Origin of the sequence: Jongsikchunia kroppenstedtii DSM 45133, from assembly GCF_000380485.1 — a bacterium.
Lineage (GTDB): Bacteria > Actinomycetota > Actinomycetes > Mycobacteriales > Mycobacteriaceae > Jongsikchunia > Jongsikchunia kroppenstedtii.
Window position 1 is genome coordinate 1 of sequence record NZ_AQYG01000030.1, and the last position, 47,822, is coordinate 47,822.

Annotated in this window: 46 protein-coding genes and 3 tRNA genes; 24 read left to right on the forward strand and 25 right to left on the reverse strand. The window is 66.4% G+C overall.

Features of this window, described 5'->3' with window-relative positions; all coding sequences use genetic code 11:
- Positions 1–29 precede the first annotated feature (29 nt).
- Complete coding sequence (gene sigM / locus G341_RS0101340) at positions 30–599, forward strand: RNA polymerase sigma factor SigM (RefSeq protein ID WP_018177303.1); 570 nt, start codon at positions 30–32, stop codon at positions 597–599.
- Between the two features lie 33 nt (positions 600–632).
- Here the strand turns inward: sigM and G341_RS22835 are convergent, their stop codons facing one another.
- Positions 633–1,685: a DUF6159 family protein gene (locus G341_RS22835; protein ID WP_018177304.1), complete on the reverse strand. Its 1,053-nt coding sequence runs from the start codon at positions 1,683–1,685 to the stop codon at positions 633–635.
- Positions 1,686–1,876: 191 nt separating this feature from the next.
- On the opposite strand from G341_RS22835, the gene G341_RS20645 reads away from it, so the two are divergent.
- The 4 genes from G341_RS20645 to G341_RS0101365 all read left to right on the forward strand — a co-directional run bounded on the left by G341_RS20645 (position 1,877) and on the right by G341_RS0101365 (position 5,273).
- Positions 1,877–2,506: a hypothetical protein gene (locus tag G341_RS20645; protein ID WP_018177305.1), complete on the forward strand. Its 630-nt coding sequence runs from the start codon at positions 1,877–1,879 to the stop codon at positions 2,504–2,506.
- 89 nt (positions 2,507–2,595) lie between these two features.
- A complete protein-coding gene (trxB, locus tag G341_RS0101355) occupies positions 2,596–3,570 on the forward strand; it encodes a thioredoxin-disulfide reductase (protein ID WP_018177306.1) in 975 nt (324 codons plus the stop codon).
- A gap of 36 nt (positions 3,571–3,606) precedes the next feature.
- Positions 3,607–3,951 carry a thioredoxin gene (gene trxA, locus G341_RS0101360; protein ID WP_483790094.1) on the forward strand — a complete coding sequence of 115 codons (345 nt, stop codon included), beginning with the start codon at positions 3,607–3,609 and terminating at the stop codon, positions 3,949–3,951.
- Positions 3,952–4,124: 173 nt separating this feature from the next.
- Positions 4,125–5,273 carry an N-acetylmuramoyl-L-alanine amidase gene (locus tag G341_RS0101365; RefSeq protein WP_018177308.1) on the forward strand — a complete coding sequence of 383 codons (1,149 nt, stop codon included), beginning with the start codon at positions 4,125–4,127 and terminating at the stop codon, positions 5,271–5,273.
- Here the strand turns inward: G341_RS0101365 and G341_RS0101370 are convergent.
- The 9 genes from G341_RS0101370 to rpmH form a co-directional block, all read right to left on the reverse strand.
- Positions 5,262–6,059, reverse strand: coding sequence for a hypothetical protein (locus G341_RS0101370; protein ID WP_018177309.1), 798 nt, complete (start codon positions 6,057–6,059; stop codon positions 5,262–5,264). The two genes, G341_RS0101365 and G341_RS0101370, sit on opposite strands and share 12 nt — an antisense overlap.
- Before the next feature lie 224 nt (positions 6,060–6,283).
- The gene (locus G341_RS0101375; RefSeq protein WP_018177310.1) at positions 6,284–7,336 is read right to left on the reverse strand and encodes a ParB/RepB/Spo0J family partition protein; all 1,053 of its coding nucleotides are present in this window, start codon (positions 7,334–7,336) and stop codon (positions 6,284–6,286) included.
- Positions 7,333–8,289 (reverse strand): ParA family protein, encoded by a 957-nt coding sequence (locus G341_RS0101380; RefSeq protein ID WP_018177311.1) that lies wholly within the window; start codon positions 8,287–8,289, stop codon positions 7,333–7,335. The genes G341_RS0101375 and G341_RS0101380 overlap by 4 nt, the downstream gene beginning before the upstream one ends.
- A 151-nt stretch (positions 8,290–8,440) precedes the next feature.
- Positions 8,441–9,103: a 16S rRNA (guanine(527)-N(7))-methyltransferase RsmG gene (gene rsmG, locus G341_RS0101385; protein WP_155826697.1), complete on the reverse strand. Its 663-nt coding sequence runs from the start codon at positions 9,101–9,103 to the stop codon at positions 8,441–8,443.
- An 85-nt stretch (positions 9,104–9,188) separates the two neighbouring features.
- On the reverse strand, positions 9,189–9,842 hold the full coding sequence (locus G341_RS0101390; protein ID WP_018177313.1) for a Jag family protein: 654 nt from the start codon (positions 9,840–9,842) through the stop codon (positions 9,189–9,191).
- Positions 9,843–9,896: 54 nt separating this feature from the next.
- The gene (yidC, locus tag G341_RS0101395; protein ID WP_018177314.1) at positions 9,897–11,060 is read right to left on the reverse strand and encodes a membrane protein insertase YidC; all 1,164 of its coding nucleotides are present in this window, start codon (positions 11,058–11,060) and stop codon (positions 9,897–9,899) included.
- Complete coding sequence (yidD, locus tag G341_RS20650) at positions 11,054–11,410, reverse strand: membrane protein insertion efficiency factor YidD (protein WP_018177315.1); 357 nt, start codon at positions 11,408–11,410, stop codon at positions 11,054–11,056. The genes yidC and yidD overlap by 7 nt, the downstream gene beginning before the upstream one ends.
- Positions 11,407–11,772 (reverse strand): ribonuclease P protein component, encoded by a 366-nt coding sequence (rnpA, locus tag G341_RS0101405; protein ID WP_018177316.1) that lies wholly within the window; start codon positions 11,770–11,772, stop codon positions 11,407–11,409. The genes yidD and rnpA overlap by 4 nt, the downstream gene beginning before the upstream one ends.
- 37 nt (positions 11,773–11,809) lie before the next feature.
- Positions 11,810–11,953 carry a 50S ribosomal protein L34 gene (rpmH, locus tag G341_RS0101410; RefSeq protein WP_018177317.1) on the reverse strand — a complete coding sequence of 48 codons (144 nt, stop codon included), beginning with the start codon at positions 11,951–11,953 and terminating at the stop codon, positions 11,810–11,812.
- Between the two features lie 549 nt (positions 11,954–12,502).
- Here rpmH and dnaA point away from each other — a divergent pair.
- The 10 genes from dnaA to G341_RS0101465 all read left to right on the forward strand — a co-directional run bounded on the left by dnaA (position 12,503) and on the right by G341_RS0101465 (position 24,628).
- Positions 12,503–14,035: a chromosomal replication initiator protein DnaA gene (gene dnaA, locus G341_RS20655; RefSeq protein ID WP_051092567.1), complete on the forward strand. Its 1,533-nt coding sequence runs from the start codon at positions 12,503–12,505 to the stop codon at positions 14,033–14,035.
- A 540-nt stretch (positions 14,036–14,575) separates the two neighbouring features.
- Positions 14,576–15,748: a DNA polymerase III subunit beta gene (gene dnaN / locus G341_RS0101425; RefSeq protein WP_018177320.1), complete on the forward strand. Its 1,173-nt coding sequence runs from the start codon at positions 14,576–14,578 to the stop codon at positions 15,746–15,748.
- A gap of 67 nt (positions 15,749–15,815) precedes the next feature.
- Entirely contained in the window at positions 15,816–16,712 is an 897-nt protein-coding gene (gene gnd, locus G341_RS0101430) for a phosphogluconate dehydrogenase (NAD(+)-dependent, decarboxylating) (RefSeq protein ID WP_018177321.1), read from the forward strand.
- Positions 16,713–16,714: 2 nt separating this feature from the next.
- On the forward strand, positions 16,715–17,896 hold the full coding sequence (gene recF / locus G341_RS0101435) for a DNA replication/repair protein RecF (RefSeq protein ID WP_018177322.1): 1,182 nt from the start codon (positions 16,715–16,717) through the stop codon (positions 17,894–17,896).
- Entirely contained in the window at positions 17,893–18,432 is a 540-nt protein-coding gene (locus tag G341_RS0101440) for a DUF721 family protein (RefSeq protein ID WP_018177323.1), read from the forward strand. The genes recF and G341_RS0101440 overlap by 4 nt, the downstream gene beginning before the upstream one ends.
- Positions 18,433–18,666: 234 nt before the next feature.
- Positions 18,667–20,793: a DNA topoisomerase (ATP-hydrolyzing) subunit B gene (gene gyrB, locus G341_RS0101445; RefSeq protein WP_018177324.1), complete on the forward strand. Its 2,127-nt coding sequence runs from the start codon at positions 18,667–18,669 to the stop codon at positions 20,791–20,793.
- An 86-nt stretch (positions 20,794–20,879) separates the two neighbouring features.
- On the forward strand, positions 20,880–23,405 hold the full coding sequence (gyrA, locus tag G341_RS0101450) for a DNA gyrase subunit A (protein ID WP_018177325.1): 2,526 nt from the start codon (positions 20,880–20,882) through the stop codon (positions 23,403–23,405).
- A 69-nt stretch (positions 23,406–23,474) separates the two neighbouring features.
- The gene (locus tag G341_RS24100) at positions 23,475–24,368 is read left to right on the forward strand and encodes a DUF3566 domain-containing protein (RefSeq protein ID WP_026303112.1); all 894 of its coding nucleotides are present in this window, start codon (positions 23,475–23,477) and stop codon (positions 24,366–24,368) included.
- Positions 24,369–24,446: 78 nt separating this feature from the next.
- Positions 24,447–24,523, forward strand: a tRNA-Ile gene (locus tag G341_RS0101460).
- A 32-nt stretch (positions 24,524–24,555) separates the two neighbouring features.
- Positions 24,556–24,628, forward strand: a tRNA-Ala gene (locus tag G341_RS0101465).
- Here the strand turns inward: G341_RS0101465 and G341_RS24105 are convergent.
- The gene (locus tag G341_RS24105) at positions 24,602–24,835 is read right to left on the reverse strand and encodes a hypothetical protein (RefSeq protein ID WP_245556884.1); all 234 of its coding nucleotides are present in this window, start codon (positions 24,833–24,835) and stop codon (positions 24,602–24,604) included. The genes G341_RS0101465 and G341_RS24105 overlap by 27 nt on opposite strands.
- Between G341_RS24105 and G341_RS20660 the strand changes: the two genes are divergently transcribed.
- A complete protein-coding gene (locus tag G341_RS20660) occupies positions 24,801–25,334 on the forward strand; it encodes a DUF4822 domain-containing protein (protein WP_018177327.1) in 534 nt (177 codons plus the stop codon). The two genes, G341_RS24105 and G341_RS20660, sit on opposite strands and share 35 nt — an antisense overlap.
- Positions 25,335–25,364: 30 nt before the next feature.
- Here the strand turns inward: G341_RS20660 and G341_RS23690 are convergent, their stop codons facing one another.
- Together G341_RS23690 and G341_RS0101480 are read right to left on the reverse strand one after the other, a co-directional pair.
- On the reverse strand, positions 25,365–26,111 hold the full coding sequence (locus G341_RS23690; protein WP_155826701.1) for a DUF4190 domain-containing protein: 747 nt from the start codon (positions 26,109–26,111) through the stop codon (positions 25,365–25,367).
- Between the two features lie 48 nt (positions 26,112–26,159).
- Positions 26,160–26,354, reverse strand: coding sequence for a hypothetical protein (locus tag G341_RS0101480; protein WP_018177329.1), 195 nt, complete (start codon positions 26,352–26,354; stop codon positions 26,160–26,162).
- Positions 26,355–26,506: 152 nt separating this feature from the next.
- Here G341_RS0101480 and G341_RS0101485 point away from each other — a divergent pair, with 152 nt between their 5' ends.
- Together G341_RS0101485 and G341_RS0101490 are read left to right on the forward strand one after the other, a co-directional pair.
- The gene (locus G341_RS0101485) at positions 26,507–27,037 is read left to right on the forward strand and encodes a peptidylprolyl isomerase (RefSeq protein ID WP_026303113.1); all 531 of its coding nucleotides are present in this window, start codon (positions 26,507–26,509) and stop codon (positions 27,035–27,037) included.
- Positions 27,038–27,041: 4 nt separating this feature from the next.
- Positions 27,042–27,920, forward strand: coding sequence for a rhomboid family intramembrane serine protease (locus G341_RS0101490; protein WP_026303114.1), 879 nt, complete (start codon positions 27,042–27,044; stop codon positions 27,918–27,920).
- Positions 27,921–27,932: 12 nt separating this feature from the next.
- Here G341_RS0101490 and G341_RS0101495 read toward each other — a convergent pair whose 3' ends face one another.
- Positions 27,933–28,394 (reverse strand): PH domain-containing protein, encoded by a 462-nt coding sequence (locus G341_RS0101495; protein ID WP_026303115.1) that lies wholly within the window; start codon positions 28,392–28,394, stop codon positions 27,933–27,935.
- 70 nt (positions 28,395–28,464) lie between these two features.
- Complete coding sequence (gene crgA / locus G341_RS0101500; protein ID WP_018177333.1) at positions 28,465–28,755, reverse strand: cell division protein CrgA; 291 nt, start codon at positions 28,753–28,755, stop codon at positions 28,465–28,467.
- Positions 28,756–28,881: 126 nt separating this feature from the next.
- Here crgA and G341_RS0101505 point away from each other — a divergent pair, with 126 nt between their 5' ends.
- Positions 28,882–29,538, forward strand: a complete 657-nt coding sequence (locus G341_RS0101505) for an aminodeoxychorismate/anthranilate synthase component II (RefSeq protein WP_026303116.1) — start codon at positions 28,882–28,884, stop codon at positions 29,536–29,538.
- A 31-nt stretch (positions 29,539–29,569) separates the two neighbouring features.
- On the opposite strand, the gene pknB is transcribed toward G341_RS0101505, so the two are convergent.
- The 7 genes from pknB to G341_RS0101540 all read right to left on the reverse strand — a co-directional run bounded on the left by pknB (position 29,570) and on the right by G341_RS0101540 (position 39,148).
- The gene (pknB, locus tag G341_RS0101510; protein WP_018177335.1) at positions 29,570–31,453 is read right to left on the reverse strand and encodes a Stk1 family PASTA domain-containing Ser/Thr kinase; all 1,884 of its coding nucleotides are present in this window, start codon (positions 31,451–31,453) and stop codon (positions 29,570–29,572) included.
- Positions 31,450–32,787, reverse strand: coding sequence for a protein kinase domain-containing protein (locus G341_RS0101515; protein WP_081622383.1), 1,338 nt, complete (start codon positions 32,785–32,787; stop codon positions 31,450–31,452). Before G341_RS0101515 ends, pknB begins: the two co-directional genes overlap by 4 nt.
- 83 nt (positions 32,788–32,870) lie before the next feature.
- Positions 32,871–34,364 (reverse strand): penicillin-binding transpeptidase domain-containing protein, encoded by a 1,494-nt coding sequence (locus G341_RS0101520; protein WP_018177337.1) that lies wholly within the window; start codon positions 34,362–34,364, stop codon positions 32,871–32,873.
- A complete protein-coding gene (locus G341_RS0101525) occupies positions 34,361–35,770 on the reverse strand; it encodes an FtsW/RodA/SpoVE family cell cycle protein (protein WP_018177338.1) in 1,410 nt (469 codons plus the stop codon). Before G341_RS0101525 ends, G341_RS0101520 begins: the two co-directional genes overlap by 4 nt.
- The gene (locus tag G341_RS0101530; protein ID WP_018177339.1) at positions 35,770–37,266 is read right to left on the reverse strand and encodes a PP2C family protein-serine/threonine phosphatase; all 1,497 of its coding nucleotides are present in this window, start codon (positions 37,264–37,266) and stop codon (positions 35,770–35,772) included. Before G341_RS0101530 ends, G341_RS0101525 begins: the two co-directional genes overlap by 1 nt.
- Complete coding sequence (locus G341_RS0101535) at positions 37,263–37,721, reverse strand: FHA domain-containing protein FhaB/FipA (RefSeq protein ID WP_018177340.1); 459 nt, start codon at positions 37,719–37,721, stop codon at positions 37,263–37,265. Before G341_RS0101535 ends, G341_RS0101530 begins: the two co-directional genes overlap by 4 nt.
- Positions 37,722–37,873: 152 nt before the next feature.
- On the reverse strand, positions 37,874–39,148 hold the full coding sequence (locus G341_RS0101540; protein ID WP_026303117.1) for an FHA domain-containing protein: 1,275 nt from the start codon (positions 39,146–39,148) through the stop codon (positions 37,874–37,876).
- 268 nt (positions 39,149–39,416) lie between these two features.
- Between G341_RS0101540 and G341_RS0101545 the strand changes: the two genes are divergently transcribed.
- Positions 39,417–39,502: transfer RNA gene (locus G341_RS0101545), tRNA-Leu, on the forward strand.
- A 30-nt stretch (positions 39,503–39,532) separates the two neighbouring features.
- On the opposite strand, the gene G341_RS20670 is transcribed toward G341_RS0101545, so the two are convergent.
- On the reverse strand, positions 39,533–40,222 hold the full coding sequence (locus tag G341_RS20670; protein WP_162140692.1) for a TetR/AcrR family transcriptional regulator: 690 nt from the start codon (positions 40,220–40,222) through the stop codon (positions 39,533–39,535).
- 195 nt (positions 40,223–40,417) lie between these two features.
- On the opposite strand from G341_RS20670, the gene G341_RS0101555 reads away from it, so the two are divergent.
- From G341_RS0101555 to G341_RS0101570, 4 genes are all read left to right on the forward strand, one after another.
- On the forward strand, positions 40,418–41,647 hold the full coding sequence (locus G341_RS0101555; protein ID WP_018177344.1) for an oxygenase MpaB family protein: 1,230 nt from the start codon (positions 40,418–40,420) through the stop codon (positions 41,645–41,647).
- A 31-nt stretch (positions 41,648–41,678) separates the two neighbouring features.
- Positions 41,679–43,373, forward strand: coding sequence for an aldehyde dehydrogenase family protein (locus tag G341_RS0101560; protein WP_018177345.1), 1,695 nt, complete (start codon positions 41,679–41,681; stop codon positions 43,371–43,373).
- Positions 43,374–43,457: 84 nt separating this feature from the next.
- Positions 43,458–45,077 carry an AMP-binding protein gene (locus tag G341_RS0101565; protein WP_018177346.1) on the forward strand — a complete coding sequence of 540 codons (1,620 nt, stop codon included), beginning with the start codon at positions 43,458–43,460 and terminating at the stop codon, positions 45,075–45,077.
- Entirely contained in the window at positions 45,074–46,009 is a 936-nt protein-coding gene (locus G341_RS0101570) for an alpha/beta hydrolase (RefSeq protein ID WP_018177347.1), read from the forward strand. The genes G341_RS0101565 and G341_RS0101570 overlap by 4 nt, the downstream gene beginning before the upstream one ends.
- Positions 46,010–46,061: 52 nt before the next feature.
- On the opposite strand, the gene G341_RS0101575 is transcribed toward G341_RS0101570, so the two are convergent.
- Both G341_RS0101575 and G341_RS0101580 read right to left on the reverse strand, forming a co-directional pair.
- Entirely contained in the window at positions 46,062–47,318 is a 1,257-nt protein-coding gene (locus G341_RS0101575) for a threonine/serine exporter family protein (RefSeq protein ID WP_162140693.1), read from the reverse strand.
- Positions 47,315–47,822, reverse strand: a 508-nt coding sequence (locus G341_RS0101580) for an amidohydrolase family protein (protein WP_018177349.1), incomplete at its 5' end; no start/stop codon positions are given. The genes G341_RS0101575 and G341_RS0101580, both read right to left, overlap by 4 nt.

The window sequence follows — 47,822 nt, forward strand, 5'->3', positions numbered from 1 at the left end:
TTTGTCCGATTTGATCTAGCCTCTCTGGAATGACGGCGGACCCACGTACCGACGAGCAGCTGCTCGCGGCGCATGTCGCGGGCGAAGTCGGGGCGTTCGACGAGCTGATCCGCAGGCATCAGCACTACCTCTGGGCAGTGGCGCGGCGGACCAGCCAGAGTTCCGACGACGCGGCCGATGCCCTGCAGGAAGCACTGCTCAACGCCCATCGGATGGCCGCTCGATTCCGGGCCGATTCTCAGGTCCGATCCTGGCTGCACCGCATCGTCGTGAACGCCTGCCTCGACCGGATCCGCCACAACCGATCACGGATCACCGTGCCGCTGCCCGACTTCGAGTTCCTGCCTGAACTCGCCGATCCCCGCGATGCCACCTCTGCCGTCGACCTCTCGGTGTCCATCGGCCGCGCACTGGACGTACTGCCCGCCGACCAGCGGGCCGCGGTCGTCGCCGTCGACATCGAGGGCTACTCGGTCAACGAGGCCGCCAAGCGCCTCGGCGTACCATCCGGCACCATCAAATCCCGATGCCACCGCGGCCGCGCCCGGCTCGCCGAAGTACTGGCCCACCTACGCTCGGAGGCCGCCGGACTCAACTGAGTCCGACGGCCTCCCAAGCGATTTCGTTTCAGATCAGCGCTGCTGGTAGTACTGGCTCGGCCCGGCCGGACCGGCGTAGGCCGGCTGCTTGGCCGTGAACGCCGCCGAGACCAGCTCCGGGGCGAGCGGAATCGGTCGACCGGTCGCATACCGATAGATCAGCGTGCGGGCGTAACCGTTGATCGCGCCGAAGACGAGGCCGATCGCGAACAGCGCGATCACGCCCACCGCGAGGAGAACGACGCCGAGCGCGGGCGCACTGATGATCAGGAAGATGCCGCCGACGACGGCCAGGATCGGAATGATCATCAGCGCCAACTGAATCAGCCCGGCCCGAACATTCGTGCGCAGCCCGGTGCCCCAGGTCTGCTTGAGCAGCTGGGACGACCGCTTGACCGCGGCGACCGGCCCCAGTCCCTCGACCACGATCACCGGCAGCACCAGGTATGACGCTATGGCCCAGGCGATTCCGGCGACGATCCCGAGGATCCGGCCGATCAAGCCGAACCGCTGCTCGATCGCGCGGATCGCGGCGCCGACGGTCGTGGTGACGGCCGCCCACGCGAGGATCTTGCCGGCCAGGCGGCCGGCGGCACGCAGCGTGTTGCCGACCGTCGGCTGGTAGCCGTCGGCCCGCATGTTGGCGCCGATGATCAGCGCCGCCTGGAAGTAGATCGAGACGAACGACGCGGCGAAGGCGCCCAGGATGCCGCCGACATAGACACCGAATCGGGTACCAGAGTCGCCGCCGAGCCCGTCGCCTAGGAAGAACCCGGGCACGAACAGCGCCACCGCCGCGATCAGCGCGCCGACGAAGCCGATGATCGGCAGCCACAGCAGCTGCTTGTCCTGCTGCAGCATCTTCCAGCAGGCGGTGAACAGTGCCTTGCCGCTGCCGGGCGTACCACTTGCCGGCTGCGGCGGCCGACCGTAGGCATAGCCCGGCTGCGGCGGCCGAGGCGGATAGCCCGGCTGCGCATGCGGCGGCTGCCCATACTGCTGGGGCTGCCCGTACTGCTGGGGCTGCCCGGGGTACTGCTGCGGCGGATACGGCTGCTGATTTCCCGCTTCGGGATACTGCTGCATGAGATTGTTCCTCGTCTGTGCGAACATCGATTTCGGCTCGGCTCGGCTTAACGCTAAACGCCGGTGCACGACATCGCCGAACGTTGTCATTCAGGCGATGGAACCCCGCGACGCGGCCGCGCGTCATAGATGTCGAGAGGCCATTCGGGGGAGGGGCCAAGCCGCGGATCGGGTGAGGGAGGCGTTGGACAGTGGCAGATCGCAGCGACGGTGGTCGCGATGCCGACGGCCCGTCCCAGGACGCCGATATCGCCGATATAGTCCGCCGGCTCGGCGAACTGGGTCCACCCGATCCGGAACCCATTCCTGAGTTCGCTCAGGCCAAGATCGATGCGGCCCTGGCCACCGTGCGGGCCGACACCGCCACTACCGCCCGCGGGGACGTCGTCAGCCTGGAGCGCCATCGGCGTCGTCGGCGCGCCTGGCTGATCGGTGGCGGCGCCGTGGCCGCCGTCGTCGCCGGCGTGATCGCCGCCGTCACGCTCACCGGCTCCGGCTCCTCCGCATCGGACCCGACCGATACGGCGCAGCCCGGTCAGCCCGGTTCGACACCGACCGGGCATCAGCTGTTGTCCATCATCGGCCGCACGACGCCGACCCCCTTCGCCGACACCGACGCGCGGGCCCGTTGTCTCGTCGCCAACGGCTACTCGGCCGACACCCCGGTCCTCGGGACCGGGCCGATCACGGTGCAGGACCGGCAGGCGGCCGTGATCCTGCTACCCACCGGCACCGCCGGACGATTCACCGCACTGGTCGTCGGCGCCGACTGCGACGCCGATCACCCCGCGACGATCAGCAAGGACGTCATCGGCGGCTGAGACACCGCTTCCTACCGGTGCCGCGCGGCGCCGGGAAGGTTTCCAACTACGCTGACGTTGACCCCAGCGGATAGCGAAGCGGAGGACCGATGACAACCGAGAACGACACCGTCCACGACATCATCATCGTGGGTTCGGGCCCGGCGGGGTACACGGCCGCGGTATACGCCGCGCGTGCCGAACTCAAGCCGATCGTCTTCGAGGGCACCCAGTTCGGCGGCGCGCTGATGACCACCACCGAGGTCGAGAACTTCCCCGGCTTCCGCGAGGGCATCATGGGCCCGGCGCTGATGGACGAGATGCGCGAGCAGGCGCTCCGGTTCGGCGCTGACCTGCGCATGGAGGATGTCGACGCGATGCGCCTGACCGGCGACGTCAAAGAGGTCGAGGTCGGCGGCGAGGTCATCAGGGCCCGCGCGATCATCCTCGCGATGGGATCGGCGGCCCGTTACCTCGGCGTCGAGGGCGAGCAGGATCTCCTCGGCCGCGGCGTGTCCGCCTGCGCCACCTGCGACGGCTTCTTCTTCAAGGACCAGGACATCGCGGTCATCGGCGGCGGCGACTCGGCGATGGAGGAGGCCACCTTCCTCACCAAGTTCGCCAAGTCGGTCACGCTGGTGCACCGGCGCGAGGAGTTCCGCGCGTCGAAGATCATGCTGGAACGCGCCCGCGCGAACGCGAAGATCCGCTTCCTCACCAACAAGCTCGTGGACGGCGTCGAGGGCGAGACCGGGGTCACCGGCCTGCAGCTGACCGACCGCGAGTCGGGCGAGAAGTCGACGCTGGCGGTGACCGGCATGTTCGTCGCGATCGGCCACGATCCGCGTAGCGAGCTGGTCCGCGGTCAAGTCGATCTCGACGACGAGGGCTATGTGCTGACCGATGGCTCATCGACCTACACCTCTATTCCGGGTGTCTTCGCTGCGGGCGACCTGGTCGATCACACCTACCGGCAGGCGATCACCGCGGCCGGCACCGGATGTCGCGCCGCGATCGACGCCGAGCGCTGGCTGGCCGACCAGGCCGCCGCCCCGGTCGTCGAGACCGCCGCCGCCTCCGCCTAGTCGCAACTACTGCGTAATACCAAGGAAGACAGGGAGATTCACATGGGAGCCAACACCGTAGAGGCGACCGACGCGACGTTCGCCGACGTCGTTGCCGGCGCCGACAAGCCGGTCCTGGTCGACTTCTGGGCCACCTGGTGCGGACCGTGCAAGATGGTCGCCCCGGTTCTCGACGAGATCGCCCGCGATCACGCCGACAAGCTGACCATCGCGAAGGTCGACGTCGACCAGAACCCCAATGTCGCGCGCGACTTCCAGATCATGTCGATCCCGACCATGATCCTGTTCGTCGATGGCAAGCCGAGCAAGACGATCGTCGGTGCCAAGGGCAAGGCCGCGCTGCTGCGCGAGCTCGAGCCGGTACTCGGCGCCCCGGCCTGATCGGTACCCCGACGATTCGCCCGGTATGGGCGATACCGCCGCGGATAAATGCCGAGGGATGTGACACATCGCTCGGCATTTGGCGTGTTCGGACCGACCTGTAACACTCATATGGTTCCGCCCTGCGCCATGATGTACGCAGAGCTATCCATCGCCGCGCGAGAGGAGCGAGCATGCGGGTTCTCCGCCTCGGTGACCACGGCTCGGCCGTCGCCGAGATTCGCGCCTATCTCACCGAGCTGGGCCTGCTCGCAGACGACGACGCGCTTCACGCCGCCGATCCGACGTTCGACGCGGCGACCGACCACGCGGTACGCGCATTCCAGCAGGAACGCCGGCTGCTCGTCGACGGACTCGTCGGCCCGGAGACCTACCAGGTCTTGCGTGCCGCCTCCTACCGGCTCGGCTCGCGGGTCCTGAGCTACCAGCTGTCGGCGCCGATGACCGGTGACGACATCGCCGAGCTGCAGACCCGGCTGCTCAACCTCGGTTTCTATACCGGACTCGCCGACGGCAAGTACGGCGAGCTGACTTACAGTGCGCTGCAACAGTTCCAGTCCGATTTCGGCCTCACTCCGGACGGCATCTGCGGACCGAAGACCCTGCGCTCGCTGGAGCTGCTGGGCACGCGCGTCACCGGCGGATCGCCGCACCGGATCCATGAGGTCGAGCGGGTCCGCGATTCCGGACCGCAGCTGTCGGGCAAACGGATCGTCATCGATCCGGGCTCGGGCAGCTCCGACATGTCGGCCGCCGATGCCGAACTGGCATCGGCGATCATGTGGGATCTGGCCTCGCTGCTCGAGGGCAAGATGGCGGCCGCCGGCATGGAGACCTACCTGTCGCGCGCGGCCGGTCAGTCGCCGACCGATGCCGAACGCGCCCGCACCGCAAACTCTTTCGATGCCGACCTGATGATCTCGCTGCGCTGCGCGACCTATTCCAATCCGGCGGCGCACGGTGTCGCCACCTTCGCGTTCGGCAATTCGCACGGATCGCATTCGACGATCGGCCGCAGCCTGGCCGGTTTCGTCCAGCGTGAGATCGTTGCGCGAACGCCGTTGCAGGACTGCCGCTCTCACGAGCGCACCTGGGAGATCCTGCGACTCACGCGGATGCCGGCGGTGCAGATCGACCTCGGCTACCTGAGCAACTTCGGCGACAGTGCGATCCTGTCGGATCCGCACCAGCGGGACACGATCGCCTATGCGATTCTCGTCGCGGTCAAGCGGCTGTACCTGCTGGGCAAGAACGACCAGCCCACCGGCACCTACACATTCGCCGAACTGCTTGCCGCCGAGCAGAACTCGCTAGCGCGCTGACCCCGCCCCGGGCCTGATCGGCCGGCCCGTGGACGATGCTCCCGCAGGCACCGCCGCGGGTACCCGCTCGATCTCCGTCATCGCCGGAATGGTGGATGTCAGCAGCAGCCGCGCCAGCGCCTCCTCAACCTCCGCCTTCCAGCCGAGTCCCTGGTCGAGCTCCAGTCGCAGTCGCGGGAACCGCGGATGCGGGGCGACGACCGTGAAGCCGGCGTCGGTCAGGAAGTGCTCGTCGATCATGCAGCTGACGCACGCCTCCACCGGCCGCAGCAGTTCGGCCGCAACCGTGCCGGCGTCGTCGGACGATCGAACGATTCCGAAGGCCTCGACGGCACGGACGCCGCGCCGGGTCAGGTCCTCGATCGCCGCCTGCAACAGGCTCTCGGCGACACCCGGCATCCCCGGATTGGCGCGCACGGACGTGAGCAGTACCGCGTCCGGGCTGACGGGCGAGGTGGGGAAGTGGCGGGCCCGCGGCACCAGACCCGGCGGCGCGTAGAAGGCGGTGCCGATCGTCTGTAGGCCGCCCGGGATCACTCCGGGCACCGAGTCATCGGTGCGCAATGTCGCGACTTGTGCGCAGGTGCCCCACTCGAGGAGCACCATCGACACCCACGCCTCCTTGTCGAATTCGGAGATGAAATCCGCGGCCGACCCCGGTCCATGCGATCCGCCCGCCAGCTGTCCGAGATTCTCCGGATCGACTTCCCAGAAGACACAGCGGCGGACGTGCCGCGGCAGGTTGTCGAACTGATCCAACGTCAACGCGGAGATCGAGAAGGACACGGGCCCGACGCCTCCTGACGATTTCTGCTCGATGGCCGCCGACTTCGGCTCCCCGACCGCGCTCAGTCGCGCGATTTCTCTCAGAATAAGGGATTGCGTCGATGTCGTCGGGCCCGGATGGGGCCGGCCGTCAAACTTATTGTGTTACAACGGGTTTCGACGGAAATCGACCGTGGCGTCACAGTGACGTTTTGTCGTAATCCCCTGGTACCTGGAATTTCGGATCATTTTCCGTCCAACAGTCCGACGATCCGCTCGAGGTCATCAACCGACCCGAACTCGACGACGATCTTGCCCTTTCGCTTGCCGAGGTTCACCGACACCTTCGTATCGAAGCGATCCGACAGCCGATCGGCGACGTCCTGGAGCCCCGGCATCTGCATCGGCCGGCGCTTCGGCTTCGCCGGCGCGCTACCGCCGTCGCCCTTGTTGATCAGATGGACCGCTTCCTCGGTCGCGCGGACCGACATGCCTTCGGCCACGATCCGCGCCGCGAGCGCCTCCTGCTCGGTGGCATCCGCCTCGAGGGACAGCAGCGCTCGCGCGTGTCCGGCGGACAGCACGCCGGCCGCCACCCGGCGCTGGACGGGGACCGGGAGCTTGAGCAGTCGGATCATGTTGGTGACGACGGGGCGCGAACGACCCAACCGATTGGCGAGTTCGTCATGAGTCACGCCGAACTCTTCCAGCAGCTGCTGATACGCCGCCGCCTCTTCCAACGGGTTCAACTGAACGCGGTGGATGTTCTCCAGGAGGGCATCGCGCAGCATGTCGCTGTCCGCGGTCTCGCGAACGATGGCCGGGATCGCCTCCAGTCCGGCCTCCTGGCTGGCGCGCCAGCGACGCTCACCCATGACCAGTTGGTACCGGTGCCCCTCGGGGGTGGGCGCCGATAGCGCGCGCACCACGATCGGCTGCATGAGCCCGAACTCCCGGATGGAGTGGACGAGTTCGGCGAGCGCTTCCTCGTCGAAGACCGATCGCGGCTGCTGCGGATTGGGCTGGATATCCGACGGCTTGATCTCGCGATAGACCGCGCCGACTTCCGATGCGTCGTCGGCCGGGCCCGGTGCAGAGTCGGGGGAGCCCGTGGCGCGACCCGCGCCGCCGCCGATGATGACGTCGGCCGCCTGCGAACCCAGACCCGGTCCGCCGGGGGTACCGGCCTCGTCGTCGGCCGGGCCGGTCGGGATCAGTGCGGCGAGACCGCGTCCGAGACCGCCCCGGTTCGACCGCGCGCCGGCCGTCGGCTTCGGCTTGCTCTGCTGGGTGCTCACTGCTGTCCTCCTCGATGTGCGAGCTCGCGGCCCGCGTCCAGATAACTCATGGCACCACGCGAACCCGGGTCATAACCGATGATCGTCATCGCGAACCCGGGTGCTTCGGACACCTTGACGCTCCGGGGGATCACGGTGGAGAGCACCTTGTCGCCGAAATACTTGCGCACCTCGTCGGCCACCTGATCGGCGAGCTTGGTCCGGCCGTCGTACATCGTCAGCAGGATCGTCGACACGAAGAGTTCCTTGTTGAGATGCGACTGCACGAGCTCGATATTGCGGAGCAACTGGCTGACGCCCTCAAGGGCGTAGTACTCGCACTGGATCGGGATCAGCACCTCGCGCGCGGCCACCATCGCGTTGATGGTCAGCAGGCCGAGCGACGGCGGGCAGTCGATGAGGACGTAATCGATGCCGTACTCGTCGAGAACCGCGTCATCGATCGCGTTCCGCAACCGGTTCTCGCGAGCCACCATCGAGACGAGTTCGATCTCGGCGCCGGCCAGATCGAGTGTCGCCGGCACGCAGTAGAGCCCCTTGTTGTTCGGGCTCTCGGCGATCGCCTCGCGCAGACCGACTTCGCCGAGCAGCATCTCGTAGACCGAGGGGACGCCCGAGCGGTGGTCGATCCCGAGCGCGGTGCTGGCGTTGCCCTGTGGGTCGAGATCGATGACGAGTACCGAGAGCCCGTGGAGTGCGAGCGCGGCCGCCAGGTTCACGGTCGACGTGGTCTTGCCGACCCCGCCCTTCTGATTGGCGACCGTGAGGATGCGGCGCTGCGCGGGGCGGGGGAGGGCGCCGGTACCGCCGGGGGTGAGCACCTGGCTGGCGCGCTCAGCCGCGATGGCGATCGGGGTATCGACCTCGCCGCCGGTTTCACGTGAAACGGTTTCACGTGAAACCGCGGGGTTCTGATTCGCCGTCGAGTCCTTCGACGATGCCTGACCGCTCAAGTCTCGACCCTTTCGCCCGATGTTTCTCAGCACTTCGTACCCCTCAATATTCTGGGCCCTCGCGGGCCTGATTCCAACCGGGCGAGCCGGAGGGTTAGTAGTTCATAACCAGACGATCTGGTGGCGGCGACCCGCCAGGTGTCGAACTTGCTCAGCGACGGGTGCGGGTCAGCTCCACAACCGTGGTCGGCGTCTCCAGCAGCCCGACGCCACAGGACAACACCTGCGGGTCGCTGAGCCCCGCCTTCGCTAGCGCCTTCGAATGCTTCGCGAGTTCGTCCGACGCGGACGCTCCCTTGATCGGCATCATCTTGCCGCCGACCCGGATCAGGGGAGTGCTCCAGCGGGCAAGCTTGTCGATCGACGCCACCGCTCGGGAAGTGACGACATCCGCCATCCCGCCGGCCTCGATCGTCGCCGGCTCCTCAGCTCGCCCGCGCACAACCGCGACCGACAGCCCCGCGGCATCGACGAACCGGCGCAGGAAATCGGCGCGTCGTTCCAGTGGCTCGACCAAGGTCATGATCAAGTCCGGCCTCGCGATCGCGAGCGGCAGACCGGGCAACCCCGCGCCGCTCCCGATGTCGGTGACAACAGCGCCCTCCGCGATCCGTTCCGCAATCACGGCCGAGTTCATGATGTGCCGCGACCACAGGCGGTCGACCTCGCGCGGCCCGATCAGTCCGTGATCGACGCCATCGGTCGCCAGCAGATCCCGATAGCGCTCTGCCAATGGCAGCCGCGCACCGAACACCGACGGGGCCGATTCCAGCGCCCGCGTCTCCTCCGGGTCGGTCGGTTTCACGTGAAACACGCTCCAAATCACATCGATGTAGTTTGTGGTCCGGAAAGCAAAAAGGGCCCCGACCCAATTGGTCGGGGCCCTCCGCTAAGCCTAGCTAGACCTTGAGGACGACCACGCGGCGGTTCGGTTCCGAACCCTCGCTCTCACTCGTCACGCCCTCGACGGCGGCAACGGCGTCGTGGACGATCTTCCGTTCGAACGGCGTCATCGGATCCAGCGACTCGCGTCCGCCCTCCGCGTTCACCCGCTCGGCCACCTCGGTGCCGAGCCGGGCCAGGCGCTCGCGGCGATCGGCACGCCAGCGCGCGACGTCCAGCATCAGCCGACTGCGGTCGCCGGTCGCCTGCTGCACGGCGAGACGGGTCAGCTCCTGCAGCGCGTCGAGAACCTCACCCTTCTTTCCGACGAGCTTCGACAGCTCCTTACCGCCGCCGTCGATGCTGACGATCGCGCGGTCACCATCGACGTCCAGATCGATGTCGCCGTCGTAGTCCAGAACGTCGAGCAGCTGCTCCAGATAATCGCCGGCGATCTCGCCCTCCTCGACGAGGCGGTCCTCCTGCGACGAGCTCTCGCCATCATCATCGGACTCGGCCGCCACCTCAGCGGTCGACTCGCCCCCCGCCTCAGCGGTCGACTCGCCCCCCGCGTCAGCGGTCGACTCGTCAGCCGGGTTGACGGCCGCGTCGTCGGTCAGGGTCTCGGAAGTCTCCGGCGAATCCGGGCCGTCGGAGTGCACTGCAGTCATGTAGCTACCTCAATATTCAGTGGGGGATAAGTCTTGTCGCGATCGAGCGGTGCGTCAGCGACGCTTCTTGCGTTTGCGCTGATTCTGATTCGGTCGCTTGTTCTGTCCGGCCGGTCGACTGCCCGGCGCCGGCTTCTTCGGTGCGGGCTTCTTCGGTGCCGGGGGAGGAGTCGGTTTGTCGTCGGGCGAGGTGTCCGCCGCGTCGTCATCCGTGGCATCCGCAGCATCCGCGCTCGAGGGCTCGCCGTCGGTGGCATCGCCGTCGGCTGCCTTCCCGACGGCCTTCTTCTGCCGATCGGGCTTCACGCCGGGCTTCGGCGCGTTCGCCTTCAGCTTCTCCGCCTTAGCGGCCTTCTCGATCGCCTCCTGCTTGGCCATGCGGCCGAACACGAGATGCTGCTGGCCGTAGGTCCAGATATTGTTCGCCATCCAGTAGAGGAGGATCGCGACGGGGAAGAAGAGACCGGACACCAGGATGCCGAGCGGGAAGATCCAGAGCGACAGCTGGTTCATGATCCGGGTCTGCTGGTTCTCCAGCGCCTCGGGCGTCTGACGGGCCACCGACGCGCGCGCATTCATATGGGTGGCGATCGAGGACAGGATCATCAGCGGCACGGCAAGATAGACGATGTCCATCCGGGTGAAGTCGATGTCTTGCGGCTTCATCGTGTCGACGAAGGCGATCCACTCATTCTTCGGGAGGTTGATCGCCGCCGACAGTGGAACGCCGAAGAGGCGGGAGTCCAGGAAGTTCCGCACCAACTCCGGGCTGAAAGCGTAGTTGCCGATGCTCCGGGTCTGCTCCGCACTCATGTGAAGCTGGCCCATACCGGTACCCATCCGGTTGAACGAGCGCAGGACATGGAACAGGCCGATGAACACCGGGATCTGCATGAACATCGGGAGGCAGCCCAGCAGGGGATTGAAGCCGTGCTCCCGCTGGAGCTTCTGCATCTCCTCGCTCATCTTGACCCGGTCTTTGCTGTACTTCTTCCGGATCGCCTGCATCTGCGGCTGAATCTCTTGCATCTTCTTCGTCGTCTGGATCTGCTTGACGAAGGGCTTGTAGAGGATCGCGCGCAGGGTGAAGACCAGGAAGACCACCGACAGTGCCCAGGCGATGCCGTTCCAGTTCGGCGAGTTCGGCAGGATCGCGTCGAAGACCCAGTGCCAGAACCACATGATCCACGAAACCGGGTAGTAGATGAAGTTCAGCACGAAACTGTGTGCTCCTTAGTTGATTGCGCACCAGAAGTGTTGCGGCGCAAGGGATTAAGTTGTGAAAGAACTCGGGTGGTGCGTTCGGGGACGGGGTCGTAGCCCGGCTTGTGCCAGGGTCCGCACTTGAGCAGCCGGATGATCGAGAGCCAACCGCCGTACAGCAACCCGTGCGTGGTCAACGCCTCGACGGCGTAAGCGCTGCAGGTCGGTTCGAATCGGCAGGTGGGCAGCCGCATCGGCGAGACCCAGGTGCGATAGAGCTGCACCAGAAAGACGACCGACTTCCACGCCCAGCTCCGTGGGCCACTGTTGATCGGCGTGATCTCGGGTTCGGCGGAGTCGGTCATCGAGAGGCTCGATCGACCGGATCGCGGGATAGGACACCGGCGAGCTCAGCCGCCAGGATGGTCGAACTCGCCTGCGCGGCCGCGGGCAGCGCCCGAAGCACCACCATGGTCTGCGGATCGATCGAGGTATTGCCGGCCGCGGCCGCGCGCAGCTTGCGGGACACCGCATGCCGCGTCACCGCATTGCCGACGGACTTGCCGACGATCAGCCCGAATCGCGGGCCACCGACCAAGACTTGGCCCGGTGCGTACTCCGGACGATCCACATAGGCGACGAAGTGCCGACGGTTCGCTCGCACACCGAACTTGAGCGTGCGAGTGAAATCAGACCGGCGGGTGAGCCGGTGATGGGGTGCCAGCACCGGGAGATCAGCTAGCCGAGGCGTGAGCCGACAGCGATCAGGCCGTGAGGCTGGCGCGGCCCTTGCGACGACGGTTGCCGACGATCGCACGACCGGCACGGGTCCGCATACGCAGACGGAAGCCGTGCACCTTGGCGCGACGACGGTTGTTCGGCTGGAAGGTGCGCTTGCCCTTGGCCATGGGTTGAACTCCTTGTAATAGAGGTGGTCTCTGTGTTCGAGCTGGTCTCGGAGCCCAACAGGCATGATCGCCGGCGATCAGGTTCGGACCCCCGGAGGGACGAATCGACTGATCGCGCGCGGCAGCCACACGCTCGTTGAGCGACTTATCGAGGGTACTGATCGACCCCACGACCGGTCAAACCGCCTCCGATCGCCGACCGGGGCCGGCAACCGCCCCCTCACCAGCAGATTCGCCACGACTCTCAACGTCAGATTCATACCAGCAACACTCCGAGAAGCGTCGGATCCTTGCTCTACTGCGGAATCTGTGCCGTCGTGTTGCTGCTCGACAGGGGCTCTGTTAGCTTCTGCAACAGCGTTTAGCGGAGCACAGTCGCCGAGCTGCGCGACCGATCACGCTTTCCAGAATCCCCGTTACCTGGGGCAATGCTTGCATTTGTACACAGCTGTGGATAAGAGTGTGCACAATTGGTTGAGCTTGACGATTCATCGGCGAATGCGGGCGGGCGCGACCATCATCGCCGAGACGTAGCTCACAGGAGGATCAATGTCGCAGCCCTCCGACCCCTCGCAACCAGGACCGGCCCGATCCAGCTTCAGCGAAGTCTGGCAGCAGGTGGTCAAGGAACTCGGAGACGAGAGCGATTCGACTCGCAGCATCACCCGCCAGCAGAAGGCCTACCTCTCGCTGGTGCAGCCGCTGACCCTGACCGAGGGATTCGCCCTGCTCAGCGTGCCGAATCAGTTCGTCCAAGAGCAGATCGAACGCGGCTTGCGCGAACCGATCGTCGCCACCCTGTCGCGGCTGCTCGGTGAATCGGTCGATCTCGGCGTCCGAACCAGTCCGCCGGCCGACGGTGAATCGACGCCGCTGGTGATCGACGCCGCCCCACCGCGCGACGACGCCGACACCGAGTCACCCGTCGGACCCAGCTTCCTCGAGCGCCGCGAAGACCGCCGCGAAGCCGAGGCCATCGGCGACTCCCGCGAGGGCTGGGTGTCCAGCTTCTTCCCGAGCGAGTCCGGTTCGTCCAGCACGGGCGTGAGCAACACCAGCCTCAACCCGAAGTACACCTTCGACACCTTCGTCATCGGTGCCTCGAACCGATTCGCCCACGCCGCGGCCGTCGCCATCTCCGAAGCGCCGGCCCGCGCCTACAACCCGCTGTTCATCTGGGGCGAGTCCGGGCTCGGCAAGACGCACCTGCTGCACGCCGCCGGCCACTACGCGCAGCGACTGTTCCCCGGCATGCGCGTGATGTACGTGTCCACCGAGGAATTCACGAACGATTTCATCAACTCGCTGCGTGACGACCGCCGCGTCGGGTTCAAGCGTCGCTACCGGGATGTCGACATCCTGCTGGTCGACGACATCCAGTTCCTCGAGGGCAAGGAAGGTATCCAGGAAGAGTTCTTCCACACCTTCAACACCCTGCACAACGCCAACAAGCAGATCGTCGTGTCGTCCGATCGACCGCCGAAACAGCTTGCGACACTGGAAGATCGGCTGCGAACCCGGTTCGAGTGGGGTCTGATCACCGACGTCCAGCCGCCCGAGTTGGAGACCCGGATCGCCATCCTGCGCAAGAAGGCGCAGATGGACAACATCAAGGTGCCCGACGACGTCCTCGAGCTGATCGCGTCCAAGATCGAACGCAACATCCGCGAGCTCGAGGGCGCGCTGATCCGCGTGACCGCGTTCGCGTCGCTGAACCAGACCGAACTCGATCAGTCGCTGGCCGAGATCGTGCTGCGGGCCCTGCTGCCGGATTCGGCGTCGATCGAGATCACCGCGGCCACGATCATCGCCGCCACCGCCGAGTACTTCGACGTCAGTGTCGAGGACATGCGGGGGCAGGGCAAGCATCGGCAGCTGGCGTTCGCCCGGCAGATCGCGATGTACCTGTGCCGGGAGCTCACCGAGCTGTCGCTGCCGAAGATCGGCGAACACTTCAACCGCGACCACACCACCGTGATGTACGCCGTGAAGAAGATCGGCAAGGACATCAAGGAGCGTCAGAAGACGTACAACGACATCCAGGAGCTCACCGCGCGGGTCAAACAGCGCTCGCAGCGCTGATTTCCCTGCTCTTGATCATCTGCCGTCCCAGGCTCTGGGGCGGCAGCTGTCGTTTCGGACCCCGTGCGAGCGCCGACTCTCAAGGTCAGGACGAGACTCTGAAGCACAACTTTTGTTACTGGTGTGACGCAAGCGACTTCTCCCCAGCTGTGGACAACCCCGTGGATAACTCTTGCAAACTGGGGACAACCAGTGCACCGAGCTCGAACAAATGACAGTTGTCCACCGACCGGTCACCGTCATCCCCCGGCCATTCGACTTCTGTTCACAATCGGCCGCGCCGGGCGACCAGCGCGCACGAGCTGTTATCCACAGAATCCACATGCCCTATTACTACGAAGAATTTCTCCATCACAGGACCTCTTTAAAAACAGGTGTGTGGATGAACAGTTGTGGACGCGCGTTCGTCCGGGTTACCGGCCCGCCCGCTCAAAGCTGTCGTTCGCGATACAGTGCATCCCACGACCGCGGATCGATGTCGCGGCGAACGCAGGCATGGTGTTCACCTGGTGAGCACGGACGAAGGGCAGCAGAACGAGCATGAAATTCCGGGTGGCGCGTGACGAATTCGCAGATTCCGTTGCCTGGGTCGCACGTAGTTTGCCCAGCCGTCCGCCGGTGCCCGTGCTCGGCGGCGTCCTGCTGGATGCCGGCGACGCGGGCCTGACGATCTCCGGATTCGACTTCGAGGTTTCGGCCCAGGTGGTCATCCCCGCCGAGATCGCCGACGCAGGCCAAGTTCTGGTGTCCGGAAAGCTGCTGGCCGATATCACCCGGTCGCTGCCGGCGAAGCCCGTCGACGTGACCGTCGACGGCACCCGGGTCGCGATCACCTGCGGCAGCGCGAAGTTCTCGCTGCCGACCATGCCGGTCGAGGATTACCCGCAGCTACCCGAGATTCCCGAGACCACCGGCTCGATCCCGCAGCAGCTGTTCGGTGAGGCGATCGCGCAGGTCGCCGTCGCGGCCGGGCGGGACGACACCCTGCCGATGCTGACCGGCATCCGCGTCGAGGTCGACGGCGACAAGGTCGTCATGGCCGCGACCGACCGATTCCGCCTCGCGGTGCGCGAACTCACCTGGGAGCCGGTCGGCACGCCGCCGGCCACCGCCGTTCTGGTCCCCGCGAAGACGTTGTCCGAGTCGGCGAAAACGGCTGCGAGCGAGGCCGGCTCGGGCGTCGGCCTGGCCTTCGGCACCGGCAGCTCGATCGGTGCGGCCGGGCTGCTGGGCATCCTCGGCAGCGGCCGACAGACCACAACCCGGCTGCTCGACGCCGAATTCCCGAAGTTCCGGCAGCTGCTGCCGGCCAGCCACGACTCGGTGGCGATCATCGAGATCGCGCCGCTGACGGACGCCATCAAGCGCGTCGCGCTGGTCGCCGAGCGCGGCGCCCAGGTGCGACTGGAATTCTCCGACGGCTCGGTGACCCTGTCGGCCGGCGGCGACGATGCCGGCAAGGCCGAGGAAGAACTCGAGGTGAAGTTCTACGGCGAGCCGCTGACCATCGCCTTCAACCCCGGATACCTGCTCGACGGACTGGGCTCGCTGCACACGCAGTATGTGGACTTCGGTTTCACGACGCCGAGCCGGCCCGCCGTGCTCCGCGCGCACGACGATGCGTCGGAGCCGACGGCCGATGATTCGGGCAAGTACCCGGCGCCGTCGGGCGACTACACATATCTGCTGATGCCGGTGCGCCTGCCGGGCTGATCGCCCTTCACCAGGTGCTGCGCGGCAAAATGATTCGGATCGATCGGGGATAGTCGGGAGGACCACGATGCAACTCGGACTGATCGGCCTGGGCAAGATGGGTGCCAATATGCGCACCCGGCTGCAGCGGGCGGGCCACGAGGTCATCGGCTTCGATCCACGTCCCGAGGTGAGCGATGTCGCGTCGCTGGCCGACCTCGTCAAGGGCCTCACCGGCCCGCGAGTCGTCTGGATCATGGTGCCGTCCGGCGATCCGACCCGCGACACCGTGCGGTCGTTGGCCGAACTGCTGGAGTCGGGCGATCTGGTGATCGACGGCGGCAACTCGAAGTACAGCGACGACCAACCCAATGCGGAGCTGTTGTCCGCCAAGGGAATCGGTTATATCGACTGTGGCGTCTCGGGCGGCGTGTGGGGATTGGACAACGGCTACGGTCTGATGGCCGGCGGCAGTCCCGCCGACATCGACCGAGCCATGCCGATCTTCGATGCCCTCCGGCCGGCGGGCGACCGGGCCGACGGATTCGTGCACGCGGGCCCGGTCGGCGCCGGCCATTACGCCAAGATGATCCACAACGGCATCGAGTACGGGCTGATGCACGCCTACGGCGAAGGCTACGAACTGTTGTCGGCCGAACCGCTGATCGAAGACGTCGAAGGCACGCTGCAGGCGTGGACGCAGGGCACGGTGATCCGGTCCTGGCTGCTGGATCTGCTGGTCGACGCGCTGAAGGAAGATCCCGGATTCTCCCAGATCTCCGACTACACAACCGATTCCGGTGAAGGCCGCTGGACCGTCGAAGAGGCGATCAAGCATTCGGTGCCGGCCAACGTCATTTCCGCGGCGCTGTTCGCGCGGTTCGCCTCGCGTCAGGAGGGCGGCTCGCCCGCGCTCAAGGCGGTCTCGGCGTTGCGCAATCAGTTCGGTGGGCACACCATGCGTTCTGCGGATGAGTCCGGATAGCGATGTTCGTCCGGAGTCTGCGGTTGCAGAACTTCCGCTCCTGGTCGTCGGCCGACTTCGAGTTCGGCCCGGGTGTGTCGGTGCTGGTGGGACGCAACGGATTCGGCAAGACCAACGTCATCGAGGCGCTGTATTACGTCGCGACGTTGCGCTCGCATCGCGTGTCAACCGATGCCCCGCTCATCCGGACGACCGCGGAATCCGCGACGATCGCTGCAACGGTGGAGAATTCGGGCCGCGAGCTGACCGTCGAACTGCAACTCACCGCAGGTCGGGCGAACAAGGCCCTGATCAACGGCGCGCCCCGGCGGCGGCCGCGGGATGTGCTCGGCGTCCTGCGATCGGTGCTGTTCTCGCCCGAGGACCTGCAGCTGGTGCGCGGCGACCCGGCGGAACGCCGGCGGTACCTGGACGAACTGGCGGCGATGCGCAGTCCGGCGGCCGCGGCGGCGAAGACCGATTACGACCGGGTGCTGCGGCAACGGACCGCATTGCTGAAGTCGGCGGCGTCGGCGATGCGGCGCGGTGGCGCCGATGCGGAATCGGTGATCAGCACCCTCGATGTCTGGGATGAGCAGCTGGCGCAGTTCGGCGGCCAGGTGATGGCGGCCCGATTGGACGTCTTGCGAGACGTGGAACCGCATGTGGTGCAGGCATATTCGACCATCGCACCGGACTCGCGGCCGGTTCGACTGGGATATCGCAGCTCCGGCGAGGACGCGCCGGCACCAACGGCCGACCAGCCGGCGGATGCGCAGGAGCTCGGGCAGTGGTTGTTGTCCGAGCTGGGTCGAGTGCGCTCGAAGGAGATCGATCGCGGCGTCTGCCTGATCGGGCCACATCGCGACGACGTCGATCTGTGGCTCGGTGCCGAACCGGCCAAGGGATTCGCCAGCCACGGGGAGTCGTGGTCGCTGGCATTGGCGTTGCGTCTCGGCTCGGTCGAGCTGATCCGCGCCGACGGCGCCGAGCCGGTTCTCATGCTCGACGACGTCTTCGCCGAACTCGATGCGGCCCGACGCGCGGCGCTGGTGGCACATGTTCGTGACGCCGAACAGGTGCTGATCACCGCGGCGGTGGCCGACGACATTCCGGCCGAGCTCGCCGGCAACCGAATCGCCGTCGTCATGAAAGAGATTGACGGACAGCGGATCTCGCAGGTCGACTCGGCGGTGACGGCATGACCGACGACGAACCGGCCGAACCGACCGGCTACGAATTGGCCCGCAAGGCCCTCGAGGACGCCCGGGCGGCGGCCCGGGCCGCCGGCAAATCGGTCGGTCAGGGCCGGTCGTCGGCGCGCAAGACGTCGGGCGGCTCGCGGCGGTCGGCCCGGCGCGGATGGAGCGGTCCGCGGCCCGACGCCAACGATCCGCAGCCGCTCGGCCGGCTCGCTGGACAGATTGCTCGGAGCCGCGGGTGGGGCGATCGGATCAGTGAGGGGTCGATCTTCGGTTCCTGGGACACGGTCGTCGGACCCGATGTCGCGGGCCACGCCCGCCCGACCGTCCTGCGCGACGGTGTTCTGCATATCCAGGCGGAGTCGACCGCGTGGGCGACCCAGCTGCGGCTGATGCAGCAGCAGATCCTCGGCAAGATCGCCGCGGCCGTGGGGAACGGGGTGGTCACGAGCCTGCGGATCACCGGTCCGCGAGCCCCGTCCTGGCGAAAAGGGGAGTTTCACGTCCGCGGGCGCGGGCCCCGGGACACCTACGGCTGACCCGCCAGGACCGGGCCCGGACGGGGGACGCTCATCTCTCGCAGAAGCTCGAATTAGCCGCGCACCGTCGTCGCGTGTCAGTTTGGCGGAAAAAAATCCGCCAGAGCGCGTGTTAGACGGCTAGGCGACCCCACTCTGTGTGAGCCAACCAGTAGTATGTAATCCGGGTTGTGACGACGCTCTCGGACGCGTCGTCACGGGGCACGCTTGTGCCCATCGACATCGAGGAGAACTGTGGCCGACGACGCCGACAAGACGACCGACAAGGCTGAGAAGCCCGCGAAGAAGCCAGCCGCCAAGAAGAAGGTGAGCAGCAGCAGTTACGGCGCCGACTCGATCTCCATTCTCGAAGGCCTCGAGGCCGTGCGCAAGCGTCCCGGTATGTACATCGGGTCCACCGGCGAGCGCGGCCTGCACCACCTCATCTGGGAGGTCGTGGACAACTCGGTCGACGAGGCGATGGCCGGATTCGCGACCCGGGTGGATGTCACGCTGCTGGCCGACGGCGGCGTCCAGGTCGTCGATGACGGCCGCGGTATTCCGGTCGCCATGCACGCGACCGGCGTCCCGACCGTCGAGGTCGTCATGACCCAGCTGCATGCCGGCGGCAAGTTCGACGGCGAGTCGTACGCGGTGTCGGGCGGCCTGCACGGCGTCGGCATCTCGGTGGTCAACGCGCTGTCGACGCGGATGCTCGTCGACATCGATCGCGACGGCTACCACTGGACTCAGGAGTACAACTACGCCAAGCCCGGCGAGCTGGTGCAGGGTGGGCCGACCAAGCGCACCGGCACCACGCAGCGCTTCTGGGCCGACCCCGACATCTTCGAGACCACCGAATACAGCTTCGAGACGATCGCGCGTCGACTGCAGGAGATGGCCTTCCTGAACAAGGGCCTGACCATCACGCTGACCGACGAACGGCCGCGCCACGTCGTGGAGTCGGACGACATCGAGCAGGCCGAGGCGGTCGGCACCGCTGACGCGGACGGGGATGCGCAGACCGACGACGAGGTCGCAGAGGAAGCCGTCGAGGATGCACCGGTCAAGTCGGCCAAGCCGCGAACCAAGACCTATCACTACCCGGGCGGCCTCGAAGACTTTGTCGCACACCTGAATCGGACCACCAGCCGCACCCCGATCCATCAGTCGATCATCGGGTTCACGGCGAAGGGCACCGGCCACGAGGTCGAGATCGCCATGCAGTGGAACAGCGGCTACTCCGAGTCGGTGCACACGTTTGCCAACACCATCAATACCCACGAGGGCGGCACCCACGAGGAGGGCTTCCGCTCCGCGCTGACGTCGACCGTGAACAAGTATGCGGCCGACAAGAAGCTGGTGAAGGAGAAGGACGGCAAGCTCACCGGTGACGACATCCGTGAGGGACTCGCGGCGGTCATCTCGGTGAAGGTCGCCGACCCGCAGTTCGAGGGTCAGACGAAGACCAAGCTCGGCAACACCGAGGTCCGCAGCTTCGTGCAGAAGGTGGCCAACGAGCACCTGAACCACTGGTTCGAGTCGAATCCCGCTGAGGCCAAGGCCATCATCAAGAAGGCAGCCGACTCGGCGCAGGCTCGCATGGCGGCCCGCAAGGCGCGAGAGTTGGTGCGGCGCAAGAGCGCAACCGATATCGGCGGCCTGCCCGGCAAGCTCGCCGACTGCCGCTCCAACGACCCGAGTCTCTGCGAGGTCTACATCGTGGAGGGCGACTCGGCCGGCGGTTCCGCCAAGAGCGGCCGTGACTCGATGTACCAGGCGATCCTGCCGCTGCGCGGTAAGATCATCAACGTCGAGAAGGCTCGAATCGACAAGGTGCTCAAAAACAATGAGGTCCAGTCGATCATCACGGCGTTCGGCACCGGCATCCACGACGAGTTCGACATCTCGAAGCTGCGCTATCACAAGATCGTGCTGATGGCCGATGCCGACGTCGACGGCCAGCACATCGCGACCCTGCTGCTGACGCTGCTGTTCCGATTCATGCGACCGCTCGTCGAGCACGGCCACGTCTATCTGGCGCAGCCGCCGCTGTACAAGCTCAAGTGGCAGAAGGGCGCCGAGCCCGAGTTCGCCTATTCCGATCGCGAGCGCGACGGCCTGCTCGAGGCGGGTCTGCAGTCCGGCAAGAAGATCAACAAGGACGACGGCATCCAGCGCTACAAGGGTCTGGGCGAGATGAACGCCAAGGAGCTGTGGGAGACCACCATGGATCCGGATGTGCGCGTGCTGCGTCAGGTGACACTCGACGATGCTGCCGCCGCCGACGAGATCTTCAGCGTGCTGATGGGCGAGGACGTCGCGGCCCGCCGCAGCTTCATCGCCCGCAACGCCAAGGATGTGCGCTTCCTCGACGTCTAGGCGTCCTGCTCTCAACCCCAGTCCACCAACGACTTTCGCCGCCCGCCTGAGACATCGGCACCAGCGGCAGATCCGAAGAGGAGATCATGACCGACACCACGTTGCCGCCCACCGAGGGCTCCGGCGACCGCGTCGAACCGGTCGACATCCAGCAGGAAATGCAGCGCAGCTACATCGATTACGCGATGAGCGTCATCGTGGGCCGCGCGCTGCCGGAGGTTCGCGACGGCCTCAAGCCGGTGCACCGCCGCCTGCTCTACGCGATGAACGACGCCGGCTTCCGGCCCGACCGCGGCTACGTGAAGTCCGCGAAACCCGTTGCGGAGACGATGGGCAACTACCACCCGCACGGAGACACCGCGATCTACGACGCGCTGGTGCGCCTCGCCCAGCCGTGGTCGCTGCGGTACCCGCTGGTGGACGGGCAGGGCAACTTCGGTTCGCGCGGCGACGACGGTCCGGCGGCCATGCGGTACACCGAGGCGCGTCTCACGCCGCTGGCGATGGAGATGCTGCGTGACATCCAGGAAGAGACAGTCGATTTCACGCCGAACTACGACGGCAAGACCATGGAGCCCCTGGTCCTGCCGAGCCGCGTCCCGAACCTGCTGATCAACGGTTCGGGCGGCATCGCGGTCGGCATGGCGACCAACATCCCGCCGCACAATCTCAACGAGATCGCGGACGCGATCTTCTGGGCTCTCGACAACCATGAGGCCGACGAGGAGACCACGCTCGCCGCCTGCATGGAACGCGTCAAGGGCCCGGACTTCCCGACCGCGGGCCTGATCGTCGGCGGCCAGGGCATCAAGGACGCCTACGCGACCGGTCGCGGCTCCATCCGCATGCGCGGTGTGGTCGAGATCGAGGAGAACAGCAAGGGCACCACCACGCTGGTGATCACCGAGCTGCCGTACCAGGTCAATCCGGACAACATGATCCGCTCGATCGCCGAGCAGGTGGCGGACGGAAAACTCAAGGGCATCAGCAAGATCGACGACGAATCGTCCGATCGCGCCGGCATGCGGATCGTCGTCACGCTCAAGCGCGACGCGGTCGCCAAGGTGGTTCTGAACAACCTCTACAAGCACAGCCAGCTGCAGACCAGCTTCGGCGCCAACATGCTGTCGATCGTCGACGGCGTGCCGCGCACCCTGCGCCTGGATCAGATGATCCGGTTCTACGTGGCGCACCAGATCGACGTGATCGTGCGTCGCACCCGGTACCGGCTGCGCAAGGCCGAGGAGCGGGCCCATATCCTGCGCGGTCTGGTGAAAGCCCTTGACGCGCTTGACGAAGTGATTGCCCTCATTCGACGCAGCGAGACCGTCGACATCGCCCGCACCGGCTTGATGTCGCTGCTCGACGTCGACGAGATCCAGGCCGACGCGATCCTCGCGATGCAGCTGCGGCGCCTGGCGGCCCTCGAGCGGCAGAAGATCATTGACGAGTTGGCCGAGATCGAGCGCGAGATCGCCGATCTGAAGGACATTCTGGAGAAGCCCGAGCGCCAGCGCGCGATCGTTCGCGACGAACTCACCGAGATCGTCGAGAAGTTCGGCGACGAGCGTCGCACGAGAATCGTTGCGGCCGAAGGCGATGTGACCGACGAGGACCTCATCGCCCGGGAGGACGTGGTCGTCACGATCACCGAGACCGGCTACGCCAAGCGCACCAAGACCGACCTGTACCGCAGCCAGCGGCGCGGCGGCAAGGGCGTGCAGGGAGCCGGCCTCAAGCAGGACGACATCGTCGCGCACTTCTTCGTGTGCTCGACCCACGACTGGATCCTGTTCTTCACCACCAAGGGCCGGGTCTACCGGGCCAAGGCGTACGACCTGCCCGAGGCCAACCGCACCGCGCGCGGCCAGCACGTCGCGAATCTCCTTGCGTTCCAACCGGAAGAGCGGATCGCTCAGGTCATCCAGATCAAGTCGTACGACGACGCGCCCTATCTGGTGCTGGCCACCCGTGGCGGACTGGTGAAGAAGTCCAAGCTCGCCGACTTCGACTCCAACCGGTCGGGCGGCATCGTCGCGATCAACCTGCGGGGCGAGGATGAACTCGTCGGCGCGCAGCTGTGCTCGTCCGACGACGATCTGCTGCTGGTGTCCAAGCGGGGTCAGTCGATCCGCTTCAGTGCGACCGACGAGGCGCTGCGGCCGATGGGCCGCGCCACCTCGGGCGTGCAGGGCATGCGGTTCAACGACGACGACCAGCTGCTGTCGCTCAATGTCGTGGTGCCGGATACCTTCCTGCTGGTCGCGACCTCCGGCGGCTATGCCAAGCGCACGGCGATGGAGGACTACCCGGTGCAGGGTCGGGGCGGCAAGGGTGTGCTGACGATTCAGCACGACAAGAACCGCGGCGATCTGGTCGGCGCGCTCATCGTCGACAACGACACCGAGCTGTACGCGATCACCTCGGGCGGCGGCGTCATCCGGACGGCGGCCAAGCAGGTTCGCAAGGCCGGACGTCAGACCAAGGGTGTGCGCCTGATGAATCTCGACGAGGGAACGGTCCTTGTCGCGATTGCTCGCAACGCGGACGAGACCGACGTCGACGACCAGGAAGCAGGCGGAATGCCGGGCGCTTCAGGCGGCAAGAAGTAGGCTGGGCGATCGAAGGCCGAGCGCCGTACCGTGCCGGTACGGCGAGCCCCCGGAGTGAAGGATGACGTGTTGAGCACCAACAAGCCCGACGACCAGCCGTCCGGCAAGCCCGCCAACAAACCCGCGGGCGGCGACAGGCCGCGCGCGTCGGCAGGCGAGGTGGCGGCGGCTGCCGCGGCGGCGGCCGGGGGTGCGGCGAAGACCGGCACCGGACCCGGCGGCGTTCCGCCGTGGCAGCGGGGTACCGGGAAGCCCGGCGAGCGGCCGGCGCCGCCCGCGACGGGTGATCGGCCGCAACAGGCGTCGGCACTCGATCGCACCCCGCCCGCGGCGGTGGATGCCAAGAAATCTGCGGCCGCGCAGCCGCCGAAGACCTCGCCCGAAGAGCCGGCCGGCGGTAACCGCCCGCGGACGATGATCACCGGCACTGCGATCCCGGATTCGTTGCGGGACAAGCCGACTGCGTCCGCGCCGAAGGCGGCCGCGGGTGGCGCCGCGGCGGCGACCGAGGTGCTCGATGCGAAGAGTGCGCCCGCGCCGGCCGAGGCCGAGGGCCCCAAGCGGGTCGGCGCGGTCACCGATCGCGTGCCCACCAACGGGCGCGCTCCGCTGCGCGCAGCAGTGCAGATCCGCCGGATCGATCCGTGGGCGACCCTGAAGATCACCGCGGTCGTGTCGATCGTCGGCTTCTTCGTCTGGATGGTCGCGGTCGCGGTGCTGTATCTGATCATGGACGGTATGGGCGTCTGGGGATCGCTGAACGATTCGCTCGGCAGCATCACCACCAGTGACTCCTCGAGCGATACGACCATCGGCGCGGGAACGGTGTTCGGTTTCGCGGCGCTGATCGGCGCGGTGAGCGCGGTGCTGGTGACCGCGCTGGCCGCCGTCGGGTCGATCATCTACAACATCTGCGCAGACCTGGTCGGGGGCATCGAGATCACCCTTGCCGACCGCGATTGACGGCGTTCGAAAGAACCGCGCTGACGACGCGTTTTGGTTGATTCGCGGTCGCTCCGGTAGCCTTTCATCTCGGTTCACGGGCCTATAGCTCAGGCGGTTAGAGCGCTTCGCTGATAACGAAGAGGTCGGAGGTTCAAGTCCTCCTAGGCCCACCATCAGAACCCAGTCGACCAGCAGGCCGGCGTCCGGGGCCTTAGCTCAGTTGGTAGAGCGCCGCCTTTGCAAGGCGGATGTCAGGAGTTCGAATCTCCTAGGCTCCACAGAGATCGATAATGCCCGAGCCGCCACCCGCGCCCCATGCGCTGTGGTAGTCCTGGTCGGATGACGACGAAAAGGGTCATTTCCGCCATCGCGGCCGCCGCCGCTGTTCTGATTCCCCTCGCCGCCTGCAGCGACGACAGCTCGAGCAGCAGTTCCTCTTCCACCTCTTCCGTGACGTCCTCGGCTGCGGCATCGTCGTCGGCCACCCAGACGCCTTCCCAGATCCTCTCGTCGACCTCCTGGGAGACCACCGGTGCCGTCGACAACGCCGGCAAGAGGCGCGCCCTGAGCGATCCGGATGTCAAGACCTACGTCGGCTACGCCTACTTCGATGCCGACGGCACCTTCGCGATGTACAACCTGGACGACACCCCGAAGATGCAGGGGGACTGGAAGCTGACGCCGGACGGCAAGACCCGCATCATCACGGCCAAGGACGAGAACGGGAAGGTGCGGTTCACCCGCAGCTCGCCGATCGAGACGCTGACGCCCCTGGAGTTCACCTATCGGACCTACCCGGTGCAGAACAACCAGTCGATCTACATCGACATCGTCCACACGCCGACGACCCACAAGGCGCCGATCGCGTCCAGCCCGGCACCCTCGTCGAGCGGATCGAACTCCGGATCGATGGCGCCGAGCTCGATGCCATCACGTCCGATGTCGTCGCATCCGACGACCCCGATCGCGCCCGGGAGCCGGTAGCCCTCGGCCGATCAGCCGGGTCGGGCAGGATCAGCTGCCGCGGGCGACGATCCAGGTGTAGCCGATCAGGGCCAGAATCTCGGCGGCGAGACCGATGTAGCCGACCCACAGGGCCGCCACGGCCAGCGAATCGCCGTGCTCGCGGGTCTCACGAATCTGCCGGCGGGCCACATGGCCGCAGATCACGCCGGCGATGGCGGTGACGAACAGCATCGAGAACACGATGGCGGCGATGGCCAGTCGGTTGGTGTAGTTGGGCGCCGGGGTGGCACTCATGGCGGAATCCTGGGGCTTCGAGGTGGCAGCGGGACGAGGGGGCGGGGCCGTCTTCGGATCGACCGCGGTACCGGTCACGACGGGCGGCTTGGGCGGCGGTGGCGTACCGACCGGGCCGGCGGGCCGCGCGGCCGGGCGGGGGTTGACCGGTGGTGCACCGGGCGGCGGATTGCCCGGCGGCGGCACCTGCGAATACGCGCGCGCGCCGACCGCGGAATCGAGTCCCTGCTCGCCGATGCCGGCCGCGGGGCCGTTGAGTACAGGGTCGCGCTGGACCGGGGGCTTGTTCGGGGGGCCGGCGGGGCGCTGCGGGGGCGGCGGGTTCCCAGGACCCGCTCCACCGGGCCCGAATTTCGCCGGACCGTTGCCGGCCGGCGGGGGTGCGACGGGCCGCTGGCCGCGGGGTGGCGGGGTCGGACGTCCGCCGGCGGCCGGGGGGTTCGGCCGCCGCGGAGGCTGCGACGGGGGCCCGGCCGGGCGATTGCTATCTGGTCCGCTCACGGTTTACAAGGTACCGGTCGGATGCGGGCGGTGGTGCCCAGTGGCTGGTCAGTCGCCGGCCGAGGGCACGTCAGCGACGTGCGGTGGCTCCGGAGCGACCGCGGGAGTCGCGCCGCGGGCACGCCGGGCGGCCAGGTATCCGAGGGCGCCGACGGCCACCAGACCCCCGCTGAGCACCAGGGCCTTCAGGGGCGAACGCCGGGAGCGCCCGGTCGAGGTCGTGGCGGACGTGGGGGCGGCCATGAATGCTCCTTGCAGGAAGATGACGGGTCGGCGGTGCCTACACCTTGCCACGATCGCCCGTTATGGGCATGACGCGCGTCGGGATGCCGTGCCAGTGGGTGTTGGTGGCGGATCGCTACGGGTGCCGGTCGGCGCATGGCACGATGGAGCGCGTGAGTAAAGCAGCAGCCAAGACCGCAACCGCAACCCTGCACACCAACCGGGGCCCGATCGCCATCGCCCTGTTCGGCAACCATGCGCCGAAGACCGTGGCGAACTTCGTCGGCCTCGCCGACGGCAGCAAGGAGTACAGCAAGCCGAACGCCGCCGGCACCGCGTCCGGCCCGTTCTACGACGGCGCGGTGTTCCACCGCGTCATCGACGGCTTCATGATCCAGGGCGGCGACCCGACCGGCACCGGCATGGGCGGCCCGGGTTACGAGTTCGAGGACGAGTTCCATCCCGAGCTGCAGTTCGACGAGGGGTACATCCTCGCGATGGCGAACGCCGGACCGGGCACCAACGGCTCGCAGTTCTTCATCACCGTGGGTCCGACCCCGCACCTGAACCGTCGCCACACCATCTTCGGCATCGTCGAGGACGAGGAGTCGAAGAAGGTCGTGGACGCGATCGCGACCACCGCGACCGATCGTCGCGATCGTCCGGTCGACGAGGTCGTCATCGAGAAGATCACGATCGCCTAGCGACTTGACCCACCCAGCAGACCGCGCGACCGGTCCCGGTGGCGCGGTCTGCCGGTGGCACCCGGACCGGCCGACACTGTTGGCCTGCTCGCGCTGCGGAACCCCGGCCTGTCCGGACTGTCTGAGTCCGGCGCCGGTCGGTCAGTTGTGTCGTAACTGCGTCGGCGCCGCGGCCCGGCAGACGCCGCGGGTCCGGCAGGTCGGTGCCACCACCCCGTACGCCACGTACACGCTGATCGCGATCAATGTCGTGGTGTACATCGTCGCGGCGCTGCAGGCGCACACCTCGGCGCTCACCGCGCTCAACAGCCGGATCCTGTGGAACGGCGGCCTCTTCGAACCGAAGGTCGCCGACGGCGAGTACTACCGGCTGATCACGTCGGGCTTCCTGCATTTGTCGGTCTGGCATATCGCGGCCAATATGATCGCGCTGCTGCTGATCGGCGCGCAGCTCGAAAAGTTCATGGGCACAGCACGATTCACCGGTGTCTATTTCATCTCGATGCTCGGCGGCGCCGCGGCCGTGCTCGCGCTGGGCGATGTGAACACGCTGACCGCCGGCGCGTCGGGGGCCATCTACGGGCTGCTGGGCGCGCTGCTGGTGATCGTGGTGCGTGGCGGTCAGCCGCCGACGCAGATCGTGGTGATCATCGCGCTGAACCTCTTCATCACCCTGGCGGTGCCGGGCATCTCCCTGTGGGATCACCTCGGCGGGCTGGTGTTCGGCACGCTCACGATGGCGGCCATCGTCTATCTGCCGCGGTTGGTGCCGGATGGTCGGTCCGGTCGGGCGGCATTGATCAACCGGCTGACGTGGGTGACCCTCGGCGGCCTGGTCGTCGTGACCGCGCTGCTGGGCGTGGCGGCGGCACTCGGGCGCTGATCCCCAGCCGGGTCAGTCGCGCGGCGCGTCGACCCGCAGACCGGCGTGGCGCAGGGCGTCGGCCACATCTGCGGGCGCGGTGCCCAGATCCCAGCGGCCGAACACCACCAGTCGGGTATCGGCGCCGGATGAACCGGCATCGGGTCGGGTGAATTCGAGTTCGAGATGGGCGACCTTCCGCCCGAACCTCGGGAACTTCACGATGCGGATCCGCACGATCTCGTCGCGCCGGTAGCTGCTGGCCCCGGCGATCGTGCGGACGCGCAGTCCGTCGTCGACGATGGCCAGTCGCGGCCGCGAGATCAGGGATCCGGCGCCGAATGCGGCCAGGGCGCCGCCGCCGCACAGCAGCAGCACCAGGCCGGCGAGGTCACCGCTGAGAATGCCGGCGATGATCAGGGCGATACCGCCGATGAGCATGCCCCACGCCGCGGGCTTCGGGGTGGCCCAGGAGGTCTGTTGAGAGTTATCCACAGGACTTATCCCCAGTGGGGATGAATTACACACATGTTCTTACGAGGCTGTGAGTATGTGAATCCGCAGGTCAGCGCCACCGCATGGTCATCAGGAGGCCGGCGACCATGAACCCGAAGCCGATCAGGAAGTTCCAGGAGCCGAGGGCGTACATCCAATGCAGGACCTTGCCGTCGGCGCCGAGGCTCGACGGGGTGGCGACGAGATAGAACACGATCAGCCACAGCAGCCCGAACAGCATCAGGCCGAGCATGAGCGCCACGTACCAGGTGCTCGACGGGCCGACCTTGACCTTCACCGGCGTGCGATTGGCCGTGTTGATCGTGTAGTCGGTCTTCTTCCGGACTTTTGACTTGGGCATGACTTCCTAGCGGTAGACCCCGCCGCAGAGCGGCAGTTCTGTAAATACAGTTCAGTACAAAAGTAACGCACAAGCTCGGTCGATATGGAATCGATCGACCGCAGGACCGATGAGTACGCTGGTCGGGTGAAGATCCTCGTCGTCGACAACTACGACAGCTTTGTCTACAACCTGGTGCAGTACATCGGGCAGCTGGGAGTCGTGTGCGACGTCTGGCGCAATGACGACGAGCGCCTCGCCGACCCGGCCGCGGTGGCCGCCGACTACGACGGCATCCTGCTCAGCCCCGGACCCGGCACCCCGCAGCGGGCCGGCGCGACGATGCCGATGGTCACGGCGGCGGGCGAGGCCGGCACCCCGGTCCTCGGCGTGTGCCTCGGGCATCAGGCGATCGGTGCGGTGTTCGGCGGCACGGTCGACCGCGCCCCGGAACTGTTGCACGGCAAGACCTCTCTGGTGTTCCACGAAGGCCACGGAGTGCTGGCCGGGCTGCCGAATCCGTTCACCGCGACGCGGTATCACTCGCTGACCGTGCTGCCGGAAACGGTGCCGGACGTCTTCGAGGTCACCGGCCGCACCGAGACGGGCGTGGTGATGGGTCTGCGTCATCGCGAGCTGGCCATCGAGGGCGTGCAATTCCACCCGGAGAGCGTGCTCACGCAGGGCGGGCACCGGATGCTCGCCAACTGGCTGGCGCGCTGCGGCTGGACATTCGACGAGGCGCTGGTCAGCCGGCTCGAGGCCGAGGTGGCTGCGGCGCTGTCGCCGGCCCCGGGGGCCTAGCGCGCCGACCGGGCGACCCCCGGCGCGTTAACTATCCGCCGGGCAGGATCGACAGTTGGCCGATACCGACGGTGATCGGGTCGGTGTTCTTGACCACAGACCCCGGTGGCGCACTCTGATTGACCACCTTGCCTATTCCCGGATTGCCCAGCCCGACGCTGACGCCGTTCGCGGTGAGCGCCACCTTGTAACCGAGCCCTGCCAACGTCTGCGTCGCCTGATCCTGGCTCATGCCGCGCAGGTCCGGCATCCGGAACTGATTGCCGAGCGAGACGTTGACAGTGACGGCGGAGCCCTGGTCGACCTGATTGCCGGTTCCGGGCGACCAACTGACGACCTGCCCGGCCGGCAGTGTGCTGTCGACGTCGACTTCGTGCATCTGCAGCTTCAGTTGCTTGAGGTTGGTTTCTGCGGCGTCCACGGTCTGGCCGGTGAGATCAGGCACCGAGACCCGAAGCGGCCCACCGCCGACCTGGACGCGGATGGGTTGGTTCACGGCGAGCGTGGTGCCGACGGGTGGATCGGTTCCGACGACTTTGCCCTTCATCTTCATGTCGGACGCGACAGTGACCGGCGCGGGCGAGGCGAAGCCCATGTTCTTGAGCTCGTTGACAGCTTCGTCCGGGGTCTTGCCCTTGAGGTCGGGCACCTGCACCGACTTCGGGCCGATCGACCGGAACAGCCGGACCGTCGACCCCTTGTGCACCTTGTTGCCCTGGCCCGGATCGGACCGGGTGATCAGGCCCGGTGCCACGGTGTTGCTGTTCTCGTTGATGACCGCGTCGTCGACCTTGAAGCCCTGCGCGGTGAGTGACGCGCGGGCATTCGCCTCGGAGTCACCGGCGACCGGATTGACCGTCACCTGGGCTCCGTCCGACCACGGCCTGGTGATCAGCAGCGCGCTGAGCACGACCAGCGCGGTGATCGCGAGGATCGCCCCGATCAGCCGTCGCCGTCGCGGATCATGGTCGGGCACATCGGTATTGGGCGGAACCCGCACGGAACGCGCCCGGACGGGGGTATCGATGAGTTCGGTGCGATCGGCGTCGGTCATCACGATCGGCGCGCTGGGTTTGCCGCCCGCGAGCACCTTGACCAGTTCCGAACGCAGATCGGCGGCCGACTGGTAGCGGTTGTCGGGGTTCTTGGCCATCGCCTTGAGAACCACCGAGTCGAGCTCCGGCGGGATCTCCGGATCGATCGACGACGGGGTCGGCGGATCTTCCCGGACATGCTGGTAGGCGACCGCGACCGGGGAGTCTCCGGTGAACGGCGGCTGACCGGTGAGGAGCTCGAAGAGCACACAACCCAGGGAGTAAACGTCGCTGCGGGCGTCCACGGACGCGCCGCGGGCCTGCTCGGGGGACAGGTACTGGGCGGTGCCGATGACCGCCGCGGTCTGGGTCATGGTGTTGGCGCCGTCGGCCATCGCGCGGGCGATGCCGAAGTCCATCACCTTCACCGCGCCGGTGCGATCGATCATCACGTTCGCCGGCTTGACGTCGCGGTGGACGATCCCGTTCTGGTGCGAGAATTCCAGCGCCGCAGCAACATCCGCGATCCAGAGCATGGCCTGCCGGGGTGCCACCTTCCCTTCGCGGCGCAGTACGTCGCGCAGCGTCTCGCCGTCGACGTACTCCATCACGATGTACGGCAGGGGCCCCGACTCGGTCTCGGCCTCGCCCGAGTCGTACACCGCGACAATCGTCGGGTGGTTCAGCGCCGCGGCGTTCTGCGCCTCGCGACGGAAGCGCAGATAGAAGCTGGGGTCGCGGGCCAGGTCGGCGCGCAGCACTTTGATCGCCACGTCGCGATGGAGCCTCAGGTCACGTGCCTGGTGCACCTCGCTCATCCCGCCGAAACCGAGGGTTTCGCCGAGTTCGTAGCGATCAGAAATGTGCTGCGGGGTATTCATCGATCGGTGTTCCCGCCACCTGAATCGTTGTTGCCCCAGTCGCGATCGAGCATGCCCTGGACGCACCCGGGCGGGAACGCGGTTCCGGGGATGCACGGCACGGCGATGCCTCCGTTGGTCGTCGTGGTGGTGGTCGTAGTCGGCTCGGTCGTGGTGGTCGTGGTGGTGGTCGTCGTCTCCGACGTGGTGTGGCGACTCGTGGTCGTCGTCGGTTCGTCGGTGGTGGTCACGGCGGGGGCCGTGGTGGTTGTATCGACGCTGCCATTGTTGTCGTTAGACCGGGCAACCACCAGTCCGACCGCCACCAGAGCGGCGATCAGCAGCAGCACGGCGACTCCGGCGAGGGCCTTCTGACCGGTGGTCCAGCGGTTATCGTGCGGCGGCGGAACGACCGGACGGGCGGCGGCCCGAGGCGCCGGGCTGGGAGCGCCGGTGAGGACCTGGGTCCCGGCCGTCGGCGGGCCCACGATGGCGGCGCCGCCGGGCCGCGGCGCCCGATGACCGGCTCGTACCGCTGCCACGGCGTCGGCGAACTCGCCGCCGTCGTGGTAGCGCTGCGCGGGGGTCTTGGACAGGGCGATCGAGATCAGATCGCGCACGCCGGCCGGGAGGTCGGCCGGCAGCGGGGCCGGCGTCTCGCGGATATGGCGCATGGCGACCGTGATCGCGCCGTCGCCGTCGAACGGCCGGCGTCCGGAGATCGCCTCGTAGCCGACGACGCCCAGCGAGTAGACGTCCGAGGCAGCCACGGCGTCCTCGCCGAGCGCCTGCTCCGGCGAGATGTACTGCGCGGTGCCCATCACCATGCCGGTCTGCGTGACCGGGGCGGCGTCGACGGCCTTGGCGATACCGAAGTCGGTGATCTTCACCTGGCCGGTCGGGGTGATCAGGATGTTGCCCGGCTTGACGTCGCGGTGCACGAGACCGTTCTGGTGGGCCACCTGCAGCGCCCGGCCGGTCTGCTCGAGCATGTCGAGGGCGTTGTTCAACGACAGCCGCCCGACGCGGGCGAGGACGGCGTTGAGCGGCTCACCGTTCACCAATTCCATGACCAGGTACGCCAGCGGGCTGCCGCCGGACCGGTCGGGCGTCTCGCCGTAGTCGAAGACGTTGGCGATGCCGGGGTGGTTCAGCTGCGCGGTGGTCCGCGCCTCGGAACGGAAGCGCTCGAGGAACTCGGGATCGTCGGAGAACTCGGACTTGAGCACCTTGATCGCGACACGTCGGTCCAGCCGGGTGTCGAGTCCTTCCCACACCTGGCCCATTCCGCCGGTGGCGATCAGCCGCATCAGGCGGTAGCGGTCGGCGATCATCGCGCCGCTCTGCAAACTCATCGGTCACTCCACTCTGTTCCCACCGCCGCGATACCGGACGCGGCAGTCGAATTACGTTCAGTCACAAAAGAAGTCCTCATTCTTCAGGCCCCCGTTCCCGCCTGGATCACCGCGCGGCCGATGGGCGCGGCGGACGAGCTGCCGGTGGTGTCGAATCCCTTGGAGCCGTTCTCGACCAGCACGGCGACCGCGACCTTGGCGTTCGACGTCGGCCCGAAGGCGATGTACCAGGCGTACGGCGTCTCGTCCTCGGCCGCAGAGGTGTTCGAGTGCTCGGCGGTACCGGTCTTGGACGCGATGTTGGGGGTGGCACCGGCCGTGTGTCGCTCGGAGTCGATCATCAGCGACGTCAGCTGCTGCGCCACCTGGGGACTGATGGGCGTGCCCATCGAGCTGGGCTTGGTGGTGTGCAGGGTCTTGAGATCCGGCGACTGCAGCTTGTCGACCAGATAGGGCTTCATCTGCGTGCCGCCGTTGGCCACGGTCGCCGCGATCATGGCGTTCTGCAGCGGCGTGATCGAGACGTCGAACTGACCGATCGAGCTCATGCCCAACTGCGCCAGATTCGCGGGATCGCCGAACTGCGAATTGGCCACGGACAGCGGCACGCTCGGCGCATCCGAGCCGATACCGAACGCGCTGGCCTGCTTCTCGACGCTGCTGATCGGATTCTGCAGTCGGGTGGTGGCCAGCTGCACGAATGCGGTGTTGCAGGAGTACTGGAAGGCCTGGCGCAGCGTCACCTGGCCGCCGGAGGAACCGGGGCAGGTCTCGCCGGCGTAGTTGGTCAGCGTGGTGTCGGTGCCCGGCAGCTTGATGCCGCTGCCCGCGGTCAGCCGGGTGCTGTCCGGGTCGACGCCCTGTGCCAGCGCGGTCGCCGTCGTCACCACCTTGAAGGTCGATCCCGGCGGATAGGTCTGGCGCAGTGCGCGATTGAGCATCGGGCTGTCCGGCGCGGCGGGGTCGTACGACGCCCATGCCTTCTGCTGTTCGTCGCCGTCGTGGCTGGACAGCGGGTTCGGGTCGTAGCTCGGGCTGGACACCATCGCCAGGATCGCGCCGGTGGTGGGATCCAGGGCGACGACCGCGCCGCGGCAGACCCCGTTGCAGCCGTGCTGCATGCCGTTCCAGGCTGCCTGCTGCATCTTCGGGTTGATCGTCGTGATGACGTTGCCGCCGCGCGGATCCCGACCGGAGAACATGTCGAGGAAGCGTTGACCGAAGAGGCGGTCGTCGTTGCCCGACAGCACCGAATTCTCGGCCTGCTCCAGGCCGGAGCTGTTGTAGGTGAAGGAGTAGTAGCCGGTGACCGGCGCGTAGGCGTCCGCCCACGGCTCCGGATAGCTCCGCAGGTATTTCAGGCGGTCGTCGGTTGCGTGCGAGACCGCGATGACATCGCCGCCGGCGGTGATCTGCCCGCGCTGGCGGGCGTACTCGTCGAGCAGCACCCGGCCGTTGTTGTGCGGATTGTTCACCAGGCTGTCGGCCTTGAAGACCTGGACGTAGGTGGCGTTGGCGATCAGGATAACCACCAGCACGATGGCCACCATGATGACGCGTCGAATCGGAATGTTCATGTGCGCCTCACGATTTGGGTGTTGGCGCTGGCGATGGACGGTCCGCCCGGCTTGGCGGTGTCGGGTTCACGCGCGGCATTCGAGACACGCAGCAGGATGGCCACCAGGATGTAGTTGGCGAGCAGCGATGACCCGCCATAGGACAGGAACGGGGTGGTGACACCGGTGAGCGGGATCAGCTTGGTGACTCCACCGACGATGACGAACAACTGTGCCGCAATGGAAAACGCGAGTCCGGTCGCGAGTAGCTTGCCGAAGCTGTCCCGCACGGTGATGCCGGTGCGCAGCCCGCGGGAAATCAGCACCAGGTAGAGCATCAGGATCGCCGCCAGGCCGACGAGGCCGAGCTCTTCTCCGATCGAGCTGATGATGAAGTCGGTGTTGGCGAACGGAACGATGTTGGGCCGTCCCGAGCCGAGGCCGGTGCCGAAGAGTCCGCCGGTGGCGAGGCCGAACAGCGCCTGCGAGGGTTGGTAACCGATGTCGTTGAAGTACTTGAACGGGTCCTGCCAGATCTGCACGCGCACTTGGAGATGCGGGAACAGCTGGTAGGCGAGGATCGCTCCGGCGGCGAACAGGACGACGCCGATGACGACCCAGCTGATGCGTTCGGTGGCGACATAGAGAAGCGACAGGATCGTCGCGAAGATCAGCAGCGGCTGGCCGAGGTCGTTCTCGATCGCGAACACCCCGATGGCCACGACCCAGGCGACCAGCAGTGGGGCGAGATCGCGCAGGCGCGGCAGGTCCATGCCGAGGAAATGCTTTCCGGCAGTGGTGAAGAGGTCGCGCTTGGCCACCAGCAGGGCCGCGGTGAAGATGATGATCAGGATCTTCGAGAACTCGCCCGGTTGGATGTTGAAGACGCCGGTCTTGATCCAGTTCTTGGAGCCGTTGATCTCCGACATCGACGCCGGCAGCACGATCGGGATCGCCAGGAAGACGATGCCGCCGATACCGAGCAGGTAGCTGTACCGCGAAAGCGTCCGATGATCGCGCAGCACGGCCAGGATCACCCCGAAGATCACCAGGCCCAGCACGGTCCACAGCACCTGCTGATTGGCATCGCTGGACTTGCTGGCCGCGTCGCCGCCGGTGTTGTTGCCCGAGCCGAGGTCGAGCCGATGGATGATCACCAGGCCGAGCCCGTTGAGGGTGGCGACGATAGGCAGGATCAGTGGATCGGCATGTGGCGCAAATCGTCGCACCACCAGGTGCGCGGCGCCGAAGAGCACGAGGTAGGCGACAAAGTACTTGGCGAGGTCCCAGCTGACGCCCTGGGACTGCGCGGCCTCGACGATGATCAGGGCCACCGCCACGACGACGCTGGATGCCCCGAGCAGGATCAGCTCAAGATTCCGCCCGGTCTGGGTGCGCGGCTCGGCGCCGGTTGAAGAAGCGACCATCACTGCTCCCGGCACGCGGTCGCGGTCGTGGGGTTCTCACCGCTCGGAGCCGCTGGGCTGGTCGTCGTCGGCGCAGCGGTGGCCGGACCCGGCGGGGCTCCCGGAGTTGTCGGCGCGGGCGAAGTCTCACCCGGCGGTAGCGGTGCCGGCGGGGGCACGGTGGCGGGTGCGCCGGGCGGCGGGGGAGTGACGGTCGGCGTCGGAGTCTGGCTCTCGCAGGCGGGCAGCAGCGTGCCGTCCGACAGCAGCGCCTGCACCGCGCGTTCGGCGTTGCCCTTCGAGCTCGGCTTGAAGTCGGTGACGTTGTTGCGACCGGCCGGCGTCAGATCGCTCATCCGCAGCGGGCGGCAATCCGCCGGTGCGGAGGACTTGCCGACGACCCGGACGGACGGAGTGGTGGTCGTGAAGTTCTCGACGCAGGTCACGGCGTCGACGTTGTGCATCTTGATGCCGAGGATGTCGCTCTGCAGCCCGCGATAGATGACCACGTTGCCGTTGTTCTCGCCGACGTAATACGAGGATCGGATGATCGATCGGGCCGCGATCGCACCGGCGACCAGCACCAGCAGTGTCGCGACCGCAACGGCGACGATCACCCAGGTGCGACGGGGTCGGCGCGGATGCGGCTCGTCCGAAGTCAGCACGGACGGGCGCCGACGATTGCCTGCCGGGGGACGGAGTGCGGCGGCACGACCGGCGGCCGTGCTGGGGTCGGGGACGTAGTCGCCGTCGTCATGTCCGACGGCGCCGCCGAGGATCGGCCGTGACTCGCCGTACTGGTCGTCAACGACATCCGCGACCACCACGGTGACGTTGTCCGGTCCGCCGCCGCGCAGCGCCAGCTCGATCAGCCGGTCGGCGCACTGCTTGTGGTCCTCGATTTCGGCGAGCGTGTCGGCGATGGTCTCTTCGGTGACGACGTCGGACAGGCCGTCGCTGCACAGCAGGTAACGGTCGCCGGCGCGGGCCTCGCGGATGGTGAGCGTCGGCTCGACCTCGGTCCCGGTGAGCGCCTTCATGATCAGCGACCGCTGCGGATGCGAATGCGCCTGCTCGGCCGTGATCTTGCCCTCTTCGACCAGGGTCTGGACGAAGGTGTCGTCGCGGGTGATCTGCTCGAGCACTCCGTCGCGCAGCAGATAGCCGCGCGAGTCGCCGACGTGGCAGAGGCCGATCCGAGAGCCGGCGAACAGGATGGCGGTGAGCGTGGTGCCCATGCCGTCGAGCTCAGGCGCTTCGGCCACCTGATCAGCGATCGCCACATTGCCGTCGTGCGTCGCGCGCTCGAGCTTGCCGAGCAGGTCGTCGCCGGGCTCGTCGTCGTCGAGCGGCCGGAGCGACTGGATCACCAGCTGGCTGGCAACCTCGCCCGCGGCATGGCCGCCCATGCCGTCGGCCAGTGCGAGCAGGCGCGCCCCGGCGTAGGCGGAGTCTTCGTTGTTCGAGCGGACCAGGCCGCGATCGCTGCGTGCGATGTAGCGCAATACCAGGGTCACGGGCGCAACTCGATTACGGTCTTGCCGATCCGAACCGGCGTTCCCAGCGGAACCCGCACAGCGGTGGTCACCTTGGAGCGGTCCAGATACGTGCCGTTGGTGGAGCCCAGGTCTTCGACGTACCAGTCGTCGCCGCGGCGGAACAGTCGTGCGTGCCGGTCGGATGCGTACTCATCGGCCAGCACCAGTGTGGAATCGTGCGCCCGGCCGACCAGCACCGGCTGGTCACCGAGGGTGATCCGGGTGTTCGCCAGCGCGCCGTGGGTGACCACCAGGAATCGCGCGCCGCCGCGCACCCGGGCCGGTGGAGCCGCCTTGCGCGCCGCGCGCGGCAGCGGACGCTGCCCGGTGGCGTAGTAGGCGTCCGAACGCACCGCGCGCACAACGACCCAGATGAACAGCCACAGCAGCAGCAGAAACCCAATGCGGGTCAGTTGCAACACGATTCCCTGCATGCGGCCGTCACCTCCTCGTCGTCCGTGTGTTTACGCGGGCTGGGCGGACCGCAGTGGCAGCCGCTCCGCAGATGGCGCTCCCGGTGCTCGAAAGCATCCTATGGCCCCGCGACGACAGAGGTGTCATTCTCGCGGGGCGCGGTAGGGGTTGGTCAGGAGAATCGGACGGTGATGTCGGAATGCCCGACCCGGATCCGATCGCCGTCGGCGAGTTCCCAGCTGCTGACCTGAACATCGTTGACGGTGGTGCCGTTGGTCGAGTTCAGGTCGTTGAGGAGTGCGGAGTTGCCGTCCCAGCGGATCTCGACGTGGCGACGCGAGACGCCGGTGTCGGGGAGGCGGAACTGGGCGTCCTGGCCGCGGCCGATGACGTTGGAGCCGTCGCGCAGCTGGAAGGTGCGGTTGCTGCCGTCCTCGAGGTAGAGGGTGATGGCGCTGGGTGCGTAGCCGGCCGGGGCGCCGTACTGGCCCTGGTCGTAGCCTCCGGGCTGCTGCTGCGCATAGCCCTGGTCGGCGTAGCCTTGCTGGCCGTAGTGCTGGTCATAACCCGGCTGCTGGCCGTAGCCCTGGTCGGCGTAGCCCTGCTGGCCGCCCTGGTCGTAGGCGGGCTGCTGGCCGTAGCCCTGGTCGTACGCGGGCTGCTGCTGGTAGCCCTGCTGGCTGTAGCCCTGGTCGGCGTAGCCCTGCTGGCCGCCCTGGTCCGCGTAGCCCTGCTGACCCTGGTCGGCATAGCCTTGCTGACCCTGGTCGGCGTAGCCCTGGTCGTAACCGCCCTGCTGGCCGTAGTGCTGGTCGTAGGCGGGCTGCTGGCTGTAGCCCTGGTCGGCGTAGCCCTGTTGGGCGCCCTGGTCGTAGCCGGCCGCTCCGTAGCCCTGTTGTCCGCCTTGCTGCTCGGGCTCAGGGCGGTAGCCCTGACCACCCTGGTTATAGCCTCCGCGCGGATCGTATCCGGAGTTCTGAGTCATCGGCCTGGCTCCTGCTTCTGTGTGCATTGAAGGTGGTCTTTGGCGGTTCGGGACGGGCTGAGCTGCTGATGACACTGGCATTGGTGCCGCGTCTGGGTCAACAGCTCCGTGCGCACGAAACTGGCCGGTGTGCAGCGTCGGGGAGTACTGAAACTCGACGACGACGTCCCCATAAGTTTGCCAGCCGTTGTCACGGATGTAGCTCTCGAGGTGCTTAGAGAAGGTCTTGCGATTGAGTTCGTACTCGGCGGCCAGCCGTCGATGGTCGGTTTCGCCGAGGACGATGTCGTACCGGTTGGGTGCCAGTTTGGTGCCGTCGCCGCAGCTCTCGAGCCTGTCGAGCGCTTCTCGCTGCAGGGCGGCCTCAACTTCTTGAGGCGCCACTTTGCCGCCGAACACCCGGGCGGAGACATCGTCGACGGCGCCTTCGAGCTTTCGCTCGATGCGTTGCAAGATTCCCATCGCGGCCTCCCTTCCGTATGTATGACGCCAACGGGCCGACACTGCGAATCGTTCCGCGTGTCGGCGTGATTATTCCGAAATTTGATGATACCGAGTGCGTCGAGACCGCGCGGCTCTATAAACAACACCTGTACCGACCGTCACACACGCCTCAGCCATCGTCGCAGGTGATCGGCGGCGATTTGGGGCGAGCGCTCGGCGACTGTTATCGTCTTGCAGTCCTCATCGGGTGGCCGATCTTCGATCGAACGGCCGATTCGGATGCCACGGGCGAGTGGCGGAATGGCAGACGCGCTGGCTTCAGGTGCCAGTGTCCTTCGGGACGTGGGGGTTCAAGTCCCCCTTCGCCCACCACGAGCGATTAAGCTCAAAACGAGAAGCAGTTCAGCAACCAGAAATGGTGCCTGGACTGCTTTTTTGTTTGTTCGGAGACGCCGACGAGGCGCCGCGGGTGAGAATTTCAAGTGCCTGCAATCCAGCTCGCTTCACATCGTCGGAAGTGAGCGGGCGGTTGTTCCCCTCGAGCGACAGCGCCGCCACGCCGACCCACGCGCCTGACAAGAAGTACGACATCAGCCGGGCGTCGACGGCTTCTACATCGCCGTCGTCGACTGCCTGCTGGAGCAGCTGCTGGAAGGTAGTGCGCATACCCTCGATCTGCGCATCTATCCGTGCTTCCGCCTCTGACACCGTCCCGGTGGACCGCAGTGTTCGCGCAGTGAGGTATCGGATGAGGGCGGGGTGGTCGACAAGCACTTGCAGGTATTCGGTGCCTGTCGCGATGACGCGGTCGAGCGCTCGGCCCTCGGTGCTGTAGGCGGCGGCCAGCCCCGCCGCGCCGACATCGAGCAGGTGCTCAGTGGTTGCAGCTACCAGCCCGTCTTTGGTGCCGAAGTGCACATACACCGAGGCGGGTGACACGCCCGCTCGCACCGCGACATCTTCGATACGGACCGCTTCTGGCCCGGTATGCGCAAGCAAGTCTTCGGCCGCGGAAATGATTGCCGCTCGCGTCTTCGCGCGCCGGCGCTCGCCACGTGCCATAGCCGGATCGGGCGCTTTCTGAACCGTCATTGCTGCCGATCGTAGTCGGCCGAACGCGGACGCAGCGGGCGGCGCCAGCCGGGCCTGTCCCTCTCCGGCAGGTAGTGCACCAGGTGGATTCATACGGTCACCAGCCAAATCCTCACTATTTATAGTCAAACTCTAGACTAGACACTCACTCTATATTAGAGTCCGACTCTGATTTAAGAACAGAGGAGACACCCCATGACCACGTTCGTCGATAACACCGAATCTCAACCAGCCAGCTCGGACCTGGCTGATCGCGTCTCGGCACTGACCGAACTCGCTCGGACCCCCGGTTCGGAGGTGTACCTCGATCCCGCCGAGGTCGACCTCGAAGCGTGGAATCACGTCGGCGATCCGCTCGCTGAGGACCTGGTCGAGCTCATGCGGGCCAAGAAGCTGATGGGTGGCGACCTCTATGCCAACGCGCGGTCGCTGGAGGCCGAGGGTGTCCCCGAGGCGGTCGCGTTCTTCAAGGATGTCGAGACGCTGCCGTCGTGGTTCGACATCGACTCGCTGCGGGCGGGTGCCAGCATGGGGCGTCGCAATCCTTTCGGTATGCAGATCGGGATGCTCTCGGCGTTGCCGTTCACGTACATCGATCCGGCCACGGCGGAGGTGATGGGTGCGACCGGCCGGCTATCGAACGGCGGCGACTACCGGCGACGGATGCTGGAAACCGCCGTCGGATTCCTTGGCGCGCTCGACGCTGACGGAATGCTGCCTGGTGGTGATCGATGGATAGTGTGGGTCCGAATCCGTCTGATGCACACCATGATCCGCCTCGGAATCCATCGCAGCGGTCGTTGGACTCGCTATGACCTGGGTGCGCCGCTCAGTCAGCTGGCCACCGCCGCCTGCGCGAATATCTTTGGGCAGTACCGGGTGAATGTCGTGGAGTTCGCCGGGGGTGTGGTCAGCCAGGAGGAACGTGACGGTTTCGCGCTGATGTGGCGCTGGGTGGCCCGAATCGAGGGCGCCAACAATCAGCTGCTCGGCCGCACGCACGCTGAGGAGTTCGAGCTGCAATCGCGAGAGCACCAATGCCTGTATGAGCCGAACACCATGGGCGCAGCGTTGACAGAGAACGTGATCGACGGCTCAACTCGGATGGGATCGTTCGGCGGGTCGCGCGCCATCAATCAGGCCGTCGCGCGACAGTTGCTGGCACCCAGGATGACCCGGACCGTGCCGAATGGCGACTTCCGCGACTGCCTTGGTGTCGCTCCAGTCCCGTGGGCTGAGATGGTGGTCCGAATCGCGTCATGGCTGCTGAAGATCCCGAATCAGCTCACGCGGCTGACGATTGTGCGTAGGTACTTCGACCGTAACGGCCAGAGAATGATGGATCAGGCCGTCGAGCGTGGGCTCAAAGGCGTCAAGGCCGAATTCCGCGGTTCCCCGGTTGCCGGCCGGCCCACCGATCAGTAACCACTCCCGAACAACCCTCGACAGGACACCCATGACCACCACGTACAAAGCCGCCTTCGCCACCGAGGCGGAGATGGACACCGCGATCGATGACCTCACCGCCGGCGCTCAGCGCTGGTCGGTGATGGGGCTGCCCGAGCGAATCACTCTTCTCCAGCGGACGCGGCGCACCATCGCCGACAACGCCGGTGCATGGGTTGACGCCGCGACCGCTGCCAAGGGGATTCCGGATGGACCGCTCGAGGGAGAGGAGTGGATGTCGGGGCCGTACGCCACGCTGTCGGGGTTCGCGGCCGTGATCGACAGCTTGTCGAAGATCGCCGACGGTAAGTCGCCGGCCTCGGGGCTCAAATCCCGTACCGCACACGGTGACCGGACTGCGTTCACGATGCTTCCGGGCGATGCCTTCGAGTACAACCTCTTCAACGGTTTCAAGGGTGAGCTGTGGTTGAAGCCCGGGATTTCCGCCGACGAAGCCCGGCGCACCGCCGGCCTCGGGGCCAAACGGCTGAGAGAGAACGGCGGCGTTGGACTGGTTCTCGGCGCCGGCAATATCTCCGCGATAGGCCCGCTCGACGTCCTCTACGAGCTGATCGCCTATAACCGCGTCAGCGTGCTCAAGCTGAACCCGACCTTCGCCGGTCTCACCGACGCATACACGGCAGCGTTCGCTCCGCTGATCAACGCCGGGTTGTTGCGGATCGTCAACGGTGCTGCGCAGGTCGGCCAATATCTGACTGCGCACCCGGGCATTGGCCACGTACACATCACTGGCAGCGGTGTCACCCACGACATGATCGTGTGGGGATCGCTCACCGACAAGGAGGGTGAGCCCCAACTCGACAAGCCGATCACCAGCGAGCTCGGCGGGGTCTCGCCGATCATCGTCGTACCCGGCCAGTGGGACGACGATGACCTGCGATTCCAGGCCGAACATGTTGCGACGCAGCGATTCCACAACTGCGGGCACAACTGCATCGGAGGGCAGGCGCTGATCATCTCCGCCGACTGGCCGCAGAAGCAGCAGTTCCTCGCTGAACTCCGTCGGGTCATCGCCGCACTGCCCGCCCGGACCTCGTGGTACCCGGGCACCGACAAGAAAATCGCGAACGTCGAGAGTGCGTACCCGGATGCAGAGCGCCTGGGCGGTCGGATACTGCTCAAGGTCGATGAGTCGACGTCGCAGGAGGCGCTCACCACCGAGTACTTCGGCCCTGTCCTGGCGCACACCGAACTGCCCGGGGAGGGGATCGACTTCCTGCGTGCGGCAATCGAGTTCTCCAATGACAAGCTTGACGGCACACTCGGTGCCAGCATGATCGTCGCGCCGGCGGACCGAAAAGCCATGGGAGCAAAGTTCGAGGAAGCGATCACCGGTCTGCGCTACGGGACCATCGGCATCAATGTGTGGAGCGCTATCGGGTTCCTCGTGCCCACGTTGTCTTGGGGCGCGTACCCCGGCAACACCCTGCACGACGTTGGCTCTGGCATCGGGATCGTGCACAACTCGCACCTTCTAGAGGACGTGGAGCGCAGCGTCATCACTGGCCCGTTCAGGCCGTTCCCGCGATCGGTTTCCGGCGGTGAGATGGCACTGTCACCGAAGCCCGCCTGGTTCGTCACTGCGAAGTCGGCCAAGGGAGTCGCGCAGCGGCTCACACGCTTTGCGGCGAAGCCTTCCTGGGGCAAGCTTCCTGGCATCTTCAACCAGGCGTTCCGAGCCTGATCTCTCCACGGCCGCACGATTCCGCGGCTCCCGGCTGTTCCGGGTTTAAACAATCAGGCGCACAACAGAACTCGAAAGAGAACTATGGTCTACACGAGCAAATATCCGCCAGTCGAGATCCCAGACGAGGACGTTTACACCGTTGTCCTCGGCACTCTCTCCGAAGACGACCGAGAAAGAGTCGCGGTCACCGACGGAACAGCTGCGCTGACCTACGGCGAACTCAAGTCGCAGGCCGACGCGTTCGCCGGCGCACTCGCCGCCCGCGGAATCGCGCCCGGTGACGTCATCGCACTGCAGATACCCAACTCTCCGGCATTCGTCACCGCGTTCTTCGGAGTGCTGCGAGCCGGCGCGACTGTCACCACCATCAACACGCTGTACTCACCGTCTGAGATCGCCAAGCAGCTCGCTGACTCGAAGACGAAGATGTACGTGACGATCTCGGCGCTGCTGTCCAATGCGCTGGCAGGTGCGACCGACGCCGGCCTGGACACGGAGCACGTCATCGTGCTCGACGGGGCGGAAGGCCATGCCTCGCTGGCCGATCTGGTCGGGGAGGGCAGGGTCGCACCGCAAGTCACAGTCGATCCCGACGTTGCCCTCGCGGCCTTGCCGTATTCGTCGGGCACCACCGGGATGGCTAAGGGGGTCATGCTGACTCACCGCAATCTCGTGGCGAACATAATGCAGACCGCGGCGTCGATTGACCTCAGTCCCGGCGACAGGGTCATGGGCGTCTTGCCGTTCTTTCACATCTACGGCATGAACTGCATCATGAACGTGGCGTTGTACCGGAGGGCGACGTTGGTGACGATGGCGAAGATGGATCTGCAAACGTTCCTCGAACAGATCGCGGCAGAACGGATCACACACCTCTATATCGCGCCGCCGATCGCGGTCGGTCTGGCGAAACATCCGATGGTCGATGACTATGACCTGTCGTCGGTTCGGCAGATCCTCACCGGCGCTGCTCCTTTGGATGAGGCGTTGGGCAAAGCGCTGCTGAAACGCGTTCCCGCGCAACTGATGCAGGGCTTCGGCATGACCGAGCTCAGCCCGCTCTCGCACATCACGCCCCTCGAGGACGACCGTATCTCGTTCGGGTCAGTCGGAATCGCCGTGCCCAACGTCGAATTCAAGGTTGTCGATGTCGAGACCGGCGAGGAAGTGCCTGACGTGCCGGGTGGACGCACCAGATCAGGCGAGATGCTGGTGCGGGGACCGAACGTGATGCGCGGATATTTGGGCAACGAATCCGCGACCGCGGTGACCATCACACCGGACGGATGGTTGCACACCGGCGATATCGTCGAAGTCGGACCGCGACAAGAGGTTTACGTGGTCGACCGTCTGAAGGAACTCATCAAGTACAAGGGTTATCAGGTGCCGCCCGCCGAACTTGAGGCGCTCCTGTTGACCCACCCGGCGATCGCAGACGCGGCAGTCGTCGCCCACCCAGATGAAGCCGCTGGCGAGATTCCGCGCGCATTCATCGCGCTCCAGGCTGAGGCGCACGCAACCTCCGACGAGATCATCGATTGGGTGCGTGAGCGCATCGCACCACATAAGCGGATTCGGATGGTCGACTTCGTCGATGCGATCCCCAAGTCGTCCTCCGGCAAGATTCTGCGCAAGGAGCTCAAGGGCCGCAGTGCAATTCTCCGATCTTCCACGCCACTAACCGAGGAGACTTCGCAATGACTGAACTCAATGAATCCGGTGCGAACAAAGAACAGCACCAGCGGGCCGACGTGACATTTCGCTCTGGCGGCGAATCCTGCGCCTCCTGGCTCTACACGCCACGCCAGATGTCCAAGGACAATCCGCGTCCGGTGATCGTGATGGCCCACGGTCTTGGCGGCGTGAAGGAAATGCGCCTCGATGCCTTCGCTGAACGATTCACCGCCGCTGGTTACGCCTGTTTGGTGTTCGACTATCGCCATTTCGGTGCCAGCGCTGGTGAACCGCGCCAACTACTAGACATAGACAAACAACTGCAGGATTGGCGCAGCGCGGTCTCATATGCACGAACTCTCGACGGCATAGACCCTGCTCGAGTCGTGGTGTGGGGCACCTCATTTGGCGGCGGTCACTCGATAATTACCGCCGCCCAGGATAAGCGCATCGCTGCCGCGATCTCGCAGTGTCCGTTCACCGATGGGTTCGCCTCCGCAATCGCCATCCCGCCCCTGAGCTCAGTGAAGGTCACCGCCCTTGCCGTGCGCGATGCCCTCGGGGCCCGGCTCGGACGTCCGCCAGTGATGGTGCCGAGCTACGGTCCGCCTGGATCGGCCTCGCTGATGTCCTCACCTGACAGCGTCTCTGGAGTGACGGCGCTCATACCCGAAGGTCTGCAAGTGCCCAAGGATGTGGCGGCCCGCTTCGGCCTGGGCATCATCCGGCACTTCCCTGGCCGTCAAGCCCGGAACGTGTCGTGTCCGATCTTCTTCGCTATCTGCGAAAACGATACTGTCGCGCCCGCCAAACCGACCCAGAAATATGCCGCCCAGGCTCCCCGCGGCGAGATCAAGCTCTACGATGCCGGGCACTTCGACATATACGTCGGAGCGGACTTCGAACGCAACATCGCCGACCAACTCGACTTCCTTAGCCGCCACGTTCCGACGAACTGATGTCCTCCGGCTCTAGCCCGAGTCGGGGCCCCACCCGTGACGGTTTCAAGAGTCATTTGCGGGGTGAGGCCGATTCGCGCCGTCCGACGAGCCTCGGCCTGATGATCGTCGCCACGAGGATGCCGATCGAGAGTGCGATGATCAGCATGGCGGCGAGGCCTGCTTCGTGCACGGCGTCGCGGGATCCCTGGGTTTGCAGATCGATTGCTCCTTGCAGGCCGGCGGCTCCGGGAACGATCAGCCACAACACGGGCACGAACGCGGCATAGAACGGTGGCGCGTGCGGTAGTCGGTAGAGGGCGCCGGCGGTGACCACGCTGGCGACGCCTGCGGCGAACGCGCCGAGCACGGGACCGCCGAGGTGGGCTGCACCGAACTGGACAGCGAACGTGGCGTAGGCGACGGCGAACAGGTAAGGCACCGAGCCGGGTAGCGCGGACTGAGTCAGTGCCATTCCGAGGCAGAAGACAGCGACTCCGAGCCATGGACCCCACGTGAGAGTGTGTCGCGGGGTCACCGTGTCCACGTGCACGAGAGTTATCGCTGCGTACCCCCCGAACGCGAGCAGTACGAGACGTTGGGCGGAGTTCGCGAGCCGGGCGGCACCGGCGATCGCGTCGCCGGTGGACAAGTCGATGACCGCGTAGGTGACGGCGGCCATCGGCAGCATCGAGGCCAGCGGTGGGATCAGGGCGCGTGTCGGCGTCAGACCCAAGCGTGGGGCGCACAGGCATGCAATCGAGGTGACAGCGAATGCCGCGAGGGTGGGATAGATGACGCCGAGTCGGGGGTGGCTGCCGAGTATGCGACCGGCGACACCGACGATTGCCGACAAGACGGCGAACAACAGCAACGCGGCCGCGGGTGGTTGGAGTAGCAGTCCGAAACCGGTGCCGAACAGTGCGTATCCGAGCACCACCACTGCCGGCCGGTATCGCGCGGGGGAGTTCTCGATCGCCGTGAGTCGATCCAACGCGGCCGCGGCGCCGATTCGTCCGGCTGTCGCGTCGTCGAGGAGCTCTTGCAGGTCGGTGAGTTGATCGAGCCGAAACGGCGCACCACCGACCGAGATGCCGAACGCCCGCTGGACATCGACCCGCCCATCTGGCGCGCGGACGAACACCCCCGTGGGCAGAGCGAAGACGGTGGTGTCGGGCAGACCGTAAGCAGCCGCTATCGCCTGCATTCGCTCGGTGATATGGGTGATCGGAACGCCGGTGTCGCACAAGGCAATGCTGGCTTTGCGGACGAAGGCGAGTGCGGCCGCGCCGTCGTGTGGCGGTGGAGGTGTGGGCGTTGGCGGGGTCACAATCGGTCGCGGTAGACGGCGCCGTTCTTCATCACCAGCGACAGGTGCCGCTCCGGATGGGTGAGCACGTCGATGTTCTGGATGGGATCGCCGTCGACCACGATGAGGTCGGCGTAGGCGCCGGGTTCGACGACGCCGATCCGGCCTTCGAGTCCGAGCAGGCGTGCCGCGGTGGTGGTCGCGGCCCGGATCACCTCGATCGCCGGTTGCACCTCAGACCTGATGGCGAACTCATCGAGTTGGCGCACCTGCATTTCGCCGATCAGATCGGAGCCGTAGACCAGATTCACCCCGCCGCGATACGCGGCTTCGAGAGCAGATAGACCAGCATCGAGTACCTCGGAGTTCTTCGCGTGGCTGCCGGCCGTCATACCGATCTGCATTCCGATTTCGTCCATCGCCTGATAGGTGACAAGCGTGGGCACCAGGTAGGCGTCTTTCTCTACGAACTTTCGTATCGTGGTGTCGTCGATCAGGTTGCCGTGCTCGATGCAACGCAAACCA

Excerpts from the sequence above, each read along its gene's own strand:
- sigM (WP_018177303.1), top strand. The coding sequence starts at position 30 with ATGACGGCGGACCCACGTACCGACGAGCAGCTGCTCGCGGCGCATGTC.
- G341_RS22835 (WP_018177304.1), bottom strand. The coding sequence starts at position 1,685 with ATGCAGCAGTATCCCGAAGCGGGAAATCAGCAGCCGTATCCGCCGCAG.
- trxB (WP_018177306.1), top strand. The coding sequence starts at position 2,596 with ATGACAACCGAGAACGACACCGTCCACGACATCATCATCGTGGGTTCG.
- G341_RS0101365 (WP_018177308.1), top strand. The coding sequence starts at position 4,125 with ATGCGGGTTCTCCGCCTCGGTGACCACGGCTCGGCCGTCGCCGAGATT.
- G341_RS0101390 (WP_018177313.1), bottom strand. The coding sequence starts at position 9,842 with ATGACTGCAGTGCACTCCGACGGCCCGGATTCGCCGGAGACTTCCGAG.
- yidD (WP_018177315.1), bottom strand. The coding sequence starts at position 11,410 with ATGACCGACTCCGCCGAACCCGAGATCACGCCGATCAACAGTGGCCCA.
- rpmH (WP_018177317.1), bottom strand. The coding sequence starts at position 11,953 with ATGGCCAAGGGCAAGCGCACCTTCCAGCCGAACAACCGTCGTCGCGCC.
- dnaA (WP_051092567.1), top strand. The coding sequence starts at position 12,503 with ATGTCGCAGCCCTCCGACCCCTCGCAACCAGGACCGGCCCGATCCAGC.
- dnaN (WP_018177320.1), top strand. The coding sequence starts at position 14,576 with ATGAAATTCCGGGTGGCGCGTGACGAATTCGCAGATTCCGTTGCCTGG.
- gnd (WP_018177321.1), top strand. The coding sequence starts at position 15,816 with ATGCAACTCGGACTGATCGGCCTGGGCAAGATGGGTGCCAATATGCGC.
- recF (WP_018177322.1), top strand. The coding sequence starts at position 16,715 with ATGTTCGTCCGGAGTCTGCGGTTGCAGAACTTCCGCTCCTGGTCGTCG.
- G341_RS0101440 (WP_018177323.1), top strand. The coding sequence starts at position 17,893 with ATGACCGACGACGAACCGGCCGAACCGACCGGCTACGAATTGGCCCGC.
- gyrA (WP_018177325.1), top strand. The coding sequence starts at position 20,880 with ATGACCGACACCACGTTGCCGCCCACCGAGGGCTCCGGCGACCGCGTC.
- G341_RS0101480 (WP_018177329.1), bottom strand. The coding sequence starts at position 26,354 with ATGGCCGCCCCCACGTCCGCCACGACCTCGACCGGGCGCTCCCGGCGT.
- crgA (WP_018177333.1), bottom strand. The coding sequence starts at position 28,755 with ATGCCCAAGTCAAAAGTCCGGAAGAAGACCGACTACACGATCAACACG.
- pknB (WP_018177335.1), bottom strand. The coding sequence starts at position 31,453 with ATGAATACCCCGCAGCACATTTCTGATCGCTACGAACTCGGCGAAACC.
- G341_RS0101515 (WP_081622383.1), bottom strand. The coding sequence starts at position 32,787 with ATGAGTTTGCAGAGCGGCGCGATGATCGCCGACCGCTACCGCCTGATG.
- G341_RS0101520 (WP_018177337.1), bottom strand. The coding sequence starts at position 34,364 with ATGAACATTCCGATTCGACGCGTCATCATGGTGGCCATCGTGCTGGTG.
- G341_RS0101525 (WP_018177338.1), bottom strand. The coding sequence starts at position 35,770 with ATGGTCGCTTCTTCAACCGGCGCCGAGCCGCGCACCCAGACCGGGCGG.
- G341_RS0101535 (WP_018177340.1), bottom strand. The coding sequence starts at position 37,721 with ATGCAGGGAATCGTGTTGCAACTGACCCGCATTGGGTTTCTGCTGCTG.
- G341_RS0101540 (WP_026303117.1), bottom strand. The coding sequence starts at position 39,148 with ATGGGAATCTTGCAACGCATCGAGCGAAAGCTCGAAGGCGCCGTCGAC.
- G341_RS20670 (WP_162140692.1), bottom strand. The coding sequence starts at position 40,222 with ATGACGGTTCAGAAAGCGCCCGATCCGGCTATGGCACGTGGCGAGCGC.
- G341_RS0101555 (WP_018177344.1), top strand. The coding sequence starts at position 40,418 with ATGACCACGTTCGTCGATAACACCGAATCTCAACCAGCCAGCTCGGAC.
- G341_RS0101560 (WP_018177345.1), top strand. The coding sequence starts at position 41,679 with ATGACCACCACGTACAAAGCCGCCTTCGCCACCGAGGCGGAGATGGAC.
- G341_RS0101565 (WP_018177346.1), top strand. The coding sequence starts at position 43,458 with ATGGTCTACACGAGCAAATATCCGCCAGTCGAGATCCCAGACGAGGAC.
- G341_RS0101570 (WP_018177347.1), top strand. The coding sequence starts at position 45,074 with ATGACTGAACTCAATGAATCCGGTGCGAACAAAGAACAGCACCAGCGG.